Here is a 57,353-nt window from a genome sequence, read left to right on the forward strand (position 1 = left end):
CCTTGGCCTGCGGAAACGCGTCCATAAAACTCAAAATCCGGGCGTCCTCATAGACCTTGGCGCACGGAATATCGCCGCTTAAAATCTTGGCGAAGATGTTCTTGGGGTCGTAATCACCGTAAAGGCTCATGAAATCGGCTCGTCCATAGGGCAATGAGGTTATATAATCTCTCTAAAGGACTATGCCTTGCGCGCCAAGACAGGTAATGAGAGCGCATGTTGAATTGGGTGCTTATTGCCGTGGGTGGCGCGATTGGCTCGGTCGGGCGGTACGGTCTGGCCCGCCTCAGTGCGCTTTATCTGCCGATGGGCGGCTGGCCCTATGCGACCTTTGCCGCCAATGTGCTGGGTGGGTTGCTGATGGGTGTGTTGATGGCGTTAGTCATGCGCGCGAATGACCCGATGGGTGTCGAGCGTCTGAGGCTGTTTGTTGGCGTAGGTATTTTAGGCGGTTTCACCACCTTTTCGACCTTTTCGCTGGAGGTCGTGCAGATGCTGGAACGGCGCGACTATGTTCTGGCCAGCAGCTATGCGTTATTATCTGTTTTACTGGCGGTGGGGGCCGTCATTGTCGGTCTTTATCTGACCCGAAAGTTTGTGTTTTAAGATGTCGAACGAAGTCAAAACCCTTTATGTCACGGACGGCGAAGACGGCGTGCGCGTCGATAAGTTCTTCAAGCGCCGCTGGCCGCACATCAACCACATTCAGCTCAATAAGCTGCTGCGGTCGGGGCAGGTGCGCGTCGATGGTGGCCGGGTCAAGGCCGATACCCGCCTGAGCACCGGATCGACCGTGCGCGTGCCGCCGCTGCCCGCCGCCCCGTCTGAGGATCAGCAAAAGCGCGAACGGGCGATCTTAAGCCCCCATGAGGTCAAGTACGCCAAGTCGCTGGTGCTCTATGAGGATGAGGACGTTATCGCCATCAACAAACCCGCAGGTCTGGCGGTTCAGGGCGGCACCAAGACTAAGAACCACGTTGATCGCCTGTTGTCGGCGTGGGGTGAAGGGCTGGAGCGTCCGCGTCTGGTCCACCGCCTTGACCGCGATACGTCGGGCGTGTTGCTGCTGGGTAAGACCCCCAATGCCGCGGCCCGTCTGGCCGGAGCGTTTGCCCGTCGTAAAGCCCATAAGACCTACTGGGCGCTGGTGGCGGGTAACCCTAAGCCTGAAGAAGGCTATATCGACACGCCTTTGATCAAAAAGGGCTTTAACGACCGCGAAATCGTCATGCCGGCTGATATCAAAGAGCAGGGCGCCGAGGCGGCTGAGACCGAATATGTCACCATCTCCCGTGCCGGTCCGCGTGTGTCGTGGATGGCCCTGCGCCCTCATACCGGCCGCACCCATCAGCTTCGGGCGCACATGAAGGCGATCGGTCATTCGATCCTGGGCGATCCGAAATATGCCGATGAAAAATCAGGCGAACTGAGCGTCGGCTTAGGTCTGCAACTGCATCACCGCCGGATTGAACTGCCGCACCCGACTCACGGGACGCTGATTGTCGAGGCACCGCTCGATCCGGTGATCGAGGCAGGCTTTGCGCGCTTTGGGTTTACGCCCGATGAAGCCGAGACTGACCCGTTCGCCAAGTCAGGCAAGAAGCGGTCGCGCTAAGCCGGATTGCCGCTGTAATTTGTATGATCATTATTGTGCAATTTTTGCGTTATTTGTAGTTTCAATTTGTCAAATTTGATCTAAATTGATTGTTTAAATACATAATAGATAAAAGTAAGCCCTGATGAGTTTGAAGCTGGCGGTTTTCGATGTGGACGGCACCCTTGTGGACAGCCGCGGTCCGATTTTGCAGGCCCTGACCGAAGGGGCCAAGGCCGTAGGTCTTGAGCCGCCGCCCTACGAAGAGGCACGCCACATTGTCGGCCTGTCGCTGGTTGAGGCCTTGCAACATCTGCGGCCAGAGGCTGATGCGGCTTTAATCGACGCCTATGCTCATGAGTACAAACAGGCGTTTTTGCGCTTTCATGCCGATCCGGATTTCCGTGAAATTCTCTATCCGGGTGCCGAGGCGACCTTATTGCGCCTTAAGGCCGAGGGTTGGCTGATCGGCATGGCGACCGGCAAATCGCGCCGCGGGGTCAACCGCGTGCTGGATGTGTTTGGCTGGCGCGATCTGTTTGATGCCACCTATTGCGGTGATGATGGCCCGTCAAAGCCGCACCCGTTTATGGTGACAGAAAACATGCGTGTGTTGGGGGTTGATGCTGCCCAAACCCTGATGATCGGCGATGCGTCGTTTGATATGCGTATGGCTCGTGAGGCCCGCGCCTATGCCATCGGTGTGTCGTGGGGCTTTCATACGGTTGAGGAACTGGACGCCGCCGGTGCCCACCAGATCGTGCATGATTTCAATGAACTGGATGGCGCATTGAATGCTTTTGAGGCCCGCGCGGTTGCGTAAAACGCCAGGGCATCCTATGTGAAGCCCATGAACGAACCCAAAGATAAACCCGCCAAAGACGCTGATAAAATCGGCTTTCGCCCCAAGCGCTTCTGGAAAGAGGCCGCGTTTGCGCGCACGCCCGAAGGTTTTGCCGTAACGCTGGATGGCCGCCCCGCCAAGACGCCTGCGGGTAAGACTCTGGCCCTGCCCAATTTCGCGTTGGCCGCCAAGGTCGCGGCGGAATGGAATGCGGTCGGTGAGGTGGTTGAATTTAACGACATGCCGCTGACGCGTCTCTCTTACGCCGCTATCGACCGTATGGGCGATACGCTGGAGGAAACGCTGAGTGAAGTCAGCCGTTACGCCGAAACCGACCTGCTGTGCTATCCGGCGGACTATCCGGCGGAGCTGACGGCCCGCGAAGCATCGGGTTGGAACCCAATTCTGGATTGGGCGCACAGTGAACTGGGTCTGCGGTTTGAACAGAACCTGTCGATTGTCCATAAGCCGCAACCGGAAACCACCGTGGCGGCGTTAAAGGAACTGGTGGCGCAGGCGGGCACCTATGAACGGGCCGGGATCATGGCGGCGACGCCGTTGTTTGGGTCGGTCATTCTGGCGCTGGCTTTGTTCAAAGGCCACCTGACGGGCAATGAGGCGCACAGCCTGTCGCGCATAGGCGAGGCGTTTCAAGCTGAGACCTGGGGGGATGATGCCGAAGCCAGCACCCGTGCCGATAATCACCGGGCACAGGCGCAAAGCCTTGAGGACTGGTTTAAGGCGCTTAAGGTCTAACTAGGGCCGGTAATCGTGGTCATGAAAGGCCGCGCGGCGCCGGGCGTCAAGCTGCCCCGTCAGCTTCAGGAAGACCATGTGATAATCGGCCAGTAACGCCCAAAACGGCTGGATGATGTTGCCGGCATCATTGCGTTCCACAAAACTGTGCGCAATCCACGCCAATGCGTAACCGATCACGATCCCGGCCACGAGCGCCATCGGCTTGCCGTCCCAGATAGCGATCAACAGCGATAGCGCCCCTATGGCGCTGGCGACATAATGCATGCCCTTCGCCAACACCGGCCGGTTATGGCTCAGATAGTAGTCGAAGAAGTGATGATAGGATTTAAAGCGCGGTGAGGCGGGGGCCTCTACTTGCAGATTTGGGGTTTCCATCTGTCCTTAGTCCTTGTTTGAGATGCGGATACTTTTGTGGATTCAGTCTTCGTTTGAATGAACAGCGAAGTTATCGGCAGGCTTATGGATTGTGGACTCGCGTTTTATAATACCACGCTATGTATTCAGACGGCAGAGGATTGGGGGGTAACAGTCATCACACCTTTGTGTGCGGTGTTTTGTGACCGTTATCGTCTTATTTTTGAGCTGCGTTTAGTTCTTGTATATGTCAGCCGCCCTCAATAGCTTGCCTAAGTGTCTGGCGTCAGCATGTGATGGTGAAAACTCAATGCTACGCAGGTAATCGATTAAATCTGAGCGTGCTGCGGAGGGTTGCTCGACAATTTTAATGCCTTTGCCGCGATCATACATATGCCCGTGATCAGCAAAATTTGCGTGGGCGGCGGTCAAAGAGTATCGGCCGTTAGGTCCGCCACGAACATCATTGGCGTCGTGATCATCCTGACCGTCATCTTCCCACCAGCAGATCACGCATATTTCGCCGCGTGGTCCACGAGCATTTAATGTCGGAAATTTACAACACGGGCAAAGGGTTGGACGAGGATAAGTCATATCTTAATACTCACAACTTCTCGCCCGGTAACTGGCTGGCCTGTTTGATCCAGTTGGTAAACTGGGCCTCATCGAACGGGCGGTCCTCAAATATGTCGAGATAGCGGACCTCGGCCTGTTTGGATTTACCGGGGGGCGCCGGGTCGAGTGAGGTGCCGCGAAAGAAGGTTACCTTGACGTACTTGGTAAAGCAGTGGAACGCCACGAACCAGTGGTCATCGCGGACACCATAAAACGGCGTATTCCATTTGACGGCCTTATGCACGCCGGGGACGGTCTGTTCGATAAGTGCGTCCAGACGGAGGCCGATATCGCGCTTCCAGTCCGGCATGGCGGCGATATAGGCCTGAACCGGCCCGTCGCCATAGCCTTTGGGGGTTTGCGGATTCCCGCCGGACAGCAGCGCGGGTTTATCGGTTTTTGTCTCGGTCATCAGGGCCTCCCGGTGTAGCGATCCTCATATATAACCACGATATCGCTCACGGACGGTTACAAAACATAATTTCAAATGTGACTGGGTGAGGGGTGGACTTTATCTCGCAGATGCAATAATGACAGCGCTGTCATAGATGTTTTGTGTGTTGTCTGGAGAAAAATTCATGGAAAAGCTGATTGAAAACTTTATCGCCGCCCTGATCGCCATGGGCTTTGCGCCCGGTTCGGCATCGAACTAAGCCCCGTTTTAAGAGGACGATTTAAATGGTGAGCCTTCTTTACTACTACTTTCAATATAAGCAGCAACAGCGTCGCGCTCGCGGTTGAGATAATGCTCGATCGGCGTGCGTAACGCTTTGTCGCGGATATAATGGGCGGAATAGACCGCCTGCGGCAGATAGCCCCGCGCCAGCTTATGTTCGCCCTGCGCCCCGGCTTCGACCCGCTTGAGGCCATGCGCAATGGCGTAGTCGATGGCCTGATAATAGCAGACCTCGAAATGCAGGAACGGTATCTGGCGGTTGCAACCCCATTGCCGGCCATACAGCGTATCGCCCCCCAGATAATTGATCGCACCCGCAATCGGTTGATCCTCGTCATAGGCAAAGATCAGCACGATCTTATCGCGCATCCGCTCCGTAATCAGGCTGAAAAAGTCGCGATTAAGATAGGGGCGGCCCCATTTGCGATCAGACGTATCCTCAATAAATTCATAGAGATGATCAAGGTGGGCCTCGGTTATATCCGCGCCCGTAATCACGCGCATCTCAAGGTGGCTTAAGTCGCGCCGTTCGCGGCGGATGACCTTGCGCCGGTTGGACGACAGGTCGGCTAGAAAATCCTCAAACGTGCCGTAGTCGCGATTTTCCCACCAGAACTGCTGATCCTGACGCAGAAGCAATCCCATATCGCCCATGATCTGCCATTCGTCGTGGGTGGGGAAGGTGACGTGCAGGGACGACAGCCGGTTGTGGTCGCACAGGCTTATGGCGGCGCGCACCAGCGCCTGTTTCGTCGCGATGCCGGTGGCCAGCAGGCGCGATCCGGTCACGGGCGTAAACGGCACTGAGGCTTGTAGTTTCGGGTAATAGCGCCCGCCCGCACTTTCATAGGCCTGCGCCCACGACTGATCGAAGACATATTCGCCATACGAATGGATTTTGACATAGAGCGGCATGGCACCGCATAAAACCCCGGCCTCATCGCGGGCCAGGAGGTGAACGGCCTGCCAACCCGCGTCTTCACCGACGCACCCGGTCGCCTCGAGCGCCTCAAGGTAGGCATGGCTGGTGAAGGGGTTGCTATCCGTGGTCAGCGCATCCCATTCAACAGCATCAACTTCGTGCAGGCTGTTGCACAGGGTGATGGTTAGGGAGGGCTGATCGGTGTCGGGCATGTAACTAATCTAGTTCGCCTTTGCGAAAGCACAATGAAAAACCCGCAGATTTGTGGTCTGCGAGTCTTATACGTTGGTGAAGTGAGGTGGGGGCAGATACCCCTCCGTCATTTTCGCAATCGCTCAAATGCCACCTCCCCATGGAATGGGGAGGAGATTATTACCGCCGGTCTTTGACCTCGATCTGGGCGTCGATCTCAACCGCAAAGCCGAGCGGGATCTTATACATGCCAACGGCCGAGCGGGCGTGCTTGCCGGCTTCGCCCAGCACCTCGACCATCAGGTCGGAGCAGCCGTTGATGACCTTGGGGATGTCGTAAAAATCAGGGCCGGCCTGCACGAACGCATTCAATTTGAGTACGCGCACGACATTATCCAGATCGCCGTCGCAGGCCGCCTGCATCTGGGCCAGCAGATTGAGCCCGCAGATGCGGGCTGCCGCAACACCGTCCTCCAGCGACACATCAACGCCGACCGTGCCCTTGATGCCGCCGTTGGCATCGACCGAGATCTGGCCCGAAATGTTCACGATATTGCCGGTGCGGGTATAGGAGACGTAGTTGGCCACCGGCGTGGCGGCGGCGGGCAAAGTAATGCCGAGGGATTCCAGGCGGGCCTTAACTTGGGACATGGGTGTAACCTTCGTGAGTGGGCAGGGTGGTTGGCGCCTTATAAGCCAAACCCCAAGGCTTTTAGAAGCGGTAATTTTCAGCAGGCTTAATGCGTGGCGGCCATCAGATACCGTTTGCGTTTACCTTTTGTTACCTTCCTTTTCACCTCGCCTTAAGACAGTTGGTGTAGAGATTTAGCCTAAAGGTGAGCGAATCGTCTCTTTGAGGCGGGCTCTATATGGAATTGGTGATGACCCCTAAAAAAGTCCTGATCGTTGAGGATAACGAGCTGAACATGAAGCTGTTTCATGATCTGCTTGATGCGCAGGGCTATGAGACCCTGCAAACCCACGAAGGGCTTCAGGCTCTGTCTCTGGCGCGCAAGCATCTGCCCGACCTGATCCTGATGGACATTCAGTTGCCGGAGATTTCCGGCCTTGAAGTCACCAAATGGCTGAAAGAAGACGATGAACTGTCGCACATTCCGGTGGTGGCGGTAACCGCCTTTGCTATGAAGGGCGACGAGGAACGCATCCGTGAAGGCGGCTGCGAGGCCTATATCTCAAAGCCGATTTCGGTCGCGCATTTTCTGGATACCGTGCGCCGTTATTTGGGGTAGCCACTGCGCTCAAGGAGCAAAGCGTTAGCGCTGAAAAAATATGACCGCCAAGGTTCTTGTTGTTGATGATACGCCCGCCAATGTGAAGCTGCTTCAGGCTAAGCTTGAGGCGGACTATTACGACGTGATCGTAGCCGAAACCGGCGATGAGGCCATATCCAAGGCGGTCACGGAGCAGCCCGATATTATACTGCTCGATGTCATGATGCCGGGTATGGATGGGTATGCCACCTGCCGCTGGCTGAAAGAACACGCCGCCACCAGCCACATCCCGATCATTCTGGTCACCGCCCTTGATGGTCATAACGACCGTCTGTCGGGGCTTGAGGCCGGGGCTGACGATTTCCTGACCAAGCCGGTCGATATTGCCCTGCTGACGGCGCGCTTAAGGTCGCTGGTGCGGCTTAAGGTCATGATTGATGAACTGCGCCAGCGCGAAGCCTCCAGCCGGCGTCTGGGCATGATCGATGAGGCCGACCGTCAGCGGCAGATGGCGGCCCCCGGCAATGTCTTCATCATCGATGACAATGAGCGTCAGGCTGAACGGCTGATGGGGCTATTGGGTGTTGATCACCGTTGCGCCTACGAAACCGATACCGCCCGCGCGCTGGAGATTGCGGCCAAACGGGTCGATCTGGTGATCATCAACCTGTCGGCCAGAGGCTTTGACCCTTTGCGGCTGGTGGCGCAGTTGCGCTCCCATGAGGCCACGCGCCATAAACCAATCCTTGGCATCGCCAGTGCCGAAGACCGCACCGGCCTGCTTAAGGCGCTGGAACTGGGCGCCAATGACATTATCGTGCGCCCGGTCGATGGGCAGGAACTGTCGGCCCGCGTCAAAACCCTCATTCATCGTAAGCGCTATGCCGATCATTTGCGGGTATCGCTGGACCGGACCATGGAACTGGCGGTGACCGATACTCTGACCGGCCTGAATAATCGCCGGTTTATGGATCACCAGTTGCTGCGCCTGGTCGCCAAGGCCATCAAGGGCGGGCCCAAGGTGTCGCTGCTGCTGGTCGATATCGACCACTTCAAAAAGGTCAATGACACCTATGGCCACGACGGCGGCGATGAGGTCTTAAAAGAATTTGCACGCAGGCTTGGCCACAATGTCCGCGCTATTGATCTGCCCTGCCGAATGGGCGGAGAAGAGTTCGTGGTGATCATGCCCGAAACCGAAGCCAAGGATGCCGCCATGATCGCTGAGCGGGTGAGGGCGCAGGTAGCCGCCAAGCCATTTGAACTGGCGGATGGGCGCACATTAGATGTGACCATATCGGTCGGGGTGTCGACCTCCAAAGGGGCGGGCGATACGCCTGACACCCTGATGAAGCGCGCCGATCAGGCGGTTTACGAAGCCAAGCAGTCTGGCCGGAATCGAGTGATTGTGAAAGCGGCCGCAGCTTAATCTTTGCCAGAAGTTTCCGATATTCACTAGCGAGACGGTGAGACTGAATATAGCCTAACCTTAAAATAGGAGGCGTTATGAAGTTCATCGCGGCAGTAACGGCAGGGTTCATGGTTTTTGCGCTTCCGGTTTATGCGGCTAAACCGCAGGAGGCCGCGATTACAGTTGCGCCTTTGCCATATCGCGCAGAGGCGGTTGTCTTTGGCGGCGGGGCGGCGGACGTCAAATTGGCGGGTACCTTGACGTTACCTCAAGGGGCAGGGCCGTTTCCGGTAGTGGTTCTGATTTGCGGGTCAGGCCCGAATGACCGTGATGAGACCACCAACGGACATAAGCCGTTTCTGATTCTGGCCGATTCCCTAACCAGACGTGGGATTGCGGTGCTGCGGTACGATAAACGCGGCGTAGGCGGATCGTCGGGCAATTTGTGGACTGCGACGATAGCTGACTTTGCCGCCGATGCCGAAGCCGCGTTCGACTATCTTAAGGATCGCTCAGACATCAATCCGCGCCAAATCGGACTTTTGGGTCATTCTGAAGGCGGGATAACCGCGCCTATGGTTGCCGCACGCCGTCTCGACGTCGGGTTTGTGGTTTTATTCGCCGCCCCAGGTATCCCTCTGGCCGATATTCAGCTTTTGCAAAGCGAAGCCATGTCGCGTGCCGATGGTGTGCCGCAAGATAAGATCGAGAGAAATCTGGCCGCAACCCGGAAGGCCCATGAGGTTGTGCGCGCGTCTCCATCATCACAGGCCGCCGCCAAGGCTTTGACCGAACTGGCACCGCCTTGGGTGGCCAGTGGCGCTGTTACTCAGGCTGAGGCTGATGGTGGCATAGCGTTTGTTGGCACGGACTATGGCTATCAATTGCTTCATGACAATTATGATCCAGCCCCGACATTACAAAATATCAAAGCCCCGATACTGGTTCTAAATGGCGGGCTCGACACTCAGGTGCCGCCTAAGCCCAATCTCGAAGCTATGCGGAAGGCCTTGAAACGTAACCGGCATGCTACGATTCTCGAAGTTCCCGGGATCAATCATAATTTCCAGACCGCCCAAACCGGTGGCCCTGCGGAATATGGCACCATTGAAGAGACTGTATCTCCGGCCGTATTGGCCCTGATTGGTGGCTGGATCAGCGCACGGGTGAAATAGGCGGCTATTGTTTAGCCGGTTTTTTTCGGTTTAGGCGCGCCGTAGCCTGATCCGAACCGGCGGCTAAGGCTGATCGAGATCACCGGAGCCTGCCGGGAGGTGTAGCTTAGGCCGCGGGAATCGCGCGTTTCGGTTACAAACTTGGTTTTGGTGGTCCTCAGCACATCGGTGGCCATGACCGTCAGGGTCAGTGTCGGCGACAACGCGTGATTATAGGTCGCCATGACGCTGGTGTTGCCGACCATATAGCCATAATCGTTGATCTGCTTGCCCAGAGAATTGAGGTTCAGCGAAACGCCGTGGCCCTTTTTTGAATAGTAGTTCAGGCCGATCTGGCTGTTGACCGTAACCTGCGACCGATCCGGCATGTCAGGGATAGTCATAGCCATTTCAAAGACCGTCAGCGTCGTATTGAACGACAGGTTCGGCCGTATCTGGCTGCGGTAATCGAACTGCACGCCGGTCTGGTCGCTGCGACCGGCATTGCGGCGGGACATCAGGACCACCTGATTGCCGGCATTTTGTGGGTCATCGATGAAGGTGCGGACATTGCTGATGATCTTGCGGTTTTGCAGGCGGTAGGCGCGCACCGACAGGCTGTTCATGTCCTTGGCGTATTCGTAAGACGTCTCAAACGAGTCGGTTTCCTGCGGTTTCAGGGTTGGCGTGCCGACGCTGACCAATTGCGCCCCCCCGTATCTCTGGGATGGATTAAGATCCCAGGCGTTTGGCCGTTGCAAGCGGCGCGAATAGTTGAAACGGATTTTCTGACGCTCCGATACCACATAGGTCGCAAAGGCGCTGGGGTTCAGATTGGTGTAATCGACCTTAACCGGCGCGCCGGTTGCGGCATCGCGGCTCTCGAAACTGAGTGCTTCGGCTCGCAAGCCCCCCAGCACTACCCAGTGATCGCCCAGCATGGTCTGCCAGGTGGCATAGGCCGCGCGGATGGTCTGCCTGTAGGCAAACGGGTTGCTAAAGGCCGGATTGAGCGCAGGTGTCTCAATCCCCGGCGTGTAAAGGAAGCTGCTCTCATTATTATTGTCGGCATCATCGTGGGTGATCTGAAGGCCGGTGGTAACCTCGCCGGACTCCAGACCTTTGTTATAATCGATGCTGAAGGCGGTGTTTGTGGCTTCGGAGCGGTTAAGGGAGTTCTGCGCCCGTGTACCCTGATTTTCGGGCAGAGACGACAGGCTGTAGAATGAGCGGTTATCACCACGGTTGGTCGAAGTGTTGCGATTGACCTTCAGATCGACCTTAAGTGCATCACCCGCCGTAGCGCCCGTGCGCGTCCAGCCCAGCCCAAGGGTCTGGGTGTCATTATCAAACCGTGAGGTTAAGTCGCTGTCGTAAAGGTCGATGGGCGCGCCATTGGCGTCTGACCTTCGGGTCTGGCCTTCGCCGCCACCCGTGCCGGAGGAGGACAGGTAGCTGAACTGACCACTGAGCGAATCGTTGTCGTCCAGTTGGTAGTCAACCGTACTATTGATCATGCCCAGTCGGCTTTTGAAGTCCGACAGGTTGGAAGTGTCTGTGGTGATGAGCGGGCGGCCATCTGGGGCCAGTTGCGCCAGATCAAAGTCTGAGCGGGTTTCGCTTTTGTAATCGGCGATATTGGCAAAGACCGAGGCGGTCAGCTTATCCTTATTGTACTGAAAAGCGCCGTTGACCATACCTGCACCGTTTGACGACGCCTGCGCGGTGGTGCTGGCGAACCAACCCGGCGGCAGGGACCGCTTGGTGACAATATTGATGATGCCGCCGGTGCCGTTTGAGCCATATTGCGCGCCGGGAGTGGAGATCACTTCGATGGAGGCAATCATGCTGGACGGCATAGAGCGCAGGGCGGCGGCGCGGTTGTCGCCAACATACATCAGCCACGGACGGCCATTGACCATGACCTGGGCCTGATTGCCGCGGAGCGTCACGCCCCCGTCGGCATCGATCGCGACGCCCGGAATTCTCTTAAGCGTATTATCCGCCGTGGCGGTTTCGTGGTCAGGGTCTTTGGTGACATCATAGACCTGACGATCGGCGCGGTTAACTGCCTTTTTGCCCTTAACGGTAACGGTCGGGGTTTCATCTTTAGGCTTAGTTGTTTCCTGCGCCCACACCGGATGACTTAGGGCGACGGAGACCCACCACAAACAGGCCAGTTTTCGTTTGATGTCCCCCATGCGCGCCACCCTCACACCTGCATATTTATACCATATACGAAAAGTTGAGGGTGCCAAGCGGATGGCCAAACAAAAACCGCGCAGGTTGTCCTGCGCGGTTTTCTGTATTCGGTCGCTGAAAGCGTAAGATTACTTAATCTTGCCTTCGCGGAATTCGACGTGCTTACGCACAACCGGATCGTACTTCTTCAGTACCATCTTTTCGGTCTTGGTGCGGGCGTTCTTCTTGGTGACGTAGAAGAAGCCGGTGTCCGCCGTCGAGTTCAGGCGGATCTTAATAGAGGCTGGTTTAGCCATGATGAAAATCCTTATTAACGGGTGCGCACCGGCGCGAGCCGTCGCAGAAATTCTTAAGAGCGGGGGATATGACAAAGACCAAGTGATAAGTCAACAATCTTAGCAGAAAAAACGTCGTAAATTAGCAGAGAAAAGATTTTAAACCTTTCACTGACAATAACGCTACCGCCGTTTTTTCCCGCCTTTGCCGCCTCTACCGGCCTTCTTTTCGGTTACCCCTTTAACACGCCCCTTGGAAGGGCCCTTCGGCGGCCCGCCGGTGGGACGGCGCGACGGGTTGCGGGAATCAGCCCGAACCCGTGCCCCCAGACGCGGACGGGGCATATTCGGATCGTGCGGTTCAGGCTCGCTGATCGCCTCAAACACCAGCCCGCCGGTCAGCGGCATGGCTTCCTTAAGCTTGACCACTATTGAGCCGCCGAGGCGCCAGCGCTGATGGGTGCGCTCACCCACGAGCGCATGGGCCTTATCATCATGAATATAGTAATCATCACGCAGGGACGACACCGGCACAATGCCATCCGCGCCGGTATCGAGCAGGCGCACAAACAGGCCAAAGCGGGTCACACCTACGATCCGGCCCGCGAAATTAGCCCCGACGTGTTCCTCAAGATAGGCGGCGATATAGCGCTCAATCGCCTCACGTTCCGCCGCCATCGACCGGCGCTCAGTGGCCGTGATGTGGTCGGCGGTATCGCTTAAGCTTTTGACCTCATAGTCGGTCAGGCCGTCATCGCCGAGCTTAAGCGCCCGGATCAGCGCCCGGTGCACGATCAGGTCGGCATAACGCCGGATCGGTGAGGTAAAGTGGGCATAGCGATCAAGATTAAGCCCGAAGTGCCCAAAATTTTCCGCCGAATAGTGGGCTTGCATCTGGGTGCGCAGAACGACTTCGTTGATGATCTCAGAGTGCGGGCCTTCGCGCTGCGAATCGAGCAGTTTGTTAAAGCGCTGGGTATTGGGCGCTTCACCCTTGTTCCAGGGCAGACCGATAGTGTGCAGAAAATCCGCCAGATTGGTGATTTTCTCTAATGAGGGCGCTTCGTGGACGCGGTAGATCAGCGGCGATTTGTGCTTCTCCAGCGTCTCCGCCGCGCTGACATTGGCCTGAATCATCATCTCTTCGATCAGGCCGTGCGCCTCCAAGGAGACACGCGGTTCAATCGCGATGACATTGCCCTCTTTGTCGAGGTGAACCTTGCGCTCCGGCGAATGGATATGCAGCGGCCCGCGCACATTGCGACCCTTGGTCAGGCAGGCATGGGCGGCCCACAGGGGCTTGAGCAGCCCTTCCAGCAGAGGTGCGGTCTTATCGTCTGGTTCCCCGTCGATGGCGGACTGGGCCTGCTCATAGCTGAGCTTTGCGGCCGAGCGCATCAGGCCACGCACGAACTTATGGGCGATCTTGGTGCCGGACGCATCGAATACCATTCGCACGGCCAGGGTGGCGCGGTTCTCATTTTCTTGTAGCGAACAAAGCCCCGACGACAGCACATGCGGCAACATCGGCTCGACGCGGTCAGGCAGGTAGGTCGAGTTGCCTTTTTCGCGGGCATCACGGTCCAGCGATGAGCCGGGCTTCACATAGTGGGCGACATCGGCAATGGCGACCCAGACCACATAGCCACCGGGGTTGGCTTCATCGTCGTCAGGATGGGCGTAGACGGCGTCGTCATGGTCCTTGGCGTCCATCGGGTCGATGGTCACAAAGGGTAGGTCGCGCAGATCAGTGCGGCCTTTGAGGTCGGGGGCGGTGGCTGATTTGGCTTCGTCTTCGGTCGAGGTCTTGAACCCGATCGGCAAGCCGTGGGCATGCACCGCCATGACCGAGCCGACCTTGGGGTCAGTCTCGTGGCCGACGACCTCGATCAGGGTGGCCGGTTGCGGGCCATAGCGGGTAAGCCCCCCTTGCGGACGGGCCATGACGACGTCGCCGTCTTTCAGCTTATCGAGGTCCGCGCCGGTCAGGACATAGTTTTCCTTGGACTTGCGGTTAACGCTTTCCAGACGGATTTCGGGCTGCCCTTTTGCCTTTTTGGTTTTGCGCACCACGCCGATGACCTTGGGCGCACCCTGATCCAGCACCTTGATCAGGTGGGCGATCCATTCATCACCGGCTTTTTCGAAACGCACATAGACGCGGTCGCCCAAACCCGGCGGGGTCTGCTGCGCGGATTTCTTGAGCGGGGCGAGGCGGGCGAGCGGAGATTTATCGTTATCGTCTTTACCCCATTTGACCCATAGTTCACCATCGACATCCTGTGAAACGACGGTGCCAGCACCGGTATCCGGCAGCACGCCTTGGGCGCCAAAGGTTTTGCGCCCGCGTTTGTCCAGTTTTCCGGCGTCCGACAGGGCTTTCAGGCGCTGACGCAGGGCACGGCGGTCATCGCCTTTCAGGCCAAATTTACGGGCCAGATCGTTGACATCGACTTCGCGGGCGGCGCTCAGCGCCTCAAGCAGGGTGTCATCGTCGGGCAGGCCCGCAGAGCTACGTGGTGGGGTGGGTGAGCGGGGCGGCTTGGGGATTTTTATCATCCCCCTTTAGTAGAATTAACCGGCGCGTGCGGCAAGCGGTTCTTGGGCATAGATGATCTTCTCCTCCCTATCGAAGATGGGGAGGTGGATGGCCGCAGGCCAGACGGAGGGGGATAGCTTAGAACTTTGATATACGCTCGAGCGCTAATCGGTAAATGCCATCAGCGACCTCATCGGCATCCCCCATGATCTGGACGGCGGGAATGCGGTAAGTGTGAATACCCTTATCAGCCAGCCATTGATCACGATGGGCATCACGGATTTTATGTTCGTCCAGGGTATGGTGTACGCCATCGACTTCGATATCCAATTGGGCCGCGGCGCAATAAAAATCAAGCACATACGGGCCAATAGGATGCTGAAGCCGGAACACTAAATTACCCTCAGATCGCGTGCGAAGGCTCGCCCACAGACGACTTCCGGCGGCGACATTTCGCGTCGGAGGCGCTTGGCGAACTGGTGCTTTCTTGGGGCCTTCATGGCTTGGAGCGTAGCGTTTGATTGACAATAGCGCTATCCCCCTCCGTCACGCCTTTGGCGCGCCACCTCCCCACGCAAGCGCAGGGAGGAGAAAGGTATTAAGCCTCCGCTTTTTTCTTTGCGGGGGCTTTTTTAGCCGGGGCTTTCTTGGCGGCGGGTTTTTTGGCCGCCGTGGTCTTGGGTGCAGCTTTTTTAGCCGGAGCCTTCTTAGCCGCGGCTTTTTTCACGCCGCCCTTGGCCGCGATCAGTTCCAGCGCCTGCTCCAGCGTTACGTCCTCCGGCGTTATGTCCTTGGGCAGGGTGGCATTGACCTTACCGCATTTGACATAGGGGCCGTAGCGACCGGACATGACCTGAATAGGCTCATCATTATCAGGATGTTTGCCGAGTTCTTTGAGTGGTGCAGCCGCCGAACCCTTACCCTTGGCATTGGCTTTCTTCTCAGCCAGCATGACGACGGCGCGGTTGATGCCGACCTCGAAAATCTCATCGAAATTAGCGAGGTTGGCGTAGGTGCCGTCATTGGCGATAAACGGCCCAAAGCGCCCCAGACCCGCCGTGATCGGCTTATTGTTTTCCGGGTTGATGCCGATTTCACGCGGTAGGGACAACAGCTTAAGCCCGCGCTCTAGGTCGATCGACGCCGGTGGCCAGGCCTTGGGCAGGGACGAGCGCTTAGGCTTATCCTCTTTCGATTCGGCTTCGCCCAACTGCACATAGGGGCCAAAACGGCCGATTTTGAGGGAGACGACCTTATCGGTGGCTGGGTCAACGCCCAGTTCGCGATCGCCCGATGCGCCACCGTCTTCGGATGCGCTTTCTGGGTTGCCGACGGGGCGGGTAAACTTGCATTCCGGATAGTTGGAGCAGCCGATAAACGCCCCGAACCGTGAGGTTTTCAGGCTCAGCAGACCGTTGGCACAAGACGGGCAGGCGCGCGGATTGGTGCCGTCGCCTTTGTCGGGGAAGATGTGCGGCCCCAGCGCGTCATTGAGGCGGTCGAGCACCTCAGAGACCCGGAATTCCTGCACCCCACCGGCGGCGGCGTGGAAATCCTGCCAGAATTCGCGGAGCAGCGCCTTCCAGTTCAACTCACCGGCGGAGACCAGATCGAGCTTTTCCTCAAGATCAGCGGTGAAATCATATTCGACATAGCGCTTGAAAAATTCTTCAAGGAAGGCCGTGACCAGCCGGCCCTTGTCTTCGGGGATAAAGCGGTTCTTATCCATGCGGACATAGGCGCGATCGCGCAGGACGGTCAACACCGACGCATAGGTCGATGGCCGGCCAATGCCCAGTTCTTCCATCTTCTTGACGAGGGTGGCTTCGGAATAACGCGGGGGCGGTTCGGTGAAGTGCTGAGCCGGCTTAATGGCATGAACCGAGGCCGTGGTACCGACGCGCACGGCGGGCAGGCGGCCACCGTCCTCATCTGCATCATCATCCTTGCCTTCTTCGTAGACCGCCAGATAGCCATCAAAGGTGATGACCTGACCGGTGGCGCGCAGGGCGATTTGTTTGTCGGGGCTCAGCAGGTCAATGGCGGTTTTTTCAACCTTAGCCGCTTCCATTTGCGACGCCATGGTCCGTTTCCAGATCAACTCATAAAGCCGCGCCTGATCGCCCTCAAGGCGAAGGGTTTCCGGGCGGCGATAGAGCGAGGTCGGGCGCACGGCTTCGTGGGCTTCCTGAGCATTTTTGGCCTTGGCCTTATAGAACCGCGGGGTTTCCGGCACATAGGCCGGGCCGTAGCGTTCGCCGATCAGCTTGCGCATTTCGGCAATCGCTTCCGGTTCAACATAGACGCCGTCGGTTCGCATATAGGTGATCAGACCGGTCGTTTCGCCACCGATATCAACACCTTCGTACAGTTTCTGGGCCGTCTGCATGGTGCGCGAGGCGGAGAAGCCCAGTTTGCGCGACGCTTCCTGCTGCAGGGTTGAGGTGGTAAACGGCGGCGGTGGGGTGCGTTTGCCGGGTTTTTGATCGACCTCGGTGATGGTGAAGTTCGACGCGGCAATGGCGGCTTCGGCGCCCTTGGCCGCGGCTTCGTTGGGCAGGTCGAACTTACCCAGTTTTTTGCCGTTAAGCTGGATCAGCTTGGCCGAAAACGGCGGCGAATTGGCCGAAACCTCAGTATCGACGGTCCAGTATTCTTCGGTCTTGAACTTTTCGATCTCGACTTCGCGGTCAACGACGATCTTGAGCGCCACAGACTGCACCCGTCCGGCCGAGCGTGCGCCCGGCAGCTTGCGCCACAACACCGGCGACAGGGTAAAGCCCACGAGGTAATCAAGGGCGCGGCGGGCGAGGTAGGCTTCGACCAGTTCCATATCCAACTGGCGCGGATTGGCCATGGCCAGATCGACGGCGGATTTGGTGATGGCATTGAACGTGACGCGCTCAACGGTCTTTTCCTTGAGCACCTTTTTCTTATTCAGCACTTCAAGCACATGCCAGGAAATGGCTTCCCCTTCGCGGTCGGGGTCGGTCGCGAGGATAACGCCATCGGACGCCTTGGCAGCCTCAGCGATTTCGTTCAGGCGCTTAACCGCCTTGGGGTCGGCTTCCCAGATCATGGCGAAGTCTTCGTCGGGCTTGACGGAGCCGTCCTTGGACGGAAGGTCGCGCACATGGCCGTAGGACGCCAGAACCTTATAGTCCTTGCCCAGGTACTTGTTGATGGTTTTGGCCTTGGCAGGACTTTCGACGATAACCAGCTTCATATGGCTTTTATAAATCCGTCTGCAAAATAGCGATGAGCCTGAAAATGGGAGCAGGCTTCAAATATGCCAGCCTTAAAGCGCTTTCAACGAACTGTGAAGCGGCTTTTTTGCCACGGCGGCCATAGAGGGCTGATCTTGAGTCTCCGCCCACATAAATCCAAAGGTGGTAAGAATGAGAATTGCAATTAAAGGTAATTTTATTTAAGCTTTCAACTGATGGGGGAGAAGTGGCCTGTGCCATATCCCGTGCCTGCGGGCATTTAGGTATAAGGAGTAGCTATGAAGGAGTTGGAGCGCGAAGCCGGTCAGGAGGTTTCCGTGCAGGAACAGGCCGAGGTTCTGGTCTATATCGGCGATATGGCGGCATCTCTGGCACAGATGGCACAAAAGGTCGGGCATCAGGGCCTGAGCGAGCATCTCTATCATGCCGCTCAAAAGGCGCGCGGGCCTATGGCTTGATGGTGATTAATCGACCAACACGTAATAGCCGCCAGGCTGAGGGGCGATCAGTCCGGCGATTTCAAGCTCGCTCAAGGCCGCAAAACCCAGCGTCATTGACGCGCCCGCAAGCCTGAGCACTTCGTCGCGGTGGCTGGGGGTATGGCTGATCAGGTTGAGGATTTGCGTGCGCAGGTCATCGATCCGGTCATCAAGATCGTCGGTGGTGTCCTCAGGTGTCGCCAGATAGTGCGGGCGCATATCGTCATAGGCCGGTCGCGCCCCGTCGTTTAAGCCCATGCCGCTTTCCAGTATGCGGATGACGTCTTCGGCCGTTTCGCACAGGTGCGCGCCCTGGCGCAGCAGGTCGTTCGATCCGCGTGCGCGCGGATCAAGCGGCGAGCCCGGTACGGCGAAAACATCGCGGTTTTGCTCACCGGCCAACCGGGCGGTGATCAGAGAGCCTGAACGCAGTTCAGCCTCAACGACTATCGTCCCCAGGGTCAACCCGCTGATGACCCGGTTGCGGCGTGGAAAATCGCGGGCGTGGGCCTTATAGCCTGCCGGGCTTTCGGAAATCAGTACGCCGTAGGTTTTGAGCGCGGTATATAAATCCTGATTTTGCGGCGGATAGACATCATCAATCCCGCCGCCCAGAACGGCGGCGGTGCCGGTTTTGAGCGAGCCCTGATGGGCGTGGGTGTCGATGCCGCGTGCCAGACCTGAGACGATAGTGTATCCGGCTTCGCCCAGTTCGGCAGCCAGGGTGTGGGCCATCTTCATACCGGCGGCGGAGGCATTACGCGCCCCCACGATCGCCACGGCTTTAGGGGGCAGTGCGTGTTCGCCCAGCAGCCACAGTATGGGCGGGGCGGCGGCGATATGGCTGAGCAGTTTGGGATAGTCTGCATCGCCCAGCACGACCAGACGGGCGCCGGTGGCGCGGCTGTGTTTGATCTCAGCCTCAACCATCGCCAACGGGGCGGGTGTTATGCCGCCGCCGGCGCGTTGGGCCAAAGTCGGTAAAGCTTCAAGCGCACGGATTGCGCTGCCGAAACGGGTGATAAGTTGCTGGAAATTGATCGGGCCGATGCGCTGAGTGCGCGCCAGTCTCAGGCGGGCGACGCGCTCCTCTTCGGTCTTGACTGGCGGGAAGGGCGGCGCATCGAACAGGGACATCTAGGCGGTCTTGTCCTTTTTGCCGATTTTAGGCTCGGTGCCATTCAGCAGCCGTTTGATATTGTCCTTATGGCGGATGTAGATCAACACGGCCATGAACAGGCTCATCAGCACGAACGGGTAGGGCTGATCAATCAGGAAGCCTACGGGTGCGATGAGTGCGGCGGCGACCAGAGCGCTCAAAGACGAGATGCGCAGGGTAAACGCCACCAGCAACCAGATGGCACCGGCGGCCAGCCCCATCGGCCAGGCGGCGGCAAACAGGGTGCCAAGGAAGGTCGCTACGCCCTTTCCGCCCTTGAACTTCAGCCAGACGGGGAACAGGTGGCCCAGAAACGCGGCGGCTCCGGCCAGCGCCATGCCGGTTTGGCGGGTGGCGATATCGACGGACAACAGGGCCGCAAACGCAATGCCAACGGCCATAGCGCCTTTGCCCGTGTCGCCTAAAAAGGTGATCAGCGCCAGATCTTTGCGGCCGGTGCGCAGGACATTGGTAGCACCGATATTGCCGGAGCCGACCTCACGGATGTCTATGCCCGCCAGTTTGGTCGTCAGCACGCCAAACGGGATCGACCCCAGAAGGTAGCCGCCCAGTACGGCAAGGGCATAGATGATCGGTTGGCTCAGCACGGTCTGTCCTTACTACACCCTCCCTATTTATGGGGAGGGGGAACCGCCGAAGGCGGTGGGTGGGGTATTTATTATGCGTTCTCTGGCAAGGTCAATAACCCCTTGCGCGGTTTCATCGGGATTATCAAGCAGGTCGATGGCTTTAATTCTATAGACACCGATGCCTTTGCTTTTAAGCCACAGGTCACGGGTTTTATCATGCTGTTGTTGATGGGCATGTGTATGGATTTCGCCATCAACTTCGATGCACAGTTTGGCTTTTGGGCAGTAAAAGTCGAGGACATAAGGGCCGATGGGATGCTGATTACGAAAGACGATTTCTATGGCCTTGCGGTTTTTAAGGCGTAACCATAACCAGAGTTCAGGTTTGGTCAGGGCTTTGCGCAGTTGTCGTGCTCTGGGAATATTTGCGCCGTCCCTGACTGCCATCAGATTTTCCCCACCCACCGCTTTCAGCGGTCCCCCCTCCCCGCAGGGCAGGGAGGGCGTTTTGTCGCGATTACTCCGCCGTATACACTACTCGCCCATCCACCAGCGTTTTGAGAACTTTACCTTGCAGGGTGCGGTTTTCAAACGGCGAGTTTTTGGATTTTGACAATATGTCTTTTTCGCGCAACGCAAACGGCGCATCGACATCGACCAGAATGATATCGGCAGGTGCCCCTTTTTTCAGTCGTCCGGCCTCAAGGCCTAAGATTTGCGCCGGGTTGATCGTCACCGCCCGCAACAGGTCGATCAGCGGGATATCGCGGTCGAAATGCAGTCCTATCAGCGCCGCCAGCAAGGTCTGAAGCCCAATCGCGCCGGGGGTAGCTTGCGAAAACGGCAGGCGCTTATCCTCAGCCGGGGCCGGGCAGTGGTTAGACACGATGACATCGATCACGCCGTCCTCAACCGCATCGACCAGAGCGACCCGGTCGGATTCGGCGCGCAATGGCGGATCAAGGCGATAAAAGGTACGGTAATCACCGATATCAAATTCGTTGAACACCAGATGGTTGATGCTGACCGACGCATAGACCTCTAAGCCCTTGGCCTTGGTGCGTTTCAGGGTCTCCACCGACGCGGCGGTTGATATCTGATCGACCAGCAAGCGCGTGCCGGTCAGTTCGACCATAGCCAGATCGCGCTCCAGCGCGATGCGTTCGGCCAGGGCTGACACGCCCGACAGGCCCATGCGTGAGGCCATTTCGCCGGAGGTGGCGACCGCTCCTTCGGATAGCCACGGCTCTTTGGGGCGGTGCGCCACAAGCGCGTTAAACCCGCCTGCATAGGCCAGCACACGGCCAAAGACCTTGGTGTTAATAATCGGCTGATCGACATCGGTGAAATAGAGGGCGCCGGCCTCATGCATCAGGCCGATCTCAGCCATGGTCTTGCCGTCGCAGCCCTTGGTGGCGGCGCCGGCGGGGTACACATGCACCAGTTCGATATCGCGGGCACGCCGCAGGATGAAATCGACCATGGCCGGCTCATCAATGACCGGATGGGTGTCGGGCTGGACCACAAACGAAGTCACGCCACCCGCCGCGGCCGCTAGTGACGCCGATTTCAGGGTTTCTTTCTGCTCATGGCCGGGCTCACCGGTCTTGACGCGCAGGTCGATAAGGCCGGGGCAGACCAGATTGCCGTCGCAGTCGATGACCTTATAGTCCGCACTGCCCGAAGGCGGCACGTCGGAGAAAATGACATCGGCGATGACGCCTTCGGCAATGATGACCGAGCCGGGGCCATCATAGCCGCTGTCGGGGTCAATCAGGCGGGCGTTCACAAGGGCGAGGGGTTGCGAGGTGTTGGTCATTTGCCTTCGGCCTCCAGACGCGCAGCTAATGATGCCAGCACCGCCATGCGGGCGGCGACGCCCATTTCGACCTGATCCTGAATGAGGGAGATCGACAAATCATCGGCGACCTCTGAGTCGATCTCGACGCCGCGGTTCATCGGGCCGGGATGCATGACGCGCACGTTCTTGGCGGCCACTTGCAGCTTTTCACGGTCAAGGCCGAAGAAGCGGAAATATTCGCGGGTTGACGGGATAAAGGCCCCGTCCATGCGCTCAAGCTGAAGGCGCAACATCATGACCACATTGGCCCCGGCAATGCCTTCGCGCATGTCGTGATAGACTTCGCAGCCCCATTGGTCAGCATCGCCCGGAATGAGGGTCGCGGGGCCGACGAGCCGGACATTAGCACCCATCGCGTTGAGCAGGATGACATTAGAGCGGGCCACGCGGGAGTGGCCGACGTCGCCACAAATCGCCACCGTCAGACCATCGACATGACCAAAGGCGCGGCGGATCGACAGCATATCGAGCAGAGCCTGAGTCGGGTGCTGATGCTGGCCGTCGCCGGCATTGATCACGCAGCAGCCGACTTTCTGGGCCAGCAATTCTGCGGCGCCGGAGGCCGAGTGGCGTACCACCAGCAGATCGGGCTTCATGGCGTTGAGCGTGACCGCCGTGTCGATCAGGGTTTCACCCTTGGCAACGGATGAAGTTTTGGCGGCCATATTGACCGTATCGGCACCAAGCCGCTTACCGGCCAGTTCAAAGCTCGATTGCGTGCGGGTTGAGTTCTCAAAGAACAGATTGACCTGGGTGCGGCCCTTGAGCAGATCAAGCTTTTTCGTTGAGCGCCGGTTCATATCGACGAACAGATCGGCCAGATCGAGCAGCGCCATGATGTCGGGCGGATCAAGGTCCTGCGACGCGATAAAGTGGCGTTTGGGGAACGGCAGCAGCCGCTCACGAATCTGGTCGGTGAAATCGGTCATAAAAGGGGGCTATAGGCCGCAATGACGGACGTGGCAAGATATTAAGAACCTCCTCTGATGAAGGGGAGGGGGGCCGCAAGCGACAGCGCAGCGGTGGTGGGGTAATAACAGGCTCAGTGTTCCGATTTACCCCCTCTGAATTTTCGCCGAAAATTCAGCTCCCCCTGCACCGCGCGGGCGGCCCCGCAGGGGGAGTTCTAATATTGCAAAAAGCTAGATTTAGCGATCAACTAGCTGCAGTAATAATCTGCAGCCACCATAATTAGGATATAAGGTATCTCAATGGAAAAAGACGAAATTGACTGGAGTGCAGTAACGAACTGGTTTGGTCATATGCACAATTTTCATGACGCCGAGGTTGTAAGCATAGATATTCGTCGCGATCCAGAGCCTTCTGTTATCCGCATTTATGCATTTCGCATGAACTCAGATACCGACGAGCATGGGTATTATCGGCTGGATTTGCACGCTCTTGTTACTTTTTCGATAACCGGGATTCGGGAGTTTGAGATTCAAAATTGGAATCAGCAGAATGCTCTGATGTGTCTGGAAATATCAAAAGCCGAAAATGGCTATAGATTGGAAATGGAGGGGGCTTACGGCGTTGATGGCTACTTAATAGCTGAAAGCATTTCCGTTACTTTAGAGCCGTGGCAGGCCTAGCGAACTAAGCCAAATGAAACAGCCACAGCAATATCGGCAGCGTAATCAGGCTCAAAGAGGTCGTGAGCGCCACGATCCCGGCCATGAGGGCGGCGTCGCCTCCCATATGGCGGGCCTGAACATAGGCCACGGCCGCACATGGCGCGGCCCCGCAGCACAGGGCCACACCTTGGGCCAGTTCATCCCCACCCAGAGCGCGGCAGATGCCCCAGCTCAGAATCGGCACCACCATGACCTTGAACAAAGACGTGGCGACCACCAGTCCAGGGCTTTTGAAAATATAGCCAAAACTCAAACCCGCTCCGGCCAGTATCAATCCGGTCGGAATAGCGGCATCGCCCAGCATCTTAAGGTCTTTGTCGATAAACGGCACACTGGGGGCGTGGGTGGCATTAAGAAACAGCCCGATCAGGCACGACAGAAAAATCGGATTGGTGAACAGCCGCAGCATGATCGCCTTGAATGACCGGTCGGGTTGGTTGTCGCCCTCCAACTCACCCCAGCGGGCCAGCACCATGATCGAGGCCATGTTGCTGAGCGGGATGAGCGCGCTCATGGCAATGGCGGCCAGTCCCAAAGCCTCATTGCCGAAAATAGCGGTGGCGATGGGCAGAAATACGAACGAATTAAACCGGATCAGGCCCTGAAAGACGCTGGTGAAGGTTGGGCCGCTGAGTTTCAAAAATGGTTTCAGCGCAAAGCCAAGCCCTGCCGACAGGATCATGGCGGCGGTCACGCCAATGCTGACCGGTCCGGCCGATAGCCCGCTCAGATCGGCGTGCCAGATGGCCGGGATGAGAAAGCCCGGGTAAAAGACATAGACTGCCAGCCGCTCAATTGGGTTCCAGACGTGCAGCGGCAAAAAGCCCGATTTTTTCAGGCCGTACCCAAGCGCAATCATCAGGAAAACCGGCATAATGCCATTGATAAAGGTGTCAGGTGTCATGGCCTGTCTTTGGCGGTCGGCGCGGCGCGAGTCAACCTGTAGGGGGCTGCGGACGTTAGGTGTCTAAAGATAGGGCAGTAAGGCACAAGTTTCAAAAGGGTGGTTTCAATTGCAATAACCGTCAGTGGTATAGGGTTGTGGTTACTGTCTTAGTGCAATTTTTTGTGAGTATTTGAGAGCTGATATTTAATAATAATTAAGTCGCTTTTCTTTTGATCAGGCGTATGGTGGCGGCGCGAGGGCGGGGATTACGCATAAACCAAAAGGAGGGGCATCATGTCTCGTTCTATTTATTTGGTAGCGTTGCTTTCAAGTGTTGTTGTATCTGCACCGATTACAGCGGTTTTGGCCCAAGAAATTCCGGAAGTTAAGGTCGAGGCGGGCGAACGGATGCGTCTGATGGATGTGGATCGTGAGCCTGTTGAACGACGGTTATCGTTGCGCAACGTTGATTTCACAGATGCACGCGATGTCGACCGTCTTTATCGACACTTGCGTTTTGTGGCTTATGATGTCTGTAATTCCGGCCCGAATGCCAGTCGAAGTGCAGACCAGCGCTGTGCGGCGCGGGCACTTAATGGGGCGGTTACCGACATTGATCTGCCAGTTTTAACTCGGTATCACGCCCAGATCAGTGGTGGTGAGGTCATGGTGGCGGCGAATCATAAATAGGGTTGGGCCGGATTGAGGGCTATTCCATGCCCTTTATCCGGTCTAAAGCCCCTTGCAGAATATAGGCGGCGGCGGAGCGGTCGATGACCTCGGCGCGTTTGGCGCGGGTAAGATCCGCCTCTTCGATCAGGAAGCGGTTCATCACAGATGACGACCAGCGCTCATCCCAGAAGGCGATCGGAAGGTCACGCAAACGTAAAAGGTTGCGGGCAAAGGCGCGCACCGACTGGCAGCGCGGGCCTTCGGTGCCGTCCATATTGACGGGCAGGCCGATCACAATCCCTGATGCTTCACGCTTTTTCATCAGGGAAAACAGATGCTCGGCCTCCTTGGTGAACTTGGTCTTATTAACCAATTCCAGAGGCGAGGCGATGGTAAGCGAAATATCGCTCACCGCCACGCCGATGGTTTTTTCACCCAGGTCGAGCCCCAGCACCCCTGTGCGGACGGGCAATAGAGCTTTTAGTTCAGTTATATCGACAACGGCCATGGTGGTGCTGTGGGCCGGAATGTCTGAAAAGTCAACGGTTTTACAGGCTGTGGCCGATGCGCAGAAAGTGATGTGGTTTCAAAATAAACAGATATTTGTTTCGTTTATTTTGTTACAAGTAATTAACGCATTACAGAAAGTTAATCTGTTAAAAATATGTAATATATGAAACGAATTTAATTAATGTATTCAGTGTAATGTGTGACGAATATTTAATAAAAATGTTATTTAAAGTAATTTACGTTGAGTGTATTCAATCCTCACCGGAGCGATGGGCTCCAAGCATGAGGAGAGTTTAAAATGTTACGTTCAGTTTATATGGTGGCGTTGGCGTCTGTGGCGCTTTTGAGTGCGGGTGTATCGGTGGCGCAAGCGGGCGAAAAAGACCGCACTGCCACAAAGACCGTGGTGTCTGTCGAAGGCGTCAACTTCAATAATACGGCTGAGGTGGCAAAGGTTTATCGTCAGCTTAAAAACACCGCGAATACTCTTTGCGATAGTGAATATCAGCGCTACGCCGCTCAGGATCGCCAGTGTGCGCAGGCGGCCCTTTCCAATGCGGTGCGCCAGCTTAATCAACCGACCCTGACGGCGCTGCACGATTCTAAAACCGCCCCGGTCTATGCCGATAAGGGGCGTGTTCTGGCAGGTCTTAGCCAATAATTTCTGAAAATAATGTGCGCTTAAACCAGGCCCGTGCCCACCCAAACTGAGTGGCGCGGGCTTAGTTATATCCTACGTCTTATTGATGCGCCCGCGACCGCGTCCGGTGCCCAAGGTTTTGGACACCAGATTACGGGCGGCGTTATCGACTATGCCTATGGCCGATTTTAGCGTTTCGCCCGGACGGCCGGAAAAGGATGTGACGTGGAAGTAGTCCGACTGATCCGGCGAAATGTCCGAGAAATAGTAGTTGGATACGCAAGTGCGCGGCCGGTCTGCGACCACGGGGCTGACCGAATGCCAGCTAATCTTTGTGGTTTCCATGACGGCCAGTCGGTTGAAGGCCGCCATCACGGTCACTGGCGTTTTGCGATCATCATCCCATAGTTCCAGATTGCCGCCATTCTCAGCTTTCCAGTCGGGTGAGACATAATAGAGTAGGTTCAGGCGGCGGTATTTTTGGCGGTCGCCGTCATGGCTGTTGTCGATGTGGGGGTTGAGAAAATCGCCCTTAAACATCATCGACAGGCCACCCGCGTAAAGCTTAGGGTCGGGTTCGATCGCCTCAAAGCCGACCATATCGGCGATCAACTCAACAATCGCCTTATCCTGCAAAGCGTAGGTGATATCAGACAGGATGGGCGCATAACCACTGAGGTCGGTTGAGGTGCGCTTTTTTTCGCGGAAGGTATCGCGGTTGAAAAAGCCGTCGCCATCACGCGGAAAAGCCTCATGAATACGGTGCGCGTCGACTGTGGGCAGCAGGTCATCCAGTATAAAATGGCGGGTCTTTGTACCTTGCGGGTTTTGCCATTGCCGAAGCAGGTCGTCACGATTGCGGGTCAGGGCGTCGCGGATCAGGGTAATGAAACGATCCTTTTCAGACATTTAAGGCTCCTTTGGGACGCCTCCAGTGTGCAGGGCGGCGAGCTGTCGGCATGTTTATAGGGCTTTGCCAGCCTGTCCAGCGGTTGCAGGCGAATAATTGTGCAATCTTTGCGTGGCGGGGCCTTGTCAAGCGGCGGCGTAATGTCTAACCCAATCCCTCTGAATTTACGTGGAGTGAAGCCTCATGGCCATTGATGTGGCAACGGTGAAGAAGGTCGCGTCCTTGTCGCGACTGCGGGAGCCCGAAGCGCGGCTGGAAAGCCTGTCCGGCGAATTGAACGGTATTCTGGGCTGGATCGAGCAGTTGAACGAGATCGACGTGACCGGCGTGGAGCCGATGACCACCGCCGTGGCCGCGGCCGCTCCGCTGCGTGACGATGTGGTATCCGACGGTGGTAAGGTGGCGGATGTGGTCAAAAACGCGCCCAAAACCGTCGATGGTTTTTTCGTCGTGCCGAAAGTGGTGGAATAGACCATGAGTGAACTTACCAAACTGCCCCTCAAAGGCGCGCTGGACGGTCTGAAAGCCAAAACCTTTTCGTCTTCTGAGCTGACCGAAGCCTTTATCGGCGCGATTGAGCACAGCAACGGCGCGCTTAATGCCTATGTCGAGACGACCTTTGATAAGGCACGCGCTCAGGCCAAGGCGTCTGACGAATTACTGGCAAAGGGTGAGGGGCGCGCGTTAGAAGGTGCGCCGCTCGGCATCAAGGATCTGTATTGCACCGAAGGCGTGCGCACGACGGCCTGTTCCAAAATCCTCGGTAATTTTGTGCCGACTTACGAATCGACCGTGACCGCCAACCTGTGGCAGGGCGGGGCGGTTATGCTGGGTAAGCTCAACATGGATGAGTTTGCGATGGGCTCATCCAATGAGACCTCGCACTGGGGGCCGGTGGTCAATCCATGGAAGGCCAAAGATTCCAATCAGGCCCTGACGCCGGGTGGCTCTTCCGGTGGTTCGGCGGCGGCGGTCGCGGCGGATCTGTGTCTGGCGGCAACGGCGTCGGATACCGGCGGGTCAATCCGTCAGCCGGCAGCGTTCACCGGCACGGTCGGCATCAAGCCGACCTATGGCCGCGCCTCGCGCTTTGGCATGGTGGCGTTTGCCTCGTCTCTGGATCAGGCCGGACCGATCACCAAAACGGTCGAAGACGCAGCGATCATGCTGAACGTCATGTGCTCACACGACGTTAAGGATTCGACCAGTCTCGATATCGAAGTCCCTGATTTCACGCAGTTTATCGGCAAATCGGTCAAGGGTTTGCGGATTGGTATTCCTGATGAGTACCGCCTCGACGGTATCCCGGCGGAAATCGACGCCCTGTGGGAGCAGGGGATTGCCTGGCTGAAAGACGCCGGTGCTGAGATCGTACGCATCACCTTGCCGCACACCAAGTACGCCCTGCCGTGCTATTATATTGTGGCCCCTGCCGAAGCGTCGTCCAATCTGGCGCGCTATGACGGGATGCGGTTTGGTTATCGCGATCCGGAGGCGACCAGCCTGACTGACACCTATGAGCTGTCGCGCTCAGAAGGCTTCGGCAAGGAAGTCAAACGCCGGATCATGATCGGCACCTATGTGCTGTCGGCCGGTTTCTATGACGCCTATTACGTCAAGGCATTGAAAGTCCGCCGTAAAATCGCGGATGATTTTACCGAAGCGTTCAAATCCTGCGACGTGATCTTAACGCCCGCCACGCCGTCATCGGCCTTTGCGCTTGGCGATGAGAAAAAGGCCGCCGATCCGGTATCGATGTATCTGAATGACGTGTTCACGGTCACGACCAATCTGGCCGGTCTGCCGGGGCTTTCGGTGCCCGCGGGCCTCGATCAGCACGGTCTGCCGTTGGGATTGCAGGTCATCGGTAAGGCGCTGGACGAAGGCACCGTCCTCACCATCGCCTCGGTGCTGGAACAGGCCGCAGGCTTTACGCAAAAACCCTCGAAGTGGTGGTAAGGTAACAAAGCGGGGCTTCGGCCCCGTTTTTTTATGCAGGTATGATCAAATCTGCCATTTAAAGTGGTGCTGCCAAATATGACGGCACCAGATCTGCAAAAATGTCATGCAAAATAAATTAGAAGCGCCCGGACTGTGCTGTCTGACTGTGGAACGGCACTGATGTGTGTAGAAGATTGGCTCGCGCGATCGTTACCGGTGACGGTGCTGGGTGGGTTCATAGGGGCTGCGTTATTCACACCATTAAGATTACGGCATACCAATAAGCTTAAGGCATAGACATATATCTAAGGCTCAATTGTTTGTCCCCGTGAGGGCGATAGTGTGACAGGTTAATCACGCTATAGCATGGAGTCGGAATATGTTTTTGAACCGCAGGGGGGCCATGGCCTCGGTCGCGGCAGGGTTGGGCCTGTCGCTAATGCCTGACGTTGTCCGCGCTCAGGGCAGCAAGGTCGATGTCGCCGCTCTTCTAAAAGATCTGATACGCTTTAATACGGTCAACGCGCCCGGCGATACGCGGGAAATGGCGGCCTATCTGACCACTCTGTTCAATTCAGCAGGCGTGCCGAACGAGACCATTCTGGCACCTAACGGCAAGGCGGCGCACTTTATTGCCCGCCTGAAAGGGAACGGAACAAAGAAACCGGTACTGATTGCCGCCCATACCGATGTTGTGCCGGTTGAGCGTGAGCGATGGAGCGTTGACCCGTTTGAGGGTGTCGAAAAAGAGGGCTTCATCTATGGTCGCGGGGCGCTAGATAACAAGGCGGCCGTGGCCGTGTTCGCTCAGGCTGTATTGCGTCTGGCCAAAGAGAAACGCAAGCTGTCGCGCGACGTCATTTTCCTTGCCGAAGCCGATGAGGAGCAGGGGGCGTTCAATACCAACTGGCTCGCGGCTAATCATTGGGACAAGATCGATGCCGAGTTCTGTTTAAACGAAGGCGGACGCACGTTTATTGGCGCACAGGGCGTACGAGAGATGCAGGTGTCGTGCGCCGATAAACTCACGCTCAACCTGAAGATCAGGACGTCGGGGCCCACGGGCCATTCCTCACGCCCCTTACCGGTTAGCCAAACCGCCAATGGGCAGCTTATTGAGGCGCTGGCCAGGCTTTCGACTTACGAGACGGAGATCATCCTGCTGCCGCAGGTCGAAGCCTATCTCAAAGCGAGCGCCAAACTTAATCCCGGCCCCTATGCCGATGCTGTAGCAGCACTGTTAAACGCTAGCGAACCCGCCGCACGCAAAGCCGCGGCGCGGCGTCTAATCACACAAAAGGATGCGGGTTGGGGGACGGAAGGGCTTTTACGGAATACTCTGGTGATCAGCATGATCAATTCCGGCATTAAGCCCAATGTTATACCGGGCAATGCAGAAGCGGTGATGAATGCCCGACTGCTGCCCGGTCAGAAGGTCGGGCCCTTTATCGAGGAACTGAAAGCGGTTATCGGCAATCCGAAGATAGAATTTGAAATTGTCTCGACCCGCCCGAAAGATCAGCAGATGCCGTTTTTCGATGCTTATGCCGATATTATCCCGTCTACGACAGACACGGAATTATATAAGGCGATCGAGCGGGGGGCCAAAACTGTATGGCCACAGGTGACCGTCATGCCCACTCTGCTGGTGGCATCGACCGATGCAACGCCGTGGCGGTTGCGGGGTGTTCCGGTCTATGGCCTGGGGCCGGTTCCCGTCGATGCCGATACCGCCTCACGGATACATGGTGACGATGAGCGTGTGGGTGTAGAGCCGCTGAAACAAGGGGCGCGATTTGCCTATGAGATACTGAAGACCGTCAGCGCTTAAGAGGCAGGATATATATGTAAACCGCCGGAGCCCGTCTCCGGCGGTTTTTCCATGCGACGGATGGCCCTAAGTCCGCACCCAAAAAAGAAAGCCTGCCGGAATATTCGGCAGGCTTTTGAGCTAGGGGGAGAGGGGGGCACCTGCCCGTTAATGGGCTAGTACTTAACCGATAGCTTGGCATAGACGGTCCGCCCGGCCGTGCCATACGGGGCTATGTAGGAATAGGGCAGGGTGCCGGCATTGTCGGCGCCGTTGGTGCCCGTTGCCACCGACGCAACGGTTGAGGCGATGCGCTTTTCCGGATAGGCGTCAAAGATGTTGGACGCGCCGACCGTCAGGTTCACATGGTCGGTGACGGCATAGGTGACATCCAGATCGGTGACGATATCAGACTGGTAGGTCTGAATGATCGAATAGGTCGATCCGGTCTGAACCAGGGTTGTGTCGTACTTTCCGGCAGGCAGAAGCGCATTGACCTGCGCCAAAGTTTTACCGGTCAGGGACACTTCCGAGACTTCGCCGTAGCGGGTGGCGGTGAGGGCGACGTTGAATTTGTTGCGCTTCCAGTTCAGCCCGACGGTCTGCTTATCCTTGGGGCGGGCATCGGTCAGGGTGACCTGCTGCGTCAGGTCAAACAGTGTAGTATTGATGCCCAGCGCCGTGATTTGCGGCGGCGTACCGGAAATACGGTCGATCTCGGTTTCGTTGACATTGGCCGCAAAGGTGGCGCTTAAAGATCCCCACGCCCCTAGGTCATGACGGTACTGGGCGGTGAGATCGACGCCTTCGGTAGTGGTGTCGACGGCATTGGTCAGAAACGTCACGCCGACCACATCAGGCTGGCCATTGGCGGCCATGAAGGCTGACAAAGTGCCGCCTTGAAACGTGGAAGACGAGACGATCCGGTCGGTGACCTCAACCTTGTAGTAATCAATCGCGCCGGTAAAGCCGCCAAAACGGAAGACTACACCTGCGGAGATATCTTCGGACTCTTCCGGGCTCAATGGCTGGGCGCCCAGTTGCGGCGCGACCGGATCATAGACCGAAATCCCGCGCACCCGTACCGGCAGACCGTTGATGAAGGTGACATTGGTACGGCTGAAATAGGACTGCGCCAGAGACGGCGCTCTGAACCCCGTGCCCACCGACCCGCGCAGGGCCAGATGATCATTGATTTCAAACCGGCTGGCCAGTTTGTAATTGGTCGTCGAGCCAAAGTCGGAAAAATCCTCGTGACGGCCGGCGGCAATCACTTGCCAGCGATCAAAGAAGGTCTTGTCCAGTTCGACATAGAGCGCTTTGGAATCGCGGCTGCCATCCAGCGCATCGTCCGGGCGGATGCCGCCGCCGGGCTGGGCACCGGCCGGGGCTGGGCGTCCGGCATTGGGGCCATCGAGAATGGGCACACCACCAAAAGCGTAGGAGTCAGGCTCACCGGGCGAGGTATTGTAGTTCTCTTCACGGTATTCGAGGCCCATCGCGAATTTCAGCGGACTGGCGCCTATTTCAATCTCGCGGGTGACATCAAAGTTGAACGAGGTTTGATCTATTGCATACTGACCGCGGTAGAAGCTGGTTTTCGAGGCTGCGCCTTGCGAGACGTTGGCGGCATTTTCGTACCCAAAGTCCTGCTGGTTTTTGCCGTAATTGACCGACAGATCCCAGCTAAACCCAAACAGGTCGTCGCCCTTGATCCCGGCGGCGGCGGCGTGGTTTTCCATCTCGATGATCTGAAGCGGCAGGAAGCCATCCGGATAAAGGGCGCGCACGGTTTCGTCCTGACCGGCCCGGCGGAAGAAATTGTAGCTGTTGCCTGTGAGTTTGTTGATGCCGCCGAAGCTGTAGGCTTCGATGCCTTCGCTTACCGGCAGTTTAGCGCTGAAAAACAGGGCGTTGTTGACATATTCCGGATCGTTCGACACCCACATATTGCGGTCGATGGTCGCTTCGCGCGGATCGAGTGTGCCGTTAGATGGGGTCAGGCCCGTACCGGAACCATAGTTGGCCGAGGGCAGTCGGGTGCCGTTTGAGCCGAAATACTGCTGGCGGGTATCGGGTGTGGCGCGGTCGGTCTTGGTGTGATCCGAATGCATGAAGGAGACGCGAAGCACACCGTCATTCACGATCGGCAGGCCGTAGCTTAAGCCGATATCAATGGCTTCGCCGTCGCCTTGCGAGGTTTCGCCGTAGCGGGCTTCCCCCTTAAAGCCGGTCGTGTCGTCTAGGCCCAGATTGATGACGCCCGCAATGGCATCAGAACCATACTGAGCGCCGGCGCCATCGCGCAGGACTTCGACGCGTGACAGGGCGATCGACGGAATGGCATTGATATCATAGGCGACATCGCCGCCGCCGGTGGCCGACGTCACCCGGCGCTTGCCGTTCAGCAGCAGCAGGACGTGGCCGGTCGACAGGCCCCGCAAGGACGGATTGGCCATGAAGTCATTGACGCCCGCCGCATAGTTATTGGTGATCGAAAAGCTCGGCACCAAAGTGCGCAGTTTGCCCTTAAGTTCAGGTGAGCCTGCCCGCTCAAGGTCTTCCTGACGGATCAGGTCTATGGGTGTGGCCGACTGTGCCACGACCCGCCCAAAGCGTGAGCCGGTCACAACGACTTCGGTCACTTCGGACGTTTCGGATGCGGTCTCTTGTGCGCTTGCCGATATAGTCAGGCCGCCCGTCAGGACGCCGATAATCGAAGAGGCAAGCAATAAGCGTTTATACTCTATAGGTCTGCGTTTCATAGTATATCCCCTGCTATGAAATGGCCAAAATTGGGTACGCTTCGTGGTGTTTCGTCTCTTTTGTTGTTGAATATTGTTTGTGTCACTCAGGTGTCGTCTTGGATTTATCAAAACGTCATAAACTGAGACTGCGGGAGTAAACGTAGAAACACAATTGACAGAAACGCAGAGGCCTATGCATAAAAGTTATAGGTTTGCGGCGCGACAGGGGAAAACCACGATGAATATACGTCAATTGGAGATATTCCGCGCTGTCATGATGGGGGGCTCGGCGTCCCGTGCGGCGGAATTGCTACAGATCACCCAGCCGGCGGTCAGCCGCGCTGTGGCGGAACTGGAGGATAATCTCGGTTTCTTTCTGTTTGATCGCGTCAAGGGCCGACTGGTGCCCACACCCGAAGGCATTTTGTTCTTTCGTGATGTGAATGACAGCTTCATCGGCCTTGATCGTATCCGCTCATCGGCGGCGCGTATCCGCGATTTTGGCTTAGGGACCATCCGTATCGCCTCGCAGGCCGCCCTGGGGTCTACGCTGGTGCCGCGCGCCATCCATGCCTTTCGTAAGGTGCATCCGGATGTCGCCATAACCTTGCAGGTTTTGTCGTCGGCGACAGTCCGCGACTATGTGATGTATCAGCAGTTTGATATCGGTCTGGCGGCCGAAGAGGTTGATCTGTCCGGGGTTGAGCATCGTTTGTTTGGCAGCTTTCGCGCCGTCTGCGCCGTGCCGCCGGGTCATGCCCTGGCGGATAAGGACATCATCCGGCCCGAAGATTTGGATGGGCTGCCCTTTATCGCTCTGTCTCCCGAAGACCGTCTGCGGGCGCAATTGACGACCATATTCGATGAGGCGGGCGTCAAGCCGCAGGTGGTCGTTGAAACCCCTTATGCCCTGACCGTGTGTGCGCTCGTGCTGGCGGGTGTCGGTGTCGGTATTGTCAATCTGGTGGCCGCCGAAGGCTTTCCCGAACGCGGGCTGATCCTGAAGCCGTTTGAGCCAGAGATCTATTTCCGCTCCTACCTTTTGTTCCGGCCCGACACGCAAAAGGCGCAGGTCGTCAACCGTTTCGTCGGGGCCCTGCTTAGGGCGCGCTCCTACAACCGCACGCTCATGCCCAAATAGTATAAGGTTTAGGCATAGGGTTCTGCCAATCCGGCATTTGTGTTTCTACCCGAAAGCCGACATGGTCATCTTATCTTCACAAACGGGATAGGGGCTGACCATGAAGCGCAACGCGGGAAAAATCTCGAAACTGGCTGTTATAACAGCGCTTTTTGCGCAAGGGGCCGTCGCCCATGATGCGGTGCTTCACGCCCATACCGATATTGCGCAGGGTGATGGCCGCGTACCGGCCTTTTATAGCTGGTCGCGTCCGGTGCCAGGACACGAAGGCCGGATGGTGGCGATGGAGGCGCTGGAATCGAGTCTGAGCCTGAGCCAGGCCGGATCGGCCTATCGCATTCTCTATACCTCAAAGGACGGCGTTGACGGCGAGGATATCGTGGCGGTGTCCGGTGCGGTCTTCCTGCCCAAAGGCAAGGCGCCCGACGGCGGCTGGCCGGTGATTGCCTGGGCGCACGGCACGGTCGGCATGGCTGATGTCTGCGCGCCGTCTCTGGCCGGGCGGTCGGCGCGTGACAGTGCCTATCTCAATGCGTGGCTCAAAGAGGGCTATGCCATTGTCGCCACGGATTATCAGGGGCTGGGCACGCCGGGCCCGCACCCGTACGTCAATGCTCGTCCACAGGCCTATAGTGTGCTGGACAGTATTCGTGCCGCTCAGCGCGGCTTTCCGGTTCTGTCGCCGAAAACCGTGATTGTGGGGCAGTCTCAGGGCGGTCAGGCGGCTGTGGCGGCCGCAGCCTATGCGCCGACTTACGCGCCCGAACTGGACATCCGCGGTACGGTCGCCACCGGCACGCCCTATAAATTCAGTCAGTCATTGCAGGTTGTTGGGCAGGTCAGCGGCAAGGTCGACCCCAAGGCGGCAAAAGCGGCTGATCCGACCATATATTACATGTTCTATGGCCTGCTGATGGCTCAGCAAACTCAGCCTGATCTCAAGGTTGCTGACATTGTGACCCCGGAGGCCTTGCCACTGTTTGAGCAAGCGAAATCCGTCTGCAATACCCGGCTTGAAGCCGATATTCGCGGGGCCATGCTGACACGGGATATGACGTTCAAGACTGAAGCCTATAATGCGGCCATGACGCCGGTTCTGGCGAAACTTGAATATCCCGGCCTCAAATTCAAAAGCCCGCTTTTCTTAGGTATCGGCGGTAAGGATGCCGAGGTTCCGTCGTCTGCTCAGTTGGCGCTGGCCAAGGATGCCTGCGCTGAAGGTTCAGTCGTGGTGACGAAACTCTATCCCGAACTTAGCCATTCCGGTGCGGTCAATGGCTCATTGCCGGACAGCCTGCCGTTCGTAAAATCAGCGTTTGAGGGCAAGCCCATTGCCCCGCAGTGTCCGAAATAAACTCTATCCTTCCGGAGTTTACCAGGGGTGGTTCTCCGGGCGGGCGATAGCGGCGGCGGTTCTTCCCCTTGAGCACACCCGCCGCTGTTATCGTATTGTGCCGAAATGGCAGTGATTGTTTTTTTGAAATAACGGCTCATGCTTGGGCCGAATAGTCTGAGGCCTTGAAATGAAAGATTTGTCGCGCGTCGTGCATCCGCCGGAACCCAATATGGAGGGTTTCAAATCCTTGAGCGTGCCGACCTATCGGGCCTCGACCATCGTGTTTGACGATGCGCAGGCCTATGCCAACCGCAAATATCGCGGGCCGGACGGTTATACCTACGGCCTGCATGGCACACCGACGACTAAGGCTCTTGAAGACCAACTGACGGCCCTCGAAGGTGGGACCCGGACGGTCATCGTCCCTTCGGGTCAGGCGGGCATTACCATCGTCTTCCTGACGGTGCTGCTGCCGGGTGATCATGTCCTGATCCCCGATACGGCCTATCCGCCGGTGCGGGGGTTCTGTGAGAACTACCTGAAGCCGCGTGGCATCCATTATACGGTCTATGATCCGATGATCGGGGCCGGCGTGGCTGACCTGATGCAGGCTAACACCAAGCTGGTGTGGATGGAAAGTCCTGGCTCAACCACGATGGAGTTTCAGGATATTCCCGCCATCATTGCCGCGGCCCATGCCAAGGGCGCGCTGGTCGGGGCCGATAATACCTGGGCGACGCCTTTACTGTTCAAGCCGCTCATGCACGGCGCCGATTTCGTGATGGAAGCCCTGACCAAATATGTCGGGGGTCATTCCGATATATTGCTGGGCTCGATCAGCGTGCGCGACGTCGAACTTCACCGCGCGCTTAAGGCCACGACCCGCATGATCGGCATTGGGGTTTCGCCTGATGACTGTGCGCTCGCCCTGCGCGGGATGCAGACCATGGGCGTGCGTCTGGCACATATGGGTAAGGTCTCGACTGAATTTGCCGAGCGTCTGGTGGGTTTGTCTTCGGTTGAGCGTGTCCTGCATCCGGCTTTGGCGTCCTGTCCCGGCCATGACTATTTCAAGCGCGATTTCGTTGGTGCCTCCGGCGTGTTTTCCGTGGTTCTCAAACCGGCCGCCAATGCGGCGGTGGATGCCGCCCTTGATACGCTCAAAACTTTTTCGATCGGGGCGTCATGGGGCGGCACGCGCAGCCTGATCGTGCCCATGGACATCAGGCCTGATCGCGTGGCCGTGCCGTGGAAAGAGGATGGCCTGATCCTGCGCATTTCGGTCGGTCTCGAAGACCCGGCCGATCTGTGGGCCGATCTTGAGGTGCTGTTCGCGCATCTTAATACGGCGGTTGATGCGTCTGATATCGCGGCAGAATGATCTGATGGGGCGCAGGGGATTAGTCATCATCGGATTTGCCGCCGCACTGTCTGGGGCACTGGCCGCCTGTTCACCGGCACCGAAACCGGCAAGCAATGCCGCACCGGCTGGCAAGGCCGGATCGACTCTGGCGACCGTGCAAAAGCATGGCTATGTGTCGTGCGGCGCGTCTCAGGCAAATGCCGGGTTCTCTCTGCCCGATGACAAAGGCTATTGGCGCGGGCTTGATATCGACATGTGCCGGGCGGTGGCGGCCGCGGTTCTGGGGGATCAGGACAAGGCGCGGTTTGTGCCCCTTACTGGTCAGCAGCGCTTGACCGCCTTGCAGACGGGCGAGATTGATCTGCTCCCCCGCACAACGACCTGGACGATGGCGCGTGATGCCAATGGCGTCAATTTCACCTTTCCCAACTATTATGACTATACCGGCTTTATGGTGAGGGCATCTACGGGGGCGACCAAACCGGCTGATATCAAGGGTGCGTCCGTGTGTGTTCAGACCGGCTCAATCACCGAAGTGATCTTTGCCGATGTGTCGTGGCGGCAGAAACTCGACCTCAAACCCGTCATTTTCGACAATGTATCGGCCACGCGTCAGGCGTTTTTCTCCGGCCGGTGCGATGCCTTGATCACCGATGCCTCGTCGCTCTATTCGGTGCGGGCGACCCAGTCCAAAAATCCTGATGACTATGTGATCTTTGCGGCCAATGACGAAGCTAACCCGCTGACGCCTGCGGTTCGCCACGGCGATGATCAGTGGTTTGATATCGTCAAGTGGGTGTTTCAGGCCCAGATCACCGCCGAATATCTGGGTATCACCAGTGCTAATGTCGATGAGATGCTAAAATCCGAAGATCCGGCCATTCGCCGCTTGCTGGGGGTTGAAGCCGGTTACGGCAAGGCTTTGGGTCTGCGCGAAGACTGGGCCTATCAGATCATCAAACAGGTCGGCAATTACGGTGAAGTTTACGACCGCAATGTCGGTAAGGACTCAAAGCTTAAGATAGAGCGCGGCCTGAACCGCCTGCAAAGGGACGGGGGGCTTATGGTGCCCCTGCCATTTAGCTAAGATGGTGTGGTGGCGTGACCAGAAATTCAGGGCCATTGCCCTTCAGCTATTGGCGGCCAGCGCCTTCATTGGCCTGATCCTGTGGCTGACCGGCAATACGGCGGCCAATCTGGCTAAGCGCGGGCTGACCGTCGGCTTTGACTTTTTGGGGCGGGCGGCGCGCTTTCCGATTTCCGAAAGTATCTTAAGCTACAGCCCAACCGATCATTTCTGGTGGGCCTATACGGTCGGGCTTGGCAACACCCTATTTATCACGGTGATCGTGGCGTTGACGGCGACGGTTCTGGGGCTGATGCTGGCGATATTGCGGCGTGAGGATAACCCGCTGGCGCAAGGGGCAGGCACGACCTATGTCGAGTTTTTCCGCAACACGCCGTTGGTGGTGCAACTTCTGTTTTGGTACGCGCTGGTCACGGTCGGCCTGCCGTCGATTGACGCGCCGCTTAATCCCCTGCCGGGGGTCTATCTGACCGAACGCGGGCTTTACCTGCCCGCACTATCGTTGAACGGCCTTGATATGCCGGTACGGGCGAAGTTCAATTTCGAAGGCGGGCTTAATCTATCGCCGGAATTTGTCGCCATGTATCTGGGGCTTAGTCTCTATGCGGCGGCCTTTATCGGTGAGATTATTCGCGGCGGCCTTGAGGCGGTCGCCAAAGGCCAGACCGAGGCGGCCCTTGCGCTGGGGCTGGCGCCCAAGCAAGCGCTTAATCTGGTGCTGATCCCGCAGGCCCTGCGCATCATCATTCCGCCCATGACCAGCCAGTATATCAACATCCTCAAAAACTCGACCCTGGCGCTGGTGGTGGGATATCCGGACATTTCGTTTGTGACAGCCACCACTATCAATCAGACAGGGCAGGCGCTGGAGGGGATTTTCATCCTGATGCTGGTGTTCTTTACCATCAGCATCGCAACCTCCGTCGCTATGAACCTCTATAACGCTCGCGTGGCATTGAAAGTCCGATGACAGGCTTTGTTCAAACCCAATCTATTGATGCCCGAACCGCGCCCTTGGCCGCGCGCCGCAGCCTGTTTCGGGTGCTGTTCGGGGATGTGTTAAGCACGGTCTCGACGCTCGTTATACTGTTTGCCGTCATAGCCCTGGCGCCCAAGCTGGTGTCATGGGGCCTCCTCAACGGCATCTGGGCCGGCGAGGGCACGCAGTGCACCGGGGCGGGGGCCTGCTGGGCGTTCCTGCGCGCCAAATATCCGTTCATTCTGTTCGGCATCTATCCGCCGGGGCAATACTGGCGGCCGATTGGGCTGATCGTGATTTTTATCGGGCTTACGCTTTATTCCCTGCCGCCGAAGAACTGGAAGACCTCGACCCTGTGGGCGTGGGTGATCGGCACGGTGGTCGCGTTAGCTCTGATGGCGGGCGGTGTGTTGGGCCTTGAGGCTGTGCCGACCGACTCCTGGGGCGGGCTGCCGGTGACGCTGATCCTGACCGTTTTATCATTGGGGCTGGGCTTTCCGCTGGCGATTGCTTTGGCGCTAGGGCGGCAGTCGGACCTTAAGACCGTCAAATATATCTGCGTGGCCGTTATTGAGGGTATTCGCGGCCTGCCGCTGTTGAGCTTGCTGTTCATCGTCTCGATCCTGTTGCCGCTGATGCTGCCGGACGGACTTAAGATTGATAAGCTGCTGCGCGCTCTGGTCGCCATGACCGTTTTCTCCGCCGCCTATCTGGCCGAGGTGCTTCGGGGCGGCCTGCAAGGTCTGCATAACGGGCAGGGGGAAGCTGCTGATGCTTTGTCGCTGTCGTGGTGGTCTAAAACGCGTCTGATCATCCTGCCGCAAGCCATATCCAAGGTCATACCGCCGCTGACCAACACGGTCGTGGTCATGGTCAAGAACACGTCGCTGGTACTTATTGTCGGGCTATACGACCTGTTGAGTGCCGGACGCGCGGCACTGGCTGATCCGGCATGGCCCGCGCCCTTTGCAGAAACCTATGGTTTCATTGCCTTAATCTATTTCATCATCTGCTTTTCGATCACGCGCTACACCCACTGGATCGAGCGGCAGAACCTGTTCGGAGTGAACCGCTGATGGCCTTTATCGAACTGAACGGCGTCAATAAATGGTACGGACAATACCATGCCCTGCGCGATGTCACCTTGAGCGTCGATAAGGGCGAACGCATCGTCATCTGCGGCCCGTCGGGTTCAGGTAAGTCAACCCTGATCCGCTGCATTAACGCGCTGGAGGGCCACCATCAGGGCACGATCTCAGTCGGCGGCACGGCCCTGACCTCGGACATCAAAACCGTCGAAGGCGTGCGCAAAAGCGTCGGCATGGTCTTCCAGAGCTTTAACCTGTTTCCGCATTTGACGATCCTGGAAAACTGCACACTGGCGCCCATTCACGTCAAAAAAATCAAAAAGGCGCAAGCCGAAGACTTGGCTATGTCCTTACTGGAGCGGGTGCGCATCGGCGAGCAGGCCCTGAAATATCCCGGTCAGCTTTCGGGCGGGCAGCAACAGCGCGTAGCCATTGCGCGTGCCTTATGTATGCAGCCGGACGTCATGCTGTTTGACGAACCAACCTCGGCGCTGGATGCCGAAATGGTCAAGGAAGTGCTCGATATCATGGTCGATCTGGCGGGCTCTGGCATGACTATGTTGTGTGTCACCCACGAAATGGGCTTTGCCCGTCAGGTTGCTGACCGCGTGGTCTTTATGGACGCCGGACAGATTATCGAGATGAACACGCCGGATGCCTTTTTCAGAGCCCCGCAGCATGACCGGACACGGCAGTTCCTGAGCCAGATTTTGCATTAGGCCCGTGCGACGGGTTCAGGCGCATAGTGCGCGGTCTCCGTCGAAAATAAGAGAAAGAGACGCATCCTCACAAGGAGGATGCGTCCAAGGGCACTGAGGACTCGAAAACCCTAAAGAGTAACGGGGTAAACGCTTCGTGAGTTCCCAGACCTGAGTTAAGCCAAGACCTGATTAGTCAGGCGGGCGTGAGGGTTTTGGTCTGATGACGGACACCGGCGCGCCACACTCCGCGCATACGCAAATCCCGATCAAGCCAGACCAGATCAGCCTTAAGGCCCGGAGCTATGGTGCCGGTCACATGCGACATCTTAATGAAGGCCGCGGGGGACGTCGCGGCCATAACGGCGGCCTCGGCCACGGTCGTGCCGACCTCAGTGACCGCATATCGTACCGCTGCGGCCATATCGAGATCAGATCCGGCCAGGGTGCCATCAGGCCCCACGCACACGCCGTCTTTGACGTGAATGGTCTGGCCGTTCAGCACAAAGGTTTTGGTCTCAGCACCCACCGTGGGCATAGCGTCGGTGACCAGCATGAACCGGTCTTTGGGGCGGGCGCTCAGCGCGACCCGCACGGCTACCGGATGGACATGACGGCCATCCAGTATCAGACCGGCATAGGTCGTCTGATCCTCCAGCACCGCACCGACCACGCCGGGGGCGCGGTGGGTGAAGGGGGACATGGCATTGAACAGGTGGGTAAAGCCGGTGACGCCCGCCGCAATGGCGGCTTTGGTGACGTCATAGGTCGCGTCCGTATGACCGCCCGCGACGATGACCCCGGCGGCGCTGAGTTCGGCTATATCTTCGGGTGTGCAGGTTTCCGGCGCCAGAGTGACAAGGGTTTTGCCGCGTTTCAGGCTTTTCAGCAGGGCCTTGGCGGCGGGATCAAGCGTGCGGAACAGGCTGGCGTCATGGATGCCTTTGCGGGCCTCGCTGATGAACGGGCCTTCGATATGGATACCGAGCACGCCGGGCACACCCTCTAAGATTGCCTGCTCAACGGCCCGCATGGCGGCATCAATCACCTCAATACGGTCGCTGATCAGGGTCGGCAGGAAGCCGGTCGTGCCATAGGCGGCATGGGCTTCACCGATGGCGGCAATAGTGGCGACATCGGGGGTGTCGTTGAACAGCACGCCGCCGCCGCCATTGACCTGAGTGTCGATAAAGCCGGGCAGTAGATAACCGCCGTCAAGATCAATGATCTGCGCACCTTTGAGGTCGCCGGGATCAGCAATCAGGCCCCCATCGACTGTCAAACCGGCATGGGCGACAAAACCTTCGGGGCCAAGGATCTGGCCGTTGGTGAAATGAATAGCCATCAGACGGTGCGGGTCACTTTGTTAAGGTGCGGCGGACTGTCGGGATCAAGCCCGCGCACGATGGACAGGGCATTGGCCAGCCGGTAAAACGACGCTACCATCAATATCGGTTCAAGGACGGCTTCGGCGGCCAGGGCGGGCAGATTGCCATTCCCTTTTGCATCCGCCAGCCAGACATTGGCCCCCCGGCCTGAAAATTCGGCAGCGACGGCGCGGACATCGTCGCCAGCGCTATCGGAGGGGGCAAAACCGATGATGGGGAAGCCTTCTCCGACAATAGCCATCGGGCCGTGCCTGACTTCGGCGGCGGAAAAGGCTTCGGCGTGCAGGGCGCAGGTTTCCTTGAGCTTGAGCGCAGCTTCCTGTGCGACGGCAAAGCTGTAGCCACGCCCGATGACGAACAGGTTGCGGGCTGGGGTCAGGGTCGGCAAAGCGCCTGACCATTCCAGATCAAAGGCCTGCGTCAGGTGCTGCGGCAGGCGGTTCACACCCTCTTTGAGGGCGGCATGATCAGCCCAGTGGGCCACAAGGGCAGCCAGTGCTGCCAGTGAGGTGATGTAGGATTTGGTCGCCGCCACCGACAGCTCAGGGCCCGCGCACAGGGGCAAAGCCTCATCTGCCAGCTCAGCCAGTGGCGAGGTGAAATCATTGACCAGAGCGATCACAAACGCGCCGGAATCTTTGTGGGCCTTAACCGAAGTGAGCAGGTCAGGGCTGCGGCCCGACTGTGAAATGGCGATGCAGAGGGTATCGGCGGCAAACACCGGAGAGTCATAAAGGGAGGATACCGACAGGGCCGCGGTTGAGGTCGGGATGCCGATCAGGGTCTCGATCAGGTACTTGCCATAGGTGGCGGCATGGTCGGATGATCCGCGCGCGCAGGTCGTCACGGAGCGCGGCGGGTTTGCCATAAGGCGCGTGACTATACGGGCGATGGTCTCAAGATTGGTGTCTAAAAAACGCGCGACGGCATCGCCGCTTTCGCGGGCCTCACGGAACATGAGGGTGTCTTCGGGGCGTTTCAGGGGATGGCTAAGGGAAGCGGACATTATGATGACTCTTTAAAAATGGCGGTATTAAATCAGGGATCAGAACCCGTAGGTCAGATTGCCCAGTTCATTGACTTCGGCGATCACGTCATAGGCGTCGCCGCGATAATAGGAGTGGTTAAGCTCGCAGGTCAGGCCATCGCTTAAGAACCCGCGTCGTTCGATAAACAGGCCGGGGGTGCCGGGGGGCACCTGAAGGCGGTCGGCCTGTTCGCCGGTCAGGGCGACGGCGCGCAGACGCTGCAAGGCGCGCACGGGGCGATGGCCGGTACGGCTCAGGGCTTCATAAAGCGAATCCCCGACCTCATCGAGGGTCGGCAGGGCAAAGGCCGGCAGGGTGGTATATTCCAGCGCCATGATCATCCCGTCGGCATAGCGCAGACGTTGAAACCGGCACACCTGAGAGCCCGGTGACAGACCCAGCGACAGGGATTCTTCGGGGGTGACGACGCCGTGGGTCTTGCTGATCCACTCCGAATGGGGCTTACGCCCGCGCGAAATCATGTCCTCGGAAAACGATGACAGGCGCGACAGGCTTTTCTCAAACCGGCTGGCGACATAGGTGCCGGAGCCCTGACGGCGAACCAGCAAGCCCTCAGAGACCAGCCCGTCAATGGCTTTGCGCACGGTAATGCGCGACACATCGAAATCATAGGCCAGATCGCGCTCCGGGGGGATGGCTTCGGAGGCGGTGATGACCTGACTGTGGATCGCGGTGCGCAGCAACTTCTGAAGCTGCTGATAGAGCGGGGTAGCATCGTCCTTATTCAGCGTGCCGATCTGGTGGGCGAAGGCCGGACGGGCGATCTGTAATCTGGCGGCAGGGGTATGGTGGATCATGAGATTATGCCGGAACACGGGGGGCGCCCAAGCCACCGCCCATGCCACCGCTAAGACCGGTGCCAGCCCCTTGGGCGAGCAGCAGCGCGCCTTCGACGGCATCGCTTTCGGGTTCACTGAGGAGGGCGGCGTCACGGCCTGACAGCCATGGGCGGATCGGCTCGGACAGCCCGCCGACGAGGGCGATCTTAGTGGCCCCCAGGGCATGCAGCCGTTGCAGATAAAGACCGATCTCGCTTGCCACGGTTTTGACCAAGCCAACCGCAACCGGATCGCCCTGTTCGGCATAGCTCATGATCAGCGGGGCCAGCGCGCCGTAATCGCTGGGGGTGGCGGTATCGACAAAGGCGATGACATCGGCGGCATGGCCCCCGAAGGAGGCGATAATTTCCTGCGTGAAATCCGTGGACGGCGCGATCTTATCATAGCCACGCAAGGCCGCGCGCAGGGCCTCGCGCCCCAGACCGGCGGCTGAACCGTCATCGCCGACTTCAAAGCCCCAGCCGCCGATTCCGCGCCCGATACCGTTGTTAAAAATGTAACCCGCTGAGCCGGTGCCGGAAATCAGGATAGCCCCGTCCTTGCCCGAAAAGGCCCCCAAACAGGCGGCGTGGGCATCGCTGGAGGCGCGGATAGCCCCGAAATTAGGGCCGGAATCGATGGTGACCTGCGCGCCGGTGGGCGAGGAAATCCCCGCCAGCCCCAGACCGATATGAATGTCGGGCAGGTCGGCATGGGTAAGCTCTGCCTTCGCCAGGGCTTCATCGACCGCAGCCATGATATTGCTCCAGACCAGACCGAGGCCCAGACGGATATTGCTGGCACCGCCATAGCCTTCGCTTAAGGTTTGGCCCGCGCGGGTCTTGAGACGCGCCCGGCAGCGCGTGCCGCCGCCGTCGATGCCGATGTAATAGAGAGGAGGGGGGGCAAGGTCTTGCATGAAATCTAACGCGGTAAGAGGACTAAGAATTAACTGAGGCGGCTTTGGCTTTGGCGCTCTGGGTGATGGCAAACAGCGCAAAGACCAGAATATAGAGATAGGCCGGGATCATGATGACGGCAAAGACGGCTTGAAAATCAAAACTGCCTTTGAAGTGGGCGAACAGTTGCGGCAGGACAGCCCCGCCCGCAATGCCCATGATCAGGATGGCTGAACCGGTTTCGGTGAACTTACCCAGACCCTTGATGCCGAGCGGGAAGATCGCCGGCCACATCATGGCATTGGCAAAGCCAAGCGCGGCCACAAACCCGACTGAGACCAGACCGTGGGTCAGGTACGCGCCCAGACAGAACAAAACGCCTAATACCGCCGAGATCGCCAGATAGCGTTCCTGAGAGATGAAGCGTGGGATGATGATCAGGCCGACTACATAGCCGATCAGCATGCCGACCAGAGTGAACGAGGTAAAATACTTGGTGATGTCGAGCGGAATGCCAAAGGCCGCGCCATAGGTGCCGATGGCGTCACCGGCCATAACTTCGACGCCGACATAACAAAACAGCGCCACGAAGCCGAGCCACAGTTGCGGAAAGGCAAATATGCTTTTGCCGGTGGTGTCGGAGGCGGAGCTTTCATTGGCCTGATCGCTGATTTCGGGCAGGGGCGATTTGGCGACGGCAAAGGCCAGCACGGCCAGCAAAGCCGCCATGCCGAGATAGGGCAGGTGGATCTTTTGCGCAAAGGCATCGAGCAGGGCTTCGCGGGCAACGGGATCGGTGGCGGCTTCGACTTGGGCTGCAAATTCACCGACGCCATTGAGCACCAGACCGCCGACGACGATGGGGGCTAGAATCCCTGCGATCTTATTGCAGATGCCCATGAAGGCGATGCGCTGGGCGGCGGAATCAATGGGGCCAAGGATGGAGATATAGGGGTTGGAAGCGGTTTGCAGCAGGGCCAGCCCTGCGCCAATGATAAACAGGCCGGTTAGCGCGCCTTCAAAAATGCGCATGGTCGCCAGTTGGCCGAAGATCGCGGCCCCTACGGCCATGACCAAAAGCCCCAGCGCCATGCCTTTTTTCATGCCGGTCTTTTTCAGGATCGCGGCGGACGGCAAGGCCAGAAAGAAGTAGGACATGTAAAAGACCGTCACCACCAGAAAGGCTTCGACATCTGACAGGGTAAAGGCCAGTTGCACAAAGGTGATCAGCGGTCCGTTCAGCCAGGTCACAAAGCCGAAGATAAAGAACATGCCGCCAATGATGCTCATGGCGAGTAAGGGCGATCGGGTAGTTTCAGACGGTGGCGACATAATGGTGATCCCCTAAAGCTTAATGATGATGTTTTTACGATCCATCCACCAGCCCAGCAGCCAGCAGACGAGCATGTAGACAATGGCGCAGATAAGTGAGCCGATGGCACCGGGCAGAATAGCCTGAAACAGATGGATGCCCACCCAGTCATAAAGTTTGGTGCCAGCCGGTGTGGTGAAGGTTTGCAAGCTGATGACCAGCAGTTCCGAAAACAGATAGATAACGAGCGGATTCTTGCCGAAAATCTCAAAGAATTTGACACCGAAATTGAGTTTCTGAATCTCGGTATAGGTGATCAGGGCCGCCAGTATCAGGCAGTCGATGCCGATGGTCAAAAGCACAAACGACGACGTCCAGATGCGCTTGGATAACGGAAAAAACAGGCTCCAGATCAGGCCCGCGGCGACCAGCGCCACACCCGCGACCAGCATTTTGGATACAGCGGTTCTGTGATCAGACGCCTTAACAATCGCAAGGCCCGCCAGATATCCGGCCAGCACATTGACGATGGCGGGCAGGGTCGAGAACAGACCTTCGGGCTCATAGCCCTTGGCCCCGCCGCGATACATGTGATCGAGGCCAAGTACGGCGCGGTCGATCTGGGCACCGATATTGCCGACCATGCTTAAGGGCTCACCGGCCGGCCCGAATGCCATCAGCGCGACCCAATACCCGAACAACAGCGCGGCACACAGGGCGATGATGCCCTTGACCGGCAGGTAACGCGCAGCAAGGGCTGCCGCACCGTAACAGAGCGCGATGCGTTGCAGCACACCCATGATGCGGGTTTGGCCGACGTCATTAAACGCCCACGATCCGTCGGGTAGTTGGTGCACAAACGGAAACCAGTACATCAGATAGCCGAGCAGGAAAATCAGGGCGGTGCGCTTGGCGACTTTTAGCAGGAACTGATCATTGGGCAGGGTGCGTCGTGACGCGAACGCCATTGAATTGCCGACCGCGAACAGAAACGACGGAAACACAAGGTCGGCCAGCGTAAAGCCAAACCACTGAGCATGCTGAAGCTGGTAGTACGGCTCAGCGCCTGCACCTGACGTATTGACGACGATCATCACGCAGACGGTCAGGCCGCGAAAGACATCCAGAGCGGTGAAACGCAGCCGGTCCATCACGCCTCACTCTGGCGCTTAAGGATCTGGCGCGACAGGGCAAAGGCGTCCTTTGGGCGGCGACGGGTAAAGGTCGCATTTGTTTTTACCCACGCCTGCTCCCACGCGGTGATGTCGCGGGTAAAGGCCACCTGATCGAAGGCCTTGCCCGTCACTGCACTTTGGCGGACGGCGGCCAATAGCTTGGTCCAGCGCGGCAGATAGAAATCCTTATACATCCCCTGCCAGGCCTTGGAGGCGTAGTCATTGAGATTACCAAGTCCCCCCCAAACCGTGACCTGCGCCTTGGCATTGAGGACGTAGTAATCGGATTCCGGCTTGGTGTCGCCGTAGGCGCGGGCCTCATCAATCCAGCTCGACAGGGTGTCGGGTTGATCGCCCAGCAGGGCATCAACCATGATCATCAGGTCGGTGAATTTGGCGCGTTTGGCGTCGCCTGCGGCAAGGTCGCCCTTTTGGTAGTCGGTGATGATCCCCATCAGGAGATAGTCGATCTCTTCGGAGGCCAGATGGCGGACGGCATCGATGACGTCGTGGCGATAAAGCTGTGAGCCTTCAAAACCTTTGAGTGACAAAAATTCCGTCACGGCCTTATGCAGCAAAGCGCGGTCGCCGGGATGGCCCTCAAAGCTGGTGATGGCGGCCTGCGGGCGTTTGAAAACCATATAGGCCCCGGCGGCCTTGTTCCACCAGCGCGGTGTCCAGTATTTGGTGGTGTAGACTGACCTGCGGTAATCGCCCCACGCGCTCAAAAGCGCAGGCGTCGTGCGGCCATAGCGGCCTTTGAGATAGGTTGCGATCCAGTCATCGACGGAACCTTTTCCGCCGCCCCCCCCTATGCCCCAGGCCGCATCAAAACAATACTCATAGGCGATCGAGTTGTTGTGCAGGCCTTCGGGGAACATGCCAAAGCCCTTGAGCGCGCCCGTTTTGGGGTTGCCCTCCAAACGTCCGATATCCTGTTTATAAAAATCGAGATCGGCATAGACCGGGTTCGACGCGCCATAATTATGGACATAGCCGTAGATCCACGGCTTGCCCTGAAAGGCGTCGGTCGTTTGCCACACACCCGGATAGCGGTCATTGCCGATATCGAGGATCATCAGCTTATCGTCCGGCACTTTGCTTAAAAATGCGCCAATGGCGTCCGCCGACCAGAAATGCTTATCGGCCCCGAACAGCCAGCCCTGCATGACCCAGACGGCATCAGGGTTAGCGCCGCGGATTGAGTCGTAAATCGCCTGCCCGTAGGCGGCCAGTCGCTCGGCCTTCAGCGCCGGATCAACGACGGTTTCGGTTTCCTTGGTATTGGCCGTGCCGTCGCCGTACTTGGCGTTTTTCACGTCCGAGCCGTCTTTGGAAATCGGCGGCAGCATCTCATTGAAGCTATCGGCCAGATAGTACTGACCTTCGCCGTAGGTGGCCGTATAAAGCTCGATAAAGCGCTTGGCGATCACGGCAAACAACGGATCGGCCGGATCGAGCCAGTAGGTTTCATGAAAGCCTTCCCACGGCCGCATGGGGTAGATGCCCGCTTCGGGGTGCTTTTGCGCAAAGGCCTTGGGGACATAGCCGCCAAAGGCCGGCAGGATCGGCGTCATGCCCAGATCGCGCATGGATTTGAGCAGCTTGACCTGAAGCACGCGCTTTTTTTCGATCCACGCCTGCGGCACCGGAGCCATATAGCCTTCGATATTGCCCATGCGGTGCCAGGGCGTGAACGCCGGGCCGGAGAAATAGTCGCCCAGTTCGGTATCGCTAAGGCCAAGCTCACGCCACAACGATTGCCAGACAAATTCCTGACCTTCCATGGCCAGCGGCATGTCGATGCCGTGCAGGGCCATCCAGTCGAGTTCTTTCTGCCAGCGCGCCCAGCCCCAGAACGGCGTCGTATAGCCAAAGGTGCAGGTGTTCATATAGACGCGGTGGGCGAACGGCGTGGCAACCTTACCCGTATCGGCGGCGGGCAGGGCGGCGGGCAGGGCCACGCGGTTGCCTTCCCAGCTTACGTTCGCCGCACCGATCGAGGTCAGGTAAGCATAGGCGCCGCGCGTCAGGGCCACCGGCGATGAGCCTTCGATGGCGACCGCGCCCTTGGCGGATTTGACGGCAAAATAGCTGTCCGCCCCGCCGGTAAGCTTAAGTTTTATGTCGTGTGCGCGCTTGCCCATCAGGCGGCCCAAAACGGCGCGGGCGGCGGCGGTTGTGTCCTCAGCCGCAAAGGCGGGCGCGGTGGTAAAGGCGGCGACGGCCAGGGTTTGCATCAGGGCTTGGCGACGTGAAATACCGGACATGACAACCTTTTCGCAGTCGGAACGCTTAAAATCAGGAGAAAGGTGCGAGACCAAAAGCACTGTGAGGGAACCGGGCTTAGGTCTCGCACCCGTAAAGGCGGGGCACAGGGGGAGGGAGATAACCCCGCCTTTATATCAGTTTACGCTTACATTTTATACTGGAACGACAGGTAGTAGCTGGGCCCGGTCACCGCCGTCATCTGCCAGATGTTATCCGTCAGATAATAGGCGTCTTCCTTTTCGTTGGTGATGTTCTGGGCACCGAACGACAGGCTCATCTGCTCATTGATGGTGTAGCCCAGAACGACATCGACCTGAGTGCGGTCTTTGACGATGTGGGTTTCACGGGCAAAGAAGCTGTCGGCTGAGTTTTGCAGATATTCCGAACGATAGTTGGCCGAAACACGGGCACTGAAGGTCGAGTTTTCCCAGTAACCGGTCAGGTTAGCCGTATTTTCAGACAGGTTGCGAAGCTGGAACTTGGCGCTCTTGTCCTGAGTGACGTGGGTGTAGTTGGCAATCACGCCAAAGCCATCCAGCGGCAGAAGGTTGTCCAAGGATTGCTGCCAGTTGACTTCGTAACCCTTGATCATGTTCTTGGATGGATCATTGGCCTTGATATTGATGTCATAGATGCTGCCATTGGCGCTAACGCAATCCGTACCGTTGTCAGTCAGGGCAACGCCTTCAAAACTGGCCGGACAGATGAAGGTATCAAAGGTGCCGTTCTTGACCTCCTTAGCAAAGGCCGACAGGCTGAGGGCATTGCCCTTGCCATAGTACCATTCGATTCCGAGGTCACCCTGATTGGCGGTCAGCGGTTCAAGATCAGCTTCACCCAGAGCGATGGAATAGGTGGTTACGCCGCCTGAAACCGAAGAGTTGATCGTGGTCGCAAGGCTGGTGCTGGAGTCGAGGATCGGACGCACCAGAACCTTGGCGGCCGAGGCACGGACCAGCAGGTTCGGGTTCAGATTGACCACGAAGTTCGCGGACGGCAGGACATTGGTATAGGACTTATCGGTCGAATAGGTGCCGGCGGCGATGCGGACATCGGCGCTGGAGTTCGGGTTCGGGGTGGTCAGGTAGCCGTTGACGGTCTGGTCGGTTTTCTCAACGCGAATGCCGACATTACCGCGCACGCCAAAGCCGAACAGGTCGCCCTTAAGATCAGTCATGGTGTAAACCGACTTAATGTCGCGTTCCAGACCATAGGTGGCTTCGGGGGCGAATTGCAGCGGGATGGTCACGCCTTCGGCAGCCATCATCTCACGATAGCCGTCGATGTCCGGCACGACCCAATTAGTACCAAAGCTGCCTTCGCCGTCGAGGAAGCCGGAGACGGCGTCATTATAGCTGAAGGCCGGGGTAAATTGTGCGGTCGGGTAATAGCCCAGAACCAGACGGTCTCTGCGGGTGCGGTGGCGGTTGAAGTTTTCCTTCTTGTACTTCAGGCCGACGCTGGCCGATTGCAGCCAGCCCATGTCGAGCCAGTATTTGGCATCCAGTTGCGCCGAGGTTTCATCGGTATCGTTGCGGGTCTGGCCACCGTTCGGATACTCATTGCGGGTCAGCTTGTTATAGGCGTAAGACGCCGTATCGTTCAGATCGACCGAGGTGGAGAACTTGACGTTTTCCGGATCAGACATGTCAAGTGTCGCCGATGGAATGGTGATCGCCAGGATCGCGGCTTCTTCGGAGATGTAGCCCTTGCCTTCGGTATAGTTGATCACGCCCTTAAGCGTCAGGTTCTCGATGCCGGTATATTTGAAATCAGCGGTAAGGGCTGAAGATTTCAGATCGCGGGTTTCAAGCTGACGGTTATTTTCGGTCGTGAAGTTGTTGACAACGATTTTGGTCGCCAGCCCGTTCGTGACTTCGTTGACCTGAATGGTGCCAAGACCACCAAACAGAAAGACCTGCTGGTTGACATCATAGGTCGTATAATCGTGAGAATAGATGGCGGTCAGGCCCATCTCCAGATCTTCGCTGGGACGGTACTGAACGGCGGCATTAAGCTGCGAACGCTCGGTTTCGCGGTCGATGCGGCGGTAGCGCGGACGGCGCGGCACCACGGTACCGGCGGGAACGGCGACTGAGCCTGCGGCAAAGGTGTTCGACGCGGTCGTCGTGTACCAGCGGTCCATGAAGCTGTAGTCGGCGCGGTCGTTCAGCTTTTGGTAGCCAGCGCCCAAAAACACGCCCAGCTTGCCGTCAAGGAACTTGTCGCCATAGGTCAGGGTGACTTTCGGCGTAGTATCGGCATCGGCCAGTTCTGAGTTCTGCGCCTTGACCGAAGCCACCAGCGTGCGGCCCTTAAGGTTGAGCGGGCGCACCGTGTCGATATTGATGGTACCGGCCAACCCGCCTGCATCCATGTCAGCGGTTGGAGATTTGATCACCTGAATCCCTGATGCCAGTTCGGTCTGGATCACGTCAAAGCGGAACCCATCGGTAAAGTTAGCACTCTTGAAGGTCTGGCCGTTGACCGTGGTGTAGGCATATTGCGGTCCCAGACCACGGACGGCGATGGTTGAGCCGCGCCCGTTGACGTTACCAATCTGAACGCCGGGAATGCGCTGAATGGCTTCGGCAATGTTCTCAGACGGGAACTTGCCGATGTCTTCGGCGGAAATGCCGTCCGAGACACGGATATCGTCCTTCTTGGCGCGCAAAGCGTCGGCAAGGCTCTTGCGGAAGCCGACAATGACCACCTCTTCGACCGGTGCGTCGGCGGAAGTCGTGGCGGCGGTTTGATCCTGAGCGGTGGCCACGGAGGCCATCAAAAGCCCAGTCAGGGCGGTACTCACTAAGGCATAGTGCTTGAAAGTCATAGATTTATCCCCTTTGGCGTCTGGGCACACCTGCGCATGGGGAGGCAGCTATGTCCCGTCACTCGACACCGTTAAATATTAGATGTTCGGGCAATATCCTTCCGTGCATACCATTTTGTAGGATTGGAAGGCCAATTGCTGGAATTAGACTATGGCTTGAAAAATTGGCCTGTCAATTTCAATGTCGGTTTCGTGAACTTTTTTTGTCAGCCAATTTGCGCTGATTGTCAGTCGCAAGATCGTTGCTGAAATTATTAATAATATATTTCAATAATTTACCTGAATAAATTGTCTAACCAAAATTTTTCTAACGACCAAAAGGTGTGACATTTATGTTATTCTTATCGTGAGGCCTGGCGATGGAACATGCGCATTTGAGCACCAATTGGTAAATTGCGTGTCGCTCATGCCTGTTCTTTTGTAAAAATTGACCAACCTTTTATGACGACTTGGTCTGGTGCGGCGTGCTTCAAGTGCTTTGGCTAAAGATGCGGGGAGGGTCCGATGATCGGATTGGTATGGTCTTCGCTGTGACCACAAATTCCGCCCGTTTTTCGGTGCATTTCTAATTTAAAACAGCAACGAAAGTGGTTGACCAATTTCCGGAAGTTATTGTCCTGCGAAAGCGGCTGTACCCATAGCCGCTTTCAGCCCTTCAAAATGGTGCCACATCTTATGATAGGCGCTGCCGCCATCCCCGAGCTGGAGCGCGGCGATGATCTTCTGGTGCGATTCGGCGGTTTGCTTGCGCCGGACCTCCAGAACCTTGGCGCTATCGGGCAGATCGTTGATGTCTTTACGCCGGCTCCAAAGATAATAGACCGTGCCGGTAAGCTCGGCGTTCTGGGCGGCCTGAGCGATAGCCATATGAACGGCGATTTCCTGTTTTCGTAAGCCCTCAGCGTCCCGGCTCGTGGCATACTGTTCGGCAGCCGTCTTAATCTGATGCAGGGCGGCGTCCGTCATGCGATAGGATGCGATCTGCGCCAAATGGCTTTCCAGCCACTGCTGTGCCACAATTAGCGTCTCCCAGTCGGCAGCGCCGGCGGCAGCCTGGGCGGGCACGGGGACCGTCATGATGCCGGGTGTATTCCGGCTCTCATAGGCCAGCCGGGTAATATAGATGCCCGATCCTTGACGCGACTGGATCAGGCCCTTGACCTCCAGCATCACCAGAGCATCACGGATTACCGCCCGGCCAACCCCATAGGATTCGGCCAGATCCCGTTCAGTCGGCAGCTTGCCCGCCACGCGAAATTCCCCGGTCCAGATCCGGTCGAGCAGTGACTTTCCGACCACTTGATAGGCGCGAACATCCTTGTCGGATTCGGTTGCATCAGAAGGGCTGTCGTTTGCAGGCATGAAGGTCATCCTTAGGCTTTGAGGCCTGGCATCTATTTGTTGCCCAATTAAAGCGCTTTGCGAAAATTGGTCAATGATTATGACGCCTGTTTCCCAATGCCCGGCAAAGACAGATCTTTAAAATGAAAAGCGGCTTTCGCCCTGATCTTTGGTAGCTGTGATCACTTAGCTTTCAGTTCACTTCGGTTTATAAGCCAAGTCATGATCGCGCCAGGCAGCAAGAAGCCACCGGTCACGAGGATGCCATGCAATATGTGTGCGGCTGGCTCATTCAGCGTGGCAACATGCTTCATTGGCGAAAGCCAAGGCGATAGGTTGAGAAACAGAAGCGCCAATACCACGGAAGGCCAAAGCATGCTGACGCCTCGCTTTTCGCTTTGAATCCAAGCATAAACTGCCAACGTCAAAACGAAAACACCTTCAAGTACCCAAGAGGCTACTCCTAATTTCCCCCATAACCCATAGCCCATATGGATATCAGAATTGGGATAAAGTGCCAGATCGCTATTGTGCATCGGCCAGTCAGCGACAAAATGCGAGAATGCTGCAACGAACGCCACTACCGCGATACGCTTGTCTTTGATGAATAATGCGGCCCATGCCGCCGACCAAAATAGCGCCGCTGCGAGCGAATGATCCCAATCTATGTATGTTAAGTCGAAAAACAGAGCATTGTCCGTCGTCTGCCAGTAGCGGGCAGGATTGGCGCAGACGCTCGGGATGCTCAGTCGTATCGATAGCCTCAACCGTCTCGATCAGGCGCTCATGCAAACGTTCGCGTCGGCAATGCCGGGCGGCACCTTGACATACAGATGACAACAGGCGCTGCACCCGCTTTGGCAATCGGGCTTAGACTGATTGGGAAAACCGTAGAGCAGGGCTAAGGCGGCATCCGCGATGGCGGTAGTGTCACGGGCCGCCTCGACCAGACAGGTTGCCTCTGAAAGTGCCTCGCTCAAACCGTATCGTATAAGGGTGAATATGCCTTCATACCGTAAGGCCAGTGACCGGGTGAGGGCGCCCTTGAGCTATCTCACTCGACAGGCGTTCGATTGTGTGGTGTGCGTTCATATCAATGATTTTGAGGCGTCCTTGATGGCATTGCGGATGCGCGGATAGGTGCCGCAGCGGCAGATATTACCGGTCATGGCCGCGTCAATCTCTGCATCGGTGGGTACCTTAATGTCCTTAAGCAACGCGACGGCCGACATGATCTGGCCGGACTGGCAATAGCCGCATTGCGGCACATCAATCTTCAGCCAGGCCGCCTGAACCGCCAGCGCTTCCGGGCCAGAGACGGCCTCGATAGTGGTGACGTCACTGTCGCCCACGGCTGAGATCGGCAATGAACAGGATCGTACCGGTTGGCCATCGACATGAACCGTACACGCGCCGCACTGGGCGACACCGCATCCGTATTTAGTGCCGGTAAGGTGCAGGGTGTCGCGCACTACCCACAACAGAGGCGTGTCGGCATCGACATCGACCGTATGTTGTTTGCCATTAAGACGGATCGTATAGGGCATTTCATAGTCTCCGGCAGGGTTCAGGATTTGACAAATGGCAAAGACAGGGTGGGCTGACCGGTCAGGGCCAGAAGCGCATTGGCAAGCGCGGGCGCCATCAACGGTACGCCCGGCTCCCCCATGCCGGTCGGTGGGTTACCTGACGGGACAATATGGGTTTCAATCACCGGCGCTTCATCAATACGCAGGACGGGCGCGGTGTCGAAATTGGTGGTCTGAACAATGCCGCCCTCAAGCGTCACCCCGCCATAGAGCGCTGCACTCAGGCCAAAGCAGATGCCACCTTCCATCTGGGCCCGGATCTGATCCGGGGCGACGGCAATGCCGCAATCGACGGCGGCTACGACGCGCCTAACCCTGGGTTTGTCATCGATCAGGCTGACCTCTGCGATTTGCGCAACCACGGTGCCAAAACATTCGCACACCGCCACACCGCGCGCCCATCCGGCTTCAAGCGGCTTGCCCCATCCGGCTTTTTCAGCAGCGAGATTAAGCACGCTAAGCCAGCGGGTTTTATGGGTATTGATGTATATCGTGCGGCGGTAATCGACCGGATCGCGGCCCGCGCGCCGGGCCAGTTGATCGACCGTATGTTCCATAACCATGGCCGAATGGGACGCCCCGACGGAGCGCCAGAAACCGGGCGGGATGGCAAGCTGTGGGGTAAATACCTTGCCATCGACTACGGTGGTCGCCGCCAGATAAGGCGATCCATGTATGCCTTCGACGCCGGGTGTATTTGGCCCGACCGGTGTCAGGGATTGCACCACCGTATGGTGCCGCCAGGCGCTAGCAAAGCCATCAGCGCCACTTTTAATCCATAGGCGTTGGTGCGACATGGGGCGGTAGTATCCACCCATCATATCGTCTTCGCGTGTCCAGATCAGCTTGACCGGCCGTCCGCCACCGACATGTTTGGCAATGTGGACGCATTCGACGATATAGTCTGAACTCATCACGCCGCGCCGGCCGAACGAGCCGCCCGCGGGCAGGGTCTCTATCTCCACTGATCCGGGCAGACAGCCGACCACGCGGGCGGTGTTGATCTGATCCATCGTCTGAATCTGTGACGCGGTAATCAGTTTCACTGAGCGGCCATCAACCAAGGCCACGCAGTTCATTGGCTCCATCGGCGCATGGGCCAGATAGGGCAGGTCATAGGTGATTTCGAGCAGGTCGCCTTCGAAAGCGCC

General features: G+C 57.6%; 54 protein-coding genes (2 of these 54 running past the window's edge). 21 read left to right on the forward strand and 33 right to left on the reverse strand.

Features of this window, described 5'->3' with window-relative positions:
* Positions 1-130, reverse strand: partial view of an HIT family protein gene (locus IE102_RS10700; RefSeq protein ID WP_189486471.1) — the 5' end (the start) only. 302 nt of this gene lie to the left of the window's left edge; 130 of the gene's 432 nt are visible here — the first part of the coding sequence; the start codon lies at positions 128-130; the stop codon falls past the left edge of the window.
* Positions 131-216: 86 nt separating this feature from the next.
* Between IE102_RS10700 and crcB the strand changes: the two genes are divergently transcribed.
* From crcB to IE102_RS10720, 4 genes are all read left to right on the forward strand, one after another.
* Positions 217-606 carry a fluoride efflux transporter CrcB gene (crcB, locus tag IE102_RS10705; protein ID WP_189486472.1) on the forward strand — a complete coding sequence of 130 codons (390 nt, stop codon included), beginning with the start codon at positions 217-219 and terminating at the stop codon, positions 604-606.
* Position 607: 1 nt separating this feature from the next.
* Positions 608-1,615 carry an RluA family pseudouridine synthase gene (locus IE102_RS10710; protein ID WP_189486473.1) on the forward strand — a complete coding sequence of 336 codons (1,008 nt, stop codon included), beginning with the start codon at positions 608-610 and terminating at the stop codon, positions 1,613-1,615.
* Between the two features lie 124 nt (positions 1,616-1,739).
* Positions 1,740-2,417 (forward strand): HAD-IA family hydrolase, encoded by a 678-nt coding sequence (locus IE102_RS10715; protein WP_189486474.1) that lies wholly within the window; start codon positions 1,740-1,742, stop codon positions 2,415-2,417.
* Positions 2,418-2,444: 27 nt separating this feature from the next.
* The gene (locus IE102_RS10720; protein WP_189486475.1) at positions 2,445-3,194 is read left to right on the forward strand and encodes an ATP12 family chaperone protein; all 750 of its coding nucleotides are present in this window, start codon (positions 2,445-2,447) and stop codon (positions 3,192-3,194) included.
* Here the strand turns inward: IE102_RS10720 and IE102_RS10725 are convergent, their stop codons facing one another.
* The 5 genes from IE102_RS10725 to IE102_RS10745 form a co-directional block, all read right to left on the reverse strand.
* Entirely contained in the window at positions 3,195-3,572 is a 378-nt protein-coding gene (locus IE102_RS10725; RefSeq protein WP_189486476.1) for a DUF962 domain-containing protein, read from the reverse strand.
* A 213-nt stretch (positions 3,573-3,785) separates the two neighbouring features.
* The gene (locus IE102_RS18095; protein ID WP_189486477.1) at positions 3,786-4,145 is read right to left on the reverse strand and encodes a CPCC family cysteine-rich protein; all 360 of its coding nucleotides are present in this window, start codon (positions 4,143-4,145) and stop codon (positions 3,786-3,788) included.
* Between the two features lie 10 nt (positions 4,146-4,155).
* On the reverse strand, positions 4,156-4,578 hold the full coding sequence (locus tag IE102_RS10735) for a DUF1801 domain-containing protein (RefSeq protein ID WP_189486478.1): 423 nt from the start codon (positions 4,576-4,578) through the stop codon (positions 4,156-4,158).
* A gap of 249 nt (positions 4,579-4,827) precedes the next feature.
* Positions 4,828-5,976 carry a GNAT family N-acetyltransferase gene (locus IE102_RS10740; protein WP_189486479.1) on the reverse strand — a complete coding sequence of 383 codons (1,149 nt, stop codon included), beginning with the start codon at positions 5,974-5,976 and terminating at the stop codon, positions 4,828-4,830.
* A gap of 160 nt (positions 5,977-6,136) precedes the next feature.
* Complete coding sequence (locus IE102_RS10745) at positions 6,137-6,607, reverse strand: RidA family protein (RefSeq protein ID WP_189486480.1); 471 nt, start codon at positions 6,605-6,607, stop codon at positions 6,137-6,139.
* Positions 6,608-6,837: 230 nt separating this feature from the next.
* Here IE102_RS10745 and IE102_RS10750 point away from each other — a divergent pair, with 230 nt between their 5' ends.
* From IE102_RS10750 to IE102_RS10760, 3 genes are all read left to right on the forward strand, one after another.
* Positions 6,838-7,206 carry a response regulator gene (locus IE102_RS10750; protein WP_189486481.1) on the forward strand — a complete coding sequence of 123 codons (369 nt, stop codon included), beginning with the start codon at positions 6,838-6,840 and terminating at the stop codon, positions 7,204-7,206.
* Between the two features lie 40 nt (positions 7,207-7,246).
* The gene (locus IE102_RS10755) at positions 7,247-8,617 is read left to right on the forward strand and encodes a PleD family two-component system response regulator (protein ID WP_189486482.1); all 1,371 of its coding nucleotides are present in this window, start codon (positions 7,247-7,249) and stop codon (positions 8,615-8,617) included.
* Between the two features lie 77 nt (positions 8,618-8,694).
* The gene (locus IE102_RS10760) at positions 8,695-9,774 is read left to right on the forward strand and encodes an alpha/beta hydrolase family protein (RefSeq protein WP_189486483.1); all 1,080 of its coding nucleotides are present in this window, start codon (positions 8,695-8,697) and stop codon (positions 9,772-9,774) included.
* Positions 9,775-9,785: 11 nt separating this feature from the next.
* On the opposite strand, the gene IE102_RS10765 is transcribed toward IE102_RS10760, so the two are convergent.
* The 6 genes from IE102_RS10765 to IE102_RS10790 form a co-directional block, all read right to left on the reverse strand.
* Positions 9,786-11,954, reverse strand: a complete 2,169-nt coding sequence (locus tag IE102_RS10765; protein ID WP_189486484.1) for a TonB-dependent receptor — start codon at positions 11,952-11,954, stop codon at positions 9,786-9,788.
* Between the two features lie 129 nt (positions 11,955-12,083).
* Positions 12,084-12,251, reverse strand: coding sequence for a 50S ribosomal protein L33 (gene rpmG / locus IE102_RS10770; RefSeq protein ID WP_004620056.1), 168 nt, complete (start codon positions 12,249-12,251; stop codon positions 12,084-12,086).
* 162 nt (positions 12,252-12,413) lie between these two features.
* Positions 12,414-14,789 carry a ribonuclease R gene (rnr, locus tag IE102_RS10775; RefSeq protein WP_189486485.1) on the reverse strand — a complete coding sequence of 792 codons (2,376 nt, stop codon included), beginning with the start codon at positions 14,787-14,789 and terminating at the stop codon, positions 12,414-12,416.
* A 118-nt stretch (positions 14,790-14,907) separates the two neighbouring features.
* Entirely contained in the window at positions 14,908-15,162 is a 255-nt protein-coding gene (locus IE102_RS10780) for an endonuclease domain-containing protein (protein WP_229807704.1), read from the reverse strand.
* Positions 15,163-15,367: 205 nt separating this feature from the next.
* Positions 15,368-17,995, reverse strand: coding sequence for a type I DNA topoisomerase (gene topA / locus IE102_RS10785; protein WP_189486486.1), 2,628 nt, complete (start codon positions 17,993-17,995; stop codon positions 15,368-15,370).
* A 7-nt stretch (positions 17,996-18,002) separates the two neighbouring features.
* Positions 18,003-18,236 carry a hypothetical protein gene (locus IE102_RS10790; RefSeq protein ID WP_189486487.1) on the reverse strand — a complete coding sequence of 78 codons (234 nt, stop codon included), beginning with the start codon at positions 18,234-18,236 and terminating at the stop codon, positions 18,003-18,005.
* Between the two features lie 38 nt (positions 18,237-18,274).
* Between IE102_RS10790 and IE102_RS10795 the strand changes: the two genes are divergently transcribed.
* Positions 18,275-18,454 (forward strand): hypothetical protein, encoded by a 180-nt coding sequence (locus tag IE102_RS10795; RefSeq protein WP_189486488.1) that lies wholly within the window; start codon positions 18,275-18,277, stop codon positions 18,452-18,454.
* 6 nt (positions 18,455-18,460) lie between these two features.
* Here the strand turns inward: IE102_RS10795 and dprA are convergent, their stop codons facing one another.
* The 5 genes from dprA to IE102_RS10820 all read right to left on the reverse strand — a co-directional run bounded on the left by dprA (position 18,461) and on the right by IE102_RS10820 (position 23,014).
* Positions 18,461-19,612 (reverse strand): DNA-processing protein DprA, encoded by a 1,152-nt coding sequence (gene dprA / locus IE102_RS10800; protein WP_189486489.1) that lies wholly within the window; start codon positions 19,610-19,612, stop codon positions 18,461-18,463.
* Complete coding sequence (gene plsY, locus IE102_RS10805) at positions 19,613-20,242, reverse strand: glycerol-3-phosphate 1-O-acyltransferase PlsY (RefSeq protein WP_189486490.1); 630 nt, start codon at positions 20,240-20,242, stop codon at positions 19,613-19,615.
* A gap of 27 nt (positions 20,243-20,269) precedes the next feature.
* Positions 20,270-20,671, reverse strand: a complete 402-nt coding sequence (locus tag IE102_RS10810; protein ID WP_189486491.1) for an endonuclease domain-containing protein — start codon at positions 20,669-20,671, stop codon at positions 20,270-20,272.
* A 70-nt stretch (positions 20,672-20,741) separates the two neighbouring features.
* The gene (gene pyrC, locus IE102_RS10815; RefSeq protein ID WP_189486492.1) at positions 20,742-22,043 is read right to left on the reverse strand and encodes a dihydroorotase; all 1,302 of its coding nucleotides are present in this window, start codon (positions 22,041-22,043) and stop codon (positions 20,742-20,744) included.
* Positions 22,040-23,014: an aspartate carbamoyltransferase catalytic subunit gene (locus IE102_RS10820; RefSeq protein ID WP_189486493.1), complete on the reverse strand. Its 975-nt coding sequence runs from the start codon at positions 23,012-23,014 to the stop codon at positions 22,040-22,042. Before IE102_RS10820 ends, pyrC begins: the two co-directional genes overlap by 4 nt.
* A 282-nt stretch (positions 23,015-23,296) precedes the next feature.
* Here IE102_RS10820 and IE102_RS10825 point away from each other — a divergent pair, with 282 nt between their 5' ends.
* Positions 23,297-23,677, forward strand: a complete 381-nt coding sequence (locus IE102_RS10825) for an Imm50 family immunity protein (protein ID WP_189486494.1) — start codon at positions 23,297-23,299, stop codon at positions 23,675-23,677.
* 4 nt (positions 23,678-23,681) lie between these two features.
* On the opposite strand, the gene IE102_RS10830 is transcribed toward IE102_RS10825, so the two are convergent.
* Positions 23,682-24,623, reverse strand: coding sequence for an AEC family transporter (locus tag IE102_RS10830; protein WP_189486495.1), 942 nt, complete (start codon positions 24,621-24,623; stop codon positions 23,682-23,684).
* A 276-nt stretch (positions 24,624-24,899) separates the two neighbouring features.
* Here IE102_RS10830 and IE102_RS10835 point away from each other — a divergent pair, with 276 nt between their 5' ends.
* The gene (locus tag IE102_RS10835) at positions 24,900-25,295 is read left to right on the forward strand and encodes a UrcA family protein (RefSeq protein WP_189486496.1); all 396 of its coding nucleotides are present in this window, start codon (positions 24,900-24,902) and stop codon (positions 25,293-25,295) included.
* 19 nt (positions 25,296-25,314) lie between these two features.
* Here IE102_RS10835 and ruvX read toward each other — a convergent pair whose 3' ends face one another.
* Positions 25,315-25,785, reverse strand: a complete 471-nt coding sequence (gene ruvX / locus IE102_RS10840; RefSeq protein WP_189486497.1) for a Holliday junction resolvase RuvX — start codon at positions 25,783-25,785, stop codon at positions 25,315-25,317.
* A 300-nt stretch (positions 25,786-26,085) separates the two neighbouring features.
* Here ruvX and IE102_RS10845 point away from each other — a divergent pair, with 300 nt between their 5' ends.
* The gene (locus IE102_RS10845) at positions 26,086-26,448 is read left to right on the forward strand and encodes a UrcA family protein (RefSeq protein ID WP_189486498.1); all 363 of its coding nucleotides are present in this window, start codon (positions 26,086-26,088) and stop codon (positions 26,446-26,448) included.
* A gap of 72 nt (positions 26,449-26,520) precedes the next feature.
* Here IE102_RS10845 and IE102_RS10850 read toward each other — a convergent pair whose 3' ends face one another.
* Complete coding sequence (locus IE102_RS10850) at positions 26,521-27,336, reverse strand: 2OG-Fe(II) oxygenase (protein ID WP_189486499.1); 816 nt, start codon at positions 27,334-27,336, stop codon at positions 26,521-26,523.
* Positions 27,337-27,520: 184 nt separating this feature from the next.
* On the opposite strand from IE102_RS10850, the gene gatC reads away from it, so the two are divergent.
* The 3 genes from gatC (at position 27,521) to IE102_RS10865 (ending at position 31,109) form a co-directional block, all read left to right on the forward strand.
* Positions 27,521-27,808: an Asp-tRNA(Asn)/Glu-tRNA(Gln) amidotransferase subunit GatC gene (gene gatC, locus IE102_RS10855; RefSeq protein ID WP_189486500.1), complete on the forward strand. Its 288-nt coding sequence runs from the start codon at positions 27,521-27,523 to the stop codon at positions 27,806-27,808.
* Positions 27,809-27,811: 3 nt separating this feature from the next.
* Entirely contained in the window at positions 27,812-29,296 is a 1,485-nt protein-coding gene (gene gatA / locus IE102_RS10860; protein WP_189486501.1) for an Asp-tRNA(Asn)/Glu-tRNA(Gln) amidotransferase subunit GatA, read from the forward strand.
* Positions 29,297-29,657: 361 nt separating this feature from the next.
* A complete protein-coding gene (locus IE102_RS10865; protein ID WP_189486502.1) occupies positions 29,658-31,109 on the forward strand; it encodes a M20/M25/M40 family metallo-hydrolase in 1,452 nt (483 codons plus the stop codon).
* 155 nt (positions 31,110-31,264) lie between these two features.
* Here IE102_RS10865 and IE102_RS10870 read toward each other — a convergent pair whose 3' ends face one another.
* Positions 31,265-33,853, reverse strand: a complete 2,589-nt coding sequence (locus IE102_RS10870) for a TonB-dependent receptor plug domain-containing protein (RefSeq protein ID WP_189486503.1) — start codon at positions 33,851-33,853, stop codon at positions 31,265-31,267.
* Positions 33,854-34,073: 220 nt separating this feature from the next.
* On the opposite strand from IE102_RS10870, the gene IE102_RS10875 reads away from it, so the two are divergent.
* The 7 genes from IE102_RS10875 (at position 34,074) to IE102_RS10905 (ending at position 41,548) form a co-directional block, all read left to right on the forward strand.
* Positions 34,074-34,976 (forward strand): LysR substrate-binding domain-containing protein, encoded by a 903-nt coding sequence (locus tag IE102_RS10875; RefSeq protein WP_189486504.1) that lies wholly within the window; start codon positions 34,074-34,076, stop codon positions 34,974-34,976.
* Between the two features lie 100 nt (positions 34,977-35,076).
* Positions 35,077-36,330 carry an alpha/beta hydrolase gene (locus IE102_RS10880; RefSeq protein ID WP_189486505.1) on the forward strand — a complete coding sequence of 418 codons (1,254 nt, stop codon included), beginning with the start codon at positions 35,077-35,079 and terminating at the stop codon, positions 36,328-36,330.
* Positions 36,331-36,499: 169 nt separating this feature from the next.
* Positions 36,500-37,693: a cystathionine beta-lyase gene (metC, locus tag IE102_RS10885; protein WP_189486506.1), complete on the forward strand. Its 1,194-nt coding sequence runs from the start codon at positions 36,500-36,502 to the stop codon at positions 37,691-37,693.
* Complete coding sequence (locus tag IE102_RS10890; RefSeq protein WP_229807705.1) at positions 37,668-38,762, forward strand: amino acid ABC transporter substrate-binding protein; 1,095 nt, start codon at positions 37,668-37,670, stop codon at positions 38,760-38,762. The genes metC and IE102_RS10890 overlap by 26 nt, the downstream gene beginning before the upstream one ends.
* Position 38,763: 1 nt before the next feature.
* The gene (locus tag IE102_RS10895; RefSeq protein ID WP_189486507.1) at positions 38,764-39,732 is read left to right on the forward strand and encodes an amino acid ABC transporter permease; all 969 of its coding nucleotides are present in this window, start codon (positions 38,764-38,766) and stop codon (positions 39,730-39,732) included.
* Positions 39,729-40,817 carry an amino acid ABC transporter permease gene (locus IE102_RS10900; protein WP_189486508.1) on the forward strand — a complete coding sequence of 363 codons (1,089 nt, stop codon included), beginning with the start codon at positions 39,729-39,731 and terminating at the stop codon, positions 40,815-40,817. The genes IE102_RS10895 and IE102_RS10900 overlap by 4 nt, the downstream gene beginning before the upstream one ends.
* Entirely contained in the window at positions 40,817-41,548 is a 732-nt protein-coding gene (locus IE102_RS10905; RefSeq protein WP_189486509.1) for an amino acid ABC transporter ATP-binding protein, read from the forward strand. The genes IE102_RS10900 and IE102_RS10905 overlap by 1 nt, the downstream gene beginning before the upstream one ends.
* 175 nt (positions 41,549-41,723) lie before the next feature.
* Here the strand turns inward: IE102_RS10905 and nagA are convergent, their stop codons facing one another.
* From nagA to IE102_RS10965, 12 genes are all read right to left on the reverse strand, one after another.
* On the reverse strand, positions 41,724-42,872 hold the full coding sequence (gene nagA / locus IE102_RS10910; protein ID WP_189486510.1) for an N-acetylglucosamine-6-phosphate deacetylase: 1,149 nt from the start codon (positions 42,870-42,872) through the stop codon (positions 41,724-41,726).
* Positions 42,872-43,921 carry an SIS domain-containing protein gene (locus tag IE102_RS10915; protein ID WP_189486511.1) on the reverse strand — a complete coding sequence of 350 codons (1,050 nt, stop codon included), beginning with the start codon at positions 43,919-43,921 and terminating at the stop codon, positions 42,872-42,874. The genes nagA and IE102_RS10915 overlap by 1 nt, the downstream gene beginning before the upstream one ends.
* Positions 43,922-43,960: 39 nt before the next feature.
* On the reverse strand, positions 43,961-44,761 hold the full coding sequence (locus tag IE102_RS10920) for a GntR family transcriptional regulator (protein WP_189486512.1): 801 nt from the start codon (positions 44,759-44,761) through the stop codon (positions 43,961-43,963).
* A 4-nt stretch (positions 44,762-44,765) separates the two neighbouring features.
* Positions 44,766-45,701 carry a glucosamine kinase nucleotide-binding domain-containing protein gene (locus IE102_RS10925; RefSeq protein WP_189486513.1) on the reverse strand — a complete coding sequence of 312 codons (936 nt, stop codon included), beginning with the start codon at positions 45,699-45,701 and terminating at the stop codon, positions 44,766-44,768.
* Positions 45,702-45,723: 22 nt separating this feature from the next.
* Positions 45,724-47,013: a sugar MFS transporter gene (locus IE102_RS10930; protein WP_189486514.1), complete on the reverse strand. Its 1,290-nt coding sequence runs from the start codon at positions 47,011-47,013 to the stop codon at positions 45,724-45,726.
* 12 nt (positions 47,014-47,025) lie between these two features.
* Positions 47,026-48,144: an acyltransferase family protein gene (locus IE102_RS10935; RefSeq protein ID WP_189486515.1), complete on the reverse strand. Its 1,119-nt coding sequence runs from the start codon at positions 48,142-48,144 to the stop codon at positions 47,026-47,028.
* Positions 48,144-50,438 (reverse strand): alpha-N-acetylglucosaminidase, encoded by a 2,295-nt coding sequence (locus IE102_RS10940; protein WP_189486516.1) that lies wholly within the window; start codon positions 50,436-50,438, stop codon positions 48,144-48,146. Before IE102_RS10940 ends, IE102_RS10935 begins: the two co-directional genes overlap by 1 nt.
* Before the next feature lie 146 nt (positions 50,439-50,584).
* A complete protein-coding gene (locus IE102_RS10945; RefSeq protein WP_189486517.1) occupies positions 50,585-53,272 on the reverse strand; it encodes a TonB-dependent receptor in 2,688 nt (895 codons plus the stop codon).
* A 609-nt stretch (positions 53,273-53,881) separates the two neighbouring features.
* A complete protein-coding gene (locus tag IE102_RS10950) occupies positions 53,882-54,634 on the reverse strand; it encodes a FadR/GntR family transcriptional regulator (protein ID WP_189486518.1) in 753 nt (250 codons plus the stop codon).
* A 161-nt stretch (positions 54,635-54,795) separates the two neighbouring features.
* Positions 54,796-55,380, reverse strand: coding sequence for a hypothetical protein (locus IE102_RS10955; protein WP_189486519.1), 585 nt, complete (start codon positions 55,378-55,380; stop codon positions 54,796-54,798).
* Between the two features lie 321 nt (positions 55,381-55,701).
* Positions 55,702-56,160 carry a (2Fe-2S)-binding protein gene (locus IE102_RS10960; protein WP_189486520.1) on the reverse strand — a complete coding sequence of 153 codons (459 nt, stop codon included), beginning with the start codon at positions 56,158-56,160 and terminating at the stop codon, positions 55,702-55,704.
* A 20-nt stretch (positions 56,161-56,180) separates the two neighbouring features.
* Positions 56,181-57,353, reverse strand: the 3' portion of a protein-coding gene (locus tag IE102_RS10965; protein ID WP_189486521.1) for a xanthine dehydrogenase family protein molybdopterin-binding subunit. Its footprint extends 999 nt past the window's final position; the window shows 1,173 of its 2,172 coding nt (coding positions 1,000-2,172); its start codon lies beyond the right edge, outside the window — the gene reads right to left on this strand; it ends in the stop codon at positions 56,181-56,183.

The sequence above is a fragment of the Asticcacaulis endophyticus genome, from assembly GCF_014652575.1.
GTDB lineage: Bacteria > Pseudomonadota > Alphaproteobacteria > Caulobacterales > Caulobacteraceae > Asticcacaulis > Asticcacaulis endophyticus.

Bases quoted from the DNA above. Each gene is read 5' to 3' on its own strand.
- crcB (WP_189486472.1), top strand. From the start codon at position 217: ATGTTGAATTGGGTGCTTATTGCCGTGGGTGGCGCGATTGGCTCGGTC.
- IE102_RS10710 (WP_189486473.1), top strand. From the start codon at position 608: ATGTCGAACGAAGTCAAAACCCTTTATGTCACGGACGGCGAAGACGGC.
- IE102_RS10715 (WP_189486474.1), top strand. From the start codon at position 1,740: ATGAGTTTGAAGCTGGCGGTTTTCGATGTGGACGGCACCCTTGTGGAC.
- IE102_RS10720 (WP_189486475.1), top strand. From the start codon at position 2,445: ATGAACGAACCCAAAGATAAACCCGCCAAAGACGCTGATAAAATCGGC.
- IE102_RS10725 (WP_189486476.1), bottom strand. From the start codon at position 3,572: ATGGAAACCCCAAATCTGCAAGTAGAGGCCCCCGCCTCACCGCGCTTT.
- IE102_RS18095 (WP_189486477.1), bottom strand. From the start codon at position 4,145: ATGACTTATCCTCGTCCAACCCTTTGCCCGTGTTGTAAATTTCCGACA.
- IE102_RS10735 (WP_189486478.1), bottom strand. From the start codon at position 4,578: ATGACCGAGACAAAAACCGATAAACCCGCGCTGCTGTCCGGCGGGAAT.
- IE102_RS10740 (WP_189486479.1), bottom strand. From the start codon at position 5,976: ATGCCCGACACCGATCAGCCCTCCCTAACCATCACCCTGTGCAACAGC.
- IE102_RS10745 (WP_189486480.1), bottom strand. From the start codon at position 6,607: ATGTCCCAAGTTAAGGCCCGCCTGGAATCCCTCGGCATTACTTTGCCC.
- IE102_RS10750 (WP_189486481.1), top strand. From the start codon at position 6,838: ATGACCCCTAAAAAAGTCCTGATCGTTGAGGATAACGAGCTGAACATG.
- IE102_RS10755 (WP_189486482.1), top strand. From the start codon at position 7,247: ATGACCGCCAAGGTTCTTGTTGTTGATGATACGCCCGCCAATGTGAAG.
- IE102_RS10760 (WP_189486483.1), top strand. From the start codon at position 8,695: ATGAAGTTCATCGCGGCAGTAACGGCAGGGTTCATGGTTTTTGCGCTT.
- IE102_RS10765 (WP_189486484.1), bottom strand. From the start codon at position 11,954: ATGGGGGACATCAAACGAAAACTGGCCTGTTTGTGGTGGGTCTCCGTC.
- rpmG (WP_004620056.1), bottom strand. From the start codon at position 12,251: ATGGCTAAACCAGCCTCTATTAAGATCCGCCTGAACTCGACGGCGGAC.
- rnr (WP_189486485.1), bottom strand. From the start codon at position 14,789: ATGATAAAAATCCCCAAGCCGCCCCGCTCACCCACCCCACCACGTAGC.
- topA (WP_189486486.1), bottom strand. From the start codon at position 17,995: ATGAAGCTGGTTATCGTCGAAAGTCCTGCCAAGGCCAAAACCATCAAC.
- IE102_RS10790 (WP_189486487.1), bottom strand. From the start codon at position 18,236: ATGGCACAGGCCACTTCTCCCCCATCAGTTGAAAGCTTAAATAAAATT.
- IE102_RS10795 (WP_189486488.1), top strand. From the start codon at position 18,275: ATGAAGGAGTTGGAGCGCGAAGCCGGTCAGGAGGTTTCCGTGCAGGAA.
- dprA (WP_189486489.1), bottom strand. From the start codon at position 19,612: ATGTCCCTGTTCGATGCGCCGCCCTTCCCGCCAGTCAAGACCGAAGAG.
- IE102_RS10810 (WP_189486491.1), bottom strand. From the start codon at position 20,671: ATGGCAGTCAGGGACGGCGCAAATATTCCCAGAGCACGACAACTGCGC.
- pyrC (WP_189486492.1), bottom strand. From the start codon at position 22,043: ATGACCAACACCTCGCAACCCCTCGCCCTTGTGAACGCCCGCCTGATT.
- IE102_RS10820 (WP_189486493.1), bottom strand. From the start codon at position 23,014: ATGACCGATTTCACCGACCAGATTCGTGAGCGGCTGCTGCCGTTCCCC.
- IE102_RS10825 (WP_189486494.1), top strand. From the start codon at position 23,297: ATGGAAAAAGACGAAATTGACTGGAGTGCAGTAACGAACTGGTTTGGT.
- IE102_RS10830 (WP_189486495.1), bottom strand. From the start codon at position 24,623: ATGACACCTGACACCTTTATCAATGGCATTATGCCGGTTTTCCTGATG.
- IE102_RS10835 (WP_189486496.1), top strand. From the start codon at position 24,900: ATGTCTCGTTCTATTTATTTGGTAGCGTTGCTTTCAAGTGTTGTTGTA.
- ruvX (WP_189486497.1), bottom strand. From the start codon at position 25,785: ATGGCCGTTGTCGATATAACTGAACTAAAAGCTCTATTGCCCGTCCGC.
- IE102_RS10845 (WP_189486498.1), top strand. From the start codon at position 26,086: ATGTTACGTTCAGTTTATATGGTGGCGTTGGCGTCTGTGGCGCTTTTG.
- IE102_RS10850 (WP_189486499.1), bottom strand. From the start codon at position 27,336: ATGTCTGAAAAGGATCGTTTCATTACCCTGATCCGCGACGCCCTGACC.
- gatC (WP_189486500.1), top strand. From the start codon at position 27,521: ATGGCCATTGATGTGGCAACGGTGAAGAAGGTCGCGTCCTTGTCGCGA.
- gatA (WP_189486501.1), top strand. From the start codon at position 27,812: ATGAGTGAACTTACCAAACTGCCCCTCAAAGGCGCGCTGGACGGTCTG.
- IE102_RS10865 (WP_189486502.1), top strand. From the start codon at position 29,658: ATGTTTTTGAACCGCAGGGGGGCCATGGCCTCGGTCGCGGCAGGGTTG.
- IE102_RS10870 (WP_189486503.1), bottom strand. From the start codon at position 33,853: ATGAAACGCAGACCTATAGAGTATAAACGCTTATTGCTTGCCTCTTCG.
- IE102_RS10875 (WP_189486504.1), top strand. From the start codon at position 34,074: ATGAATATACGTCAATTGGAGATATTCCGCGCTGTCATGATGGGGGGC.
- IE102_RS10880 (WP_189486505.1), top strand. From the start codon at position 35,077: ATGAAGCGCAACGCGGGAAAAATCTCGAAACTGGCTGTTATAACAGCG.
- metC (WP_189486506.1), top strand. From the start codon at position 36,500: ATGAAAGATTTGTCGCGCGTCGTGCATCCGCCGGAACCCAATATGGAG.
- IE102_RS10890 (WP_229807705.1), top strand. From the start codon at position 37,668: ATGCGTCTGATATCGCGGCAGAATGATCTGATGGGGCGCAGGGGATTA.
- IE102_RS10895 (WP_189486507.1), top strand. From the start codon at position 38,764: ATGGTGTGGTGGCGTGACCAGAAATTCAGGGCCATTGCCCTTCAGCTA.
- IE102_RS10900 (WP_189486508.1), top strand. From the start codon at position 39,729: ATGACAGGCTTTGTTCAAACCCAATCTATTGATGCCCGAACCGCGCCC.
- IE102_RS10905 (WP_189486509.1), top strand. From the start codon at position 40,817: ATGGCCTTTATCGAACTGAACGGCGTCAATAAATGGTACGGACAATAC.
- nagA (WP_189486510.1), bottom strand. From the start codon at position 42,872: ATGGCTATTCATTTCACCAACGGCCAGATCCTTGGCCCCGAAGGTTTT.
- IE102_RS10915 (WP_189486511.1), bottom strand. From the start codon at position 43,921: ATGTCCGCTTCCCTTAGCCATCCCCTGAAACGCCCCGAAGACACCCTC.
- IE102_RS10920 (WP_189486512.1), bottom strand. From the start codon at position 44,761: ATGATCCACCATACCCCTGCCGCCAGATTACAGATCGCCCGTCCGGCC.
- IE102_RS10925 (WP_189486513.1), bottom strand. From the start codon at position 45,701: ATGCAAGACCTTGCCCCCCCTCCTCTCTATTACATCGGCATCGACGGC.
- IE102_RS10930 (WP_189486514.1), bottom strand. From the start codon at position 47,013: ATGTCGCCACCGTCTGAAACTACCCGATCGCCCTTACTCGCCATGAGC.
- IE102_RS10935 (WP_189486515.1), bottom strand. From the start codon at position 48,144: ATGGACCGGCTGCGTTTCACCGCTCTGGATGTCTTTCGCGGCCTGACC.
- IE102_RS10940 (WP_189486516.1), bottom strand. From the start codon at position 50,438: ATGTCCGGTATTTCACGTCGCCAAGCCCTGATGCAAACCCTGGCCGTC.
- IE102_RS10945 (WP_189486517.1), bottom strand. From the start codon at position 53,272: ATGACTTTCAAGCACTATGCCTTAGTGAGTACCGCCCTGACTGGGCTT.
- IE102_RS10950 (WP_189486518.1), bottom strand. From the start codon at position 54,634: ATGCCTGCAAACGACAGCCCTTCTGATGCAACCGAATCCGACAAGGAT.
- IE102_RS10960 (WP_189486520.1), bottom strand. From the start codon at position 56,160: ATGCCCTATACGATCCGTCTTAATGGCAAACAACATACGGTCGATGTC.